Annotated in this window: 56 protein-coding genes and 1 pseudogene (2 of these 57 cut by a window edge); 36 read left to right on the top strand and 21 right to left on the bottom strand. The window is 61.8% G+C overall.

What is annotated here, in order from left to right; genetic code table 11:
• From J3A71_RS07330 to J3A71_RS07455, 26 genes are all read left to right on the top strand, one after another.
• Window positions 1-1239, top strand: partial view of a phage portal protein gene (locus J3A71_RS07330; RefSeq protein WP_044046944.1) — the 3' portion only. 243 nt of this gene lie to the left of the window's left edge; only the last 1239 of its 1482 coding nucleotides appear in the window; the start codon falls outside the window, past its left edge; it ends in the stop codon at window positions 1237-1239.
• Window positions 1236-2387, top strand: coding sequence for a head maturation protease, ClpP-related (locus J3A71_RS07335; RefSeq protein WP_209952755.1), 1152 nt, complete (start codon window positions 1236-1238; stop codon window positions 2385-2387). The genes J3A71_RS07330 and J3A71_RS07335 overlap by 4 nt, the downstream gene beginning before the upstream one ends.
• Entirely contained in the window at window positions 2384-2731 is a 348-nt protein-coding gene (locus J3A71_RS07340; RefSeq protein ID WP_013971762.1) for a head decoration protein, read from the top strand. The genes J3A71_RS07335 and J3A71_RS07340 overlap by 4 nt, the downstream gene beginning before the upstream one ends.
• Window positions 2732-2789: 58 nt before the next feature.
• Complete coding sequence (locus J3A71_RS07345) at window positions 2790-3785, top strand: major capsid protein (protein WP_209952757.1); 996 nt, start codon at window positions 2790-2792, stop codon at window positions 3783-3785.
• A 2-nt stretch (window positions 3786-3787) separates the two neighbouring features.
• Entirely contained in the window at window positions 3788-4102 is a 315-nt protein-coding gene (locus J3A71_RS07350; RefSeq protein WP_013971764.1) for a hypothetical protein, read from the top strand.
• Window positions 4099-4761 (top strand): hypothetical protein, encoded by a 663-nt coding sequence (locus tag J3A71_RS07355; protein WP_209952760.1) that lies wholly within the window; start codon window positions 4099-4101, stop codon window positions 4759-4761. Before J3A71_RS07350 ends, J3A71_RS07355 begins: the two co-directional genes overlap by 4 nt.
• Window positions 4754-5284, top strand: a complete 531-nt coding sequence (locus tag J3A71_RS07360) for a hypothetical protein (RefSeq protein ID WP_209952762.1) — start codon at window positions 4754-4756, stop codon at window positions 5282-5284. Before J3A71_RS07355 ends, J3A71_RS07360 begins: the two co-directional genes overlap by 8 nt.
• The gene (locus J3A71_RS07365; protein WP_209952764.1) at window positions 5281-5883 is read left to right on the top strand and encodes a phage baseplate assembly protein V; all 603 of its coding nucleotides are present in this window, start codon (window positions 5281-5283) and stop codon (window positions 5881-5883) included. The genes J3A71_RS07360 and J3A71_RS07365 overlap by 4 nt, the downstream gene beginning before the upstream one ends.
• Window positions 5884-5925: 42 nt before the next feature.
• Window positions 5926-6195 (top strand): hypothetical protein, encoded by a 270-nt coding sequence (locus J3A71_RS07370; protein WP_209952767.1) that lies wholly within the window; start codon window positions 5926-5928, stop codon window positions 6193-6195.
• Window positions 6196-6197: 2 nt separating this feature from the next.
• Entirely contained in the window at window positions 6198-6524 is a 327-nt protein-coding gene (locus J3A71_RS07375; protein ID WP_209952770.1) for a GPW/gp25 family protein, read from the top strand.
• Window positions 6521-7501, top strand: a complete 981-nt coding sequence (locus tag J3A71_RS07380; protein WP_209952772.1) for a baseplate J/gp47 family protein — start codon at window positions 6521-6523, stop codon at window positions 7499-7501. Before J3A71_RS07375 ends, J3A71_RS07380 begins: the two co-directional genes overlap by 4 nt.
• The gene (locus tag J3A71_RS07385; protein WP_209952775.1) at window positions 7498-8310 is read left to right on the top strand and encodes a phage tail protein I; all 813 of its coding nucleotides are present in this window, start codon (window positions 7498-7500) and stop codon (window positions 8308-8310) included. Before J3A71_RS07380 ends, J3A71_RS07385 begins: the two co-directional genes overlap by 4 nt.
• Entirely contained in the window at window positions 8307-9185 is an 879-nt protein-coding gene (locus J3A71_RS07390) for a phage tail protein (RefSeq protein WP_209952777.1), read from the top strand. The genes J3A71_RS07385 and J3A71_RS07390 overlap by 4 nt, the downstream gene beginning before the upstream one ends.
• A 6-nt stretch (window positions 9186-9191) precedes the next feature.
• The gene (locus J3A71_RS07395) at window positions 9192-9932 is read left to right on the top strand and encodes a hypothetical protein (RefSeq protein ID WP_209952780.1); all 741 of its coding nucleotides are present in this window, start codon (window positions 9192-9194) and stop codon (window positions 9930-9932) included.
• A gap of 22 nt (window positions 9933-9954) precedes the next feature.
• Window positions 9955-10416: a hypothetical protein gene (locus J3A71_RS07400; protein ID WP_125920071.1), complete on the top strand. Its 462-nt coding sequence runs from the start codon at window positions 9955-9957 to the stop codon at window positions 10414-10416.
• Window positions 10417-10510: 94 nt separating this feature from the next.
• Window positions 10511-11677 (top strand): phage tail sheath family protein, encoded by a 1167-nt coding sequence (locus J3A71_RS07405; RefSeq protein ID WP_209952782.1) that lies wholly within the window; start codon window positions 10511-10513, stop codon window positions 11675-11677.
• Between the two features lie 12 nt (window positions 11678-11689).
• Window positions 11690-12199 carry a phage major tail tube protein gene (locus J3A71_RS07410; RefSeq protein ID WP_197864588.1) on the top strand — a complete coding sequence of 170 codons (510 nt, stop codon included), beginning with the start codon at window positions 11690-11692 and terminating at the stop codon, window positions 12197-12199.
• Between the two features lie 44 nt (window positions 12200-12243).
• Entirely contained in the window at window positions 12244-12540 is a 297-nt protein-coding gene (locus J3A71_RS07415; protein WP_061203454.1) for a phage tail assembly protein, read from the top strand.
• 132 nt (window positions 12541-12672) lie between these two features.
• Complete coding sequence (locus J3A71_RS07420; protein ID WP_209952784.1) at window positions 12673-16167, top strand: phage tail tape measure protein; 3495 nt, start codon at window positions 12673-12675, stop codon at window positions 16165-16167.
• 9 nt (window positions 16168-16176) lie between these two features.
• The gene (locus tag J3A71_RS07425; RefSeq protein ID WP_209952786.1) at window positions 16177-17022 is read left to right on the top strand and encodes a phage tail protein; all 846 of its coding nucleotides are present in this window, start codon (window positions 16177-16179) and stop codon (window positions 17020-17022) included.
• Window positions 16997-17203, top strand: a complete 207-nt coding sequence (locus J3A71_RS07430) for a tail protein X (RefSeq protein ID WP_209952789.1) — start codon at window positions 16997-16999, stop codon at window positions 17201-17203. Before J3A71_RS07425 ends, J3A71_RS07430 begins: the two co-directional genes overlap by 26 nt.
• 58 nt (window positions 17204-17261) lie before the next feature.
• The gene (locus J3A71_RS07435; protein ID WP_209952791.1) at window positions 17262-18305 is read left to right on the top strand and encodes a contractile injection system protein, VgrG/Pvc8 family; all 1044 of its coding nucleotides are present in this window, start codon (window positions 17262-17264) and stop codon (window positions 18303-18305) included.
• Window positions 18306-18341: 36 nt separating this feature from the next.
• Window positions 18342-18920 (top strand): glycoside hydrolase family 19 protein, encoded by a 579-nt coding sequence (locus tag J3A71_RS07440; protein WP_209952794.1) that lies wholly within the window; start codon window positions 18342-18344, stop codon window positions 18918-18920.
• Entirely contained in the window at window positions 18911-19465 is a 555-nt protein-coding gene (locus J3A71_RS07445) for a lysis system i-spanin subunit Rz (RefSeq protein WP_209952797.1), read from the top strand. Before J3A71_RS07440 ends, J3A71_RS07445 begins: the two co-directional genes overlap by 10 nt.
• Window positions 19466-19616: 151 nt before the next feature.
• Window positions 19617-20411, top strand: a complete 795-nt coding sequence (locus J3A71_RS07450) for a DNA adenine methylase (protein ID WP_209952800.1) — start codon at window positions 19617-19619, stop codon at window positions 20409-20411.
• 474 nt (window positions 20412-20885) lie between these two features.
• On the top strand, window positions 20886-21806 hold the full coding sequence (locus J3A71_RS07455; protein ID WP_209952802.1) for a hypothetical protein: 921 nt from the start codon (window positions 20886-20888) through the stop codon (window positions 21804-21806).
• A 230-nt stretch (window positions 21807-22036) separates the two neighbouring features.
• Here J3A71_RS07455 and J3A71_RS07460 read toward each other — a convergent pair whose 3' ends face one another.
• The 7 genes and pseudogenes from J3A71_RS07460 to J3A71_RS07490 form a co-directional block, all read right to left on the bottom strand.
• A complete protein-coding gene (locus J3A71_RS07460; protein WP_209952805.1) occupies window positions 22037-22744 on the bottom strand; it encodes a hypothetical protein in 708 nt (235 codons plus the stop codon).
• A gap of 286 nt (window positions 22745-23030) precedes the next feature.
• On the bottom strand, window positions 23031-23438 hold the full coding sequence (locus tag J3A71_RS07465) for a hypothetical protein (RefSeq protein WP_209952807.1): 408 nt from the start codon (window positions 23436-23438) through the stop codon (window positions 23031-23033).
• Between the two features lie 844 nt (window positions 23439-24282).
• The gene (locus tag J3A71_RS07470) at window positions 24283-24633 is read right to left on the bottom strand and encodes an addiction module antidote protein (protein WP_016488634.1); all 351 of its coding nucleotides are present in this window, start codon (window positions 24631-24633) and stop codon (window positions 24283-24285) included.
• Window positions 24630-24921: pseudogene (locus tag J3A71_RS07475) on the bottom strand (type II toxin-antitoxin system RelE/ParE family toxin). The gene J3A71_RS07470 and the pseudogene J3A71_RS07475 overlap by 4 nt, the downstream one beginning before the upstream one ends.
• 363 nt (window positions 24922-25284) lie before the next feature.
• Complete coding sequence (locus J3A71_RS07480; RefSeq protein ID WP_096426658.1) at window positions 25285-25557, bottom strand: DUF3077 domain-containing protein; 273 nt, start codon at window positions 25555-25557, stop codon at window positions 25285-25287.
• A 133-nt stretch (window positions 25558-25690) separates the two neighbouring features.
• Window positions 25691-25954 (bottom strand): hypothetical protein, encoded by a 264-nt coding sequence (locus tag J3A71_RS07485; protein WP_096426657.1) that lies wholly within the window; start codon window positions 25952-25954, stop codon window positions 25691-25693.
• 324 nt (window positions 25955-26278) lie between these two features.
• Window positions 26279-26896, bottom strand: coding sequence for a LysE family transporter (locus J3A71_RS07490; RefSeq protein ID WP_016488631.1), 618 nt, complete (start codon window positions 26894-26896; stop codon window positions 26279-26281).
• A 501-nt stretch (window positions 26897-27397) separates the two neighbouring features.
• Here J3A71_RS07490 and J3A71_RS07495 point away from each other — a divergent pair.
• From J3A71_RS07495 to J3A71_RS07510, 4 genes are all read left to right on the top strand, one after another.
• Window positions 27398-28258 (top strand): SH3 domain-containing protein, encoded by an 861-nt coding sequence (locus J3A71_RS07495; protein ID WP_060519576.1) that lies wholly within the window; start codon window positions 27398-27400, stop codon window positions 28256-28258.
• Window positions 28259-28266: 8 nt separating this feature from the next.
• Window positions 28267-30153, top strand: a complete 1887-nt coding sequence (locus J3A71_RS07500) for a hypothetical protein (protein WP_096426656.1) — start codon at window positions 28267-28269, stop codon at window positions 30151-30153.
• Between the two features lie 10 nt (window positions 30154-30163).
• Complete coding sequence (locus tag J3A71_RS07505; RefSeq protein ID WP_016488628.1) at window positions 30164-31372, top strand: hypothetical protein; 1209 nt, start codon at window positions 30164-30166, stop codon at window positions 31370-31372.
• A gap of 204 nt (window positions 31373-31576) precedes the next feature.
• Window positions 31577-31768, top strand: coding sequence for a YhfL family protein (locus tag J3A71_RS07510; protein WP_003254720.1), 192 nt, complete (start codon window positions 31577-31579; stop codon window positions 31766-31768).
• 89 nt (window positions 31769-31857) lie between these two features.
• Here J3A71_RS07510 and J3A71_RS07515 read toward each other — a convergent pair whose 3' ends face one another.
• The 3 genes from J3A71_RS07515 to J3A71_RS07525 all read right to left on the bottom strand — a co-directional run bounded on the left by J3A71_RS07515 (window position 31858) and on the right by J3A71_RS07525 (window position 36058).
• Window positions 31858-34299, bottom strand: coding sequence for a TonB-dependent siderophore receptor (locus tag J3A71_RS07515; RefSeq protein ID WP_096426655.1), 2442 nt, complete (start codon window positions 34297-34299; stop codon window positions 31858-31860).
• A gap of 258 nt (window positions 34300-34557) precedes the next feature.
• Window positions 34558-35523 carry a FecR domain-containing protein gene (locus J3A71_RS07520; protein ID WP_023047027.1) on the bottom strand — a complete coding sequence of 322 codons (966 nt, stop codon included), beginning with the start codon at window positions 35521-35523 and terminating at the stop codon, window positions 34558-34560.
• Window positions 35524-35527: 4 nt separating this feature from the next.
• Complete coding sequence (locus J3A71_RS07525; protein ID WP_016488625.1) at window positions 35528-36058, bottom strand: sigma-70 family RNA polymerase sigma factor; 531 nt, start codon at window positions 36056-36058, stop codon at window positions 35528-35530.
• A gap of 332 nt (window positions 36059-36390) precedes the next feature.
• Here J3A71_RS07525 and mqo point away from each other — a divergent pair, with 332 nt between their 5' ends.
• Entirely contained in the window at window positions 36391-38028 is a 1638-nt protein-coding gene (gene mqo / locus J3A71_RS07530) for a malate dehydrogenase (quinone) (protein ID WP_016488624.1), read from the top strand.
• Window positions 38029-38114: 86 nt separating this feature from the next.
• Here mqo and J3A71_RS07535 read toward each other — a convergent pair whose 3' ends face one another.
• Window positions 38115-38450, bottom strand: coding sequence for a helix-turn-helix domain-containing protein (locus J3A71_RS07535; protein ID WP_016488623.1), 336 nt, complete (start codon window positions 38448-38450; stop codon window positions 38115-38117).
• A gap of 49 nt (window positions 38451-38499) precedes the next feature.
• Here J3A71_RS07535 and xenA point away from each other — a divergent pair, with 49 nt between their 5' ends.
• On the top strand, window positions 38500-39591 hold the full coding sequence (gene xenA, locus J3A71_RS07540) for a xenobiotic reductase XenA (RefSeq protein ID WP_016488622.1): 1092 nt from the start codon (window positions 38500-38502) through the stop codon (window positions 39589-39591).
• Between the two features lie 118 nt (window positions 39592-39709).
• On the opposite strand, the gene J3A71_RS07545 is transcribed toward xenA, so the two are convergent.
• The 5 genes from J3A71_RS07545 to J3A71_RS07565 all read right to left on the bottom strand — a co-directional run bounded on the left by J3A71_RS07545 (window position 39710) and on the right by J3A71_RS07565 (window position 46288).
• Window positions 39710-40957 carry an FAD-dependent oxidoreductase gene (locus tag J3A71_RS07545; protein ID WP_096426654.1) on the bottom strand — a complete coding sequence of 416 codons (1248 nt, stop codon included), beginning with the start codon at window positions 40955-40957 and terminating at the stop codon, window positions 39710-39712.
• A 2-nt stretch (window positions 40958-40959) separates the two neighbouring features.
• Window positions 40960-42537: an aldehyde dehydrogenase (NADP(+)) gene (locus J3A71_RS07550; RefSeq protein ID WP_096426653.1), complete on the bottom strand. Its 1578-nt coding sequence runs from the start codon at window positions 42535-42537 to the stop codon at window positions 40960-40962.
• Between the two features lie 197 nt (window positions 42538-42734).
• Window positions 42735-43682 (bottom strand): dihydrodipicolinate synthase family protein, encoded by a 948-nt coding sequence (locus J3A71_RS07555; protein ID WP_096426652.1) that lies wholly within the window; start codon window positions 43680-43682, stop codon window positions 42735-42737.
• Window positions 43683-43725: 43 nt separating this feature from the next.
• A complete protein-coding gene (locus J3A71_RS07560; protein ID WP_023047730.1) occupies window positions 43726-44652 on the bottom strand; it encodes a 4-hydroxyproline epimerase in 927 nt (308 codons plus the stop codon).
• A 22-nt stretch (window positions 44653-44674) separates the two neighbouring features.
• On the bottom strand, window positions 44675-46288 hold the full coding sequence (locus J3A71_RS07565) for an APC family permease (protein WP_070086910.1): 1614 nt from the start codon (window positions 46286-46288) through the stop codon (window positions 44675-44677).
• A gap of 379 nt (window positions 46289-46667) precedes the next feature.
• Between J3A71_RS07565 and J3A71_RS07570 the strand changes: the two genes are divergently transcribed.
• Window positions 46668-47450, top strand: coding sequence for an AraC family transcriptional regulator (locus J3A71_RS07570; protein WP_016488616.1), 783 nt, complete (start codon window positions 46668-46670; stop codon window positions 47448-47450).
• On the opposite strand, the gene J3A71_RS07575 is transcribed toward J3A71_RS07570, so the two are convergent.
• Window positions 47438-48325, bottom strand: a complete 888-nt coding sequence (locus J3A71_RS07575) for a LysR family transcriptional regulator (protein ID WP_016488615.1) — start codon at window positions 48323-48325, stop codon at window positions 47438-47440. The genes J3A71_RS07570 and J3A71_RS07575 overlap by 13 nt on opposite strands.
• A 140-nt stretch (window positions 48326-48465) precedes the next feature.
• On the opposite strand from J3A71_RS07575, the gene moaB reads away from it, so the two are divergent.
• Entirely contained in the window at window positions 48466-49032 is a 567-nt protein-coding gene (gene moaB / locus J3A71_RS07580; protein ID WP_016488614.1) for a molybdenum cofactor biosynthesis protein B, read from the top strand.
• Between the two features lie 30 nt (window positions 49033-49062).
• On the opposite strand, the gene J3A71_RS07585 is transcribed toward moaB, so the two are convergent.
• The 3 genes from J3A71_RS07585 to moaA form a co-directional block, all read right to left on the bottom strand.
• Window positions 49063-50124 (bottom strand): RHS repeat-associated core domain-containing protein, encoded by a 1062-nt coding sequence (locus J3A71_RS07585; protein WP_096426650.1) that lies wholly within the window; start codon window positions 50122-50124, stop codon window positions 49063-49065.
• Window positions 50125-50237: 113 nt separating this feature from the next.
• Entirely contained in the window at window positions 50238-51137 is a 900-nt protein-coding gene (locus J3A71_RS07590; RefSeq protein WP_016488612.1) for a bestrophin family protein, read from the bottom strand.
• 20 nt (window positions 51138-51157) lie between these two features.
• Window positions 51158-52159, bottom strand: coding sequence for a GTP 3',8-cyclase MoaA (gene moaA, locus J3A71_RS07595; protein WP_096426649.1), 1002 nt, complete (start codon window positions 52157-52159; stop codon window positions 51158-51160).
• A gap of 225 nt (window positions 52160-52384) precedes the next feature.
• Between moaA and J3A71_RS07600 the strand changes: the two genes are divergently transcribed.
• Window positions 52385-54715 carry an FdhF/YdeP family oxidoreductase gene (locus J3A71_RS07600; RefSeq protein WP_060519199.1) on the top strand — a complete coding sequence of 777 codons (2331 nt, stop codon included), beginning with the start codon at window positions 52385-52387 and terminating at the stop codon, window positions 54713-54715.
• Between the two features lie 126 nt (window positions 54716-54841).
• Here the strand turns inward: J3A71_RS07600 and J3A71_RS07605 are convergent, their stop codons facing one another.
• The gene (locus J3A71_RS07605; RefSeq protein ID WP_016488609.1) at window positions 54842-55303 is read right to left on the bottom strand and encodes an Lrp/AsnC family transcriptional regulator; all 462 of its coding nucleotides are present in this window, start codon (window positions 55301-55303) and stop codon (window positions 54842-54844) included.
• Window positions 55304-55395: 92 nt separating this feature from the next.
• On the opposite strand from J3A71_RS07605, the gene J3A71_RS07610 reads away from it, so the two are divergent.
• Window positions 55396-56056, top strand: the 5' portion of a protein-coding gene (locus J3A71_RS07610) for an aminotransferase class I/II-fold pyridoxal phosphate-dependent enzyme (protein ID WP_060519197.1). 521 nt of this gene lie beyond the right edge of the window; 661 of the gene's 1182 nt are visible here — the first part of the coding sequence; the start codon lies at window positions 55396-55398; its stop codon lies off the right edge, out of view.

The following is a 56056-nucleotide window of genomic DNA, read 5'->3' on the forward strand; positions in this document are numbered from 1 at the left end:
GGCATCACACCGCATCCGCAGTTGGCGGATAAAGAGGTGCGCAGGACGATGCAGGTGCTGTGGGAGGATTGGGTCGATGAGGCTGACGCCGATCAGCTCACCGACTTCTACGGTCTCCAGGCCTTGGTGGCGCGCACTGTGGAGCAGTCAGGCGAATGCTTCATCCGTCTGCGCCCGCGCCGGCTGGAGGATGGCTATGCGGTGCCACTGCAACTGCAGTGCCTGGCGCCGGAGTTCGTCCCTCACGATAAGTTCGAGATGACCCGTTTTGGTAACGTCATCCGCGCCGGGATCGAATTCAACGGCATGGGCCGGCGGGTGGCGTACTGGTGTTACCGCGTCCACCCCAGCGACAAGTCCTCACTGAATGTTGGTTACAACCAGTTGGTACGGGTTCCGGCCGAGCAGATGCTGCACATCTTCGAGCCGTTGGAACCGGGGCAATTGCGCGGTGTGCCGCGCTTGGCGCCGGTCCTGAAGCGCTTGCGCAGCCTGGACAACTTCGACGATGCGGTGCTGTTCCGGCAGGAGGTGGCCAACCTGTTCGCAGGCTTCGTGCGCAAGCCTGCGCCGGACGGTCGGCCACAGCTTGATCCCCTCACCGGTGCGCCAGTCGACCTCGACCGGGATGGTTTTACCCCCATGGTGGGGCTGGAACCCGGCACCGTGCAGGAGCTGGGGGCCGGCGAGGAGATCGAGTTCTCCGACCCACCGGACGCCGGCAACAACTACCGCGACTTCATGCGGCAGCAGCTGATGGCTGCTGCTGCCGGCACCGGCTTGCCTTACGAGTTGATGACCGGCGACATGCAGGGCGTGAACGACCGCGCGATCCGCGTGGTGCTGACCGAGTTCCGGCGCCGGCTGGAGCAGCTGCAGTTCCAAGTCTACGTCCACCAGTTATGCCGCCCGGTTCGGCAAGCCTGGTTGGATATGGCGGTGCTGGCTGGGGCACTCGACCTGCCGGATTACTCGCAGCGGCGCCGCGAATACCAGCGCACCCGCTGGGTCCCGCAAGGCTGGGCCTACATCCACCCCGTTCAAGACGTCCAATCCCGGCAGATGGAAATCGCTGCCGGGTTCACCACGCGCAGCGAGACTTGTTTGCGCAACGGTACTGATGCCGAGGTGGTGGACGAAGAAAACGCCGCCGATCTCGCCCGGGCGCAGGGCCTGGGTATCAAGTACAGCACTTTGTCGGCGGTCGATGACGATCCCGACGAGAAGGAGAAAGCATGAACCCCCTGAAGCCCCTCCGTATTTTCAACAAGGCGCCAACGCCGCAGCCCGAAAACGAGCAGCACTGGTACCGCATCAGCGCTGCGACCGAGGCAGAAGGTGCTGCTGGCGCAGAGCCAACCCCGATTGAGATCTACATTTATGGCGAGATCGGTGGCTGGGGTATCACCGCCAACCAGTTCATTCGCGACCTTAAGGCGATCGATGACGGTGTCTCGCCGGTACAGGTGGCCTTCAACACCAACGGCGGCGACCTGTTCGAGGGTGTGGCCATCCATAACGCGCTGAGCCGCCTGGGCGAGCGCTGCACCGCTCGGATCGATGCCTTGGCGGCGAGCGCGGGTAGCGTTGCGGTTTGCGGCGCTCACCGAGTGGTGATGGCGTCGAACGCGATCCTGATGATTCACAACCCCTACACCTGGATCGAAGGTGACGCCGAAGAGCTGCGCCGGGTGGCCGATGTGCTCGACCAGGCTTTCGAGGTGATCATCGCGGCTTACAAGGCCAAGTCGCCTGACATCGATGAAGCCGAACTGCGCCGCCTGGTCAACGCCGAGAGCTGGCTCACCGCCGAGGAGGCGCTTGCGCTTGGGCTGGTTGATGAAATTGGCAGTGGCGTGCAGGTGCGGGCATGCCTGGGGAATGGCGCGGCCATGGCCCGGTACCAGAAAACCCCGCAGACGTTGCTCGATCAGTTGGCCAACAAGCCGCCGGCAGCCGACCCGGCAAAGCCGCCTGCGCCGACCAAGCCTAACATCGCCGACTCCACGGCGCTGGCGCTGATGATCACTCAGGGCTGTTCCAAGGCGGGTATCGGCAACCTGGCTGAGACGCTGATTGCGTCGACCAAGCTAACTGATGCGGCCACGGTGCAGGCAGCGCTTAAGCAGGCTAAAGGCGTACACGATCTGTGTGTCGCGGCGCGGTTGCCTGAGCTGACCAAAGAGTACGTCGCTGCCGGCCTGGATGCTGACGCGGTGCGGGCGCGACTGTTCGAGAAGATTGTCAGCTCCGGTAAGGGCTTCGAGATCAACAACGCCCTGCCGCCGGCTGACGACGATCAAGAGAAGGTCAAGGCGCAACTCCCCAATCCATCCAACATCTGGGCTGCCCGCCGGCAGGCCGCCAACAAAGGAGCACGACCATGAGCACCATCCACCAGGAACCGGTCCACGCCGGTGAATTTCTGCTTTCTGAAGGTGCCGGGAAAATCTCCCGCGAAGCCATCAACATCGTCGCTGGCCCGGCCATGGTTGCTGGCCAGTTGCTCGGCCTGGTCACCGCAAGTGGTGAGTTCGCTCCCTACAACCCCGAAGCTGAAGACGGCAGCGAGAACGCAGTCTGCATCCTCTTCGCACCGCTCGGCGAATCGGACGTCTCGCGACGTGGGCGCGCTGTGGTGCGACTGGCCGAGGTCACCGAGGCGCTGTTGACGGGCCTCGACGGCGATGCGGAAAAGTCCTTGGCGGCGCACTTCATCATCCTGCGTTGACCTGACCCCTTTTTTCCAACCCCGCCTTGAGCGGGGTTCTTACTTTCTGGAGTTCCCCATGGCTGAGATTGCCATTTTTCAAGATGATGCCTTCGGCGTAGCAGCCCTGACTGCGGCCATCAACGAGCAGGAGTACGTGCCGGGCCGCCTGGCGGCTCTTGGGCTTTTCCGCGAGGAGGGCGTCCCGACCCTGACCGTTCAGATCGAAAAGGATGGCGATACGCTCGCCCTCGTGCCAGCGGGTGAGCGCGGAACCTCCGGTTTGGTGGTCGGTGGCAGCAAGCGCAAGCTCATTCCCTTCAACACCATTCACCTGCCGCAACGGTTCTCGATCAAGGCTGACGAGATCCAGGGCATTCGTGCGTTCGGCTCTACCACCGAGCTGCAGGCCGTTCAGGCGGTTGTGAACAAGCGCCTGGGCAAGGCCCGGAGCCAGCTGGACGCCACCCACGAATATCACCGCATGGGCGCAGTCAATGGCCAGGTGCTAGACGCAGACGGCTCGTCGGTGCTGCTGGACATCTACAAAACCTTCGGTGTGTCCCGGCAGACGCTGTCGATGGGCCTCAACGACCCGAACGCCAACATCCAGGCTCAGTGTGTAGACGCGCTGGATATGCAGGAAGACGCGCTCGGCAATGTCACCACCACCGGCGCGCGTGCGTTCTGTGGCAAGACCTTTTGGAAAAAGTTGATCTCTCATCCGTCGGTGGTCGAGACCTACAAAGGCAGCCAGCAGGCCGCCGCTCTGCGGGGTGATGGGCGAGAGGGCTTCGAGTTCGGCGGCATCAGTTGGGAGCGCTATCGCGGCAAGGTCGGTGGCAAGGCCTACGTTTCCGATGACGAAGCCCGCCTGGTCCCAGAAGGTGTCTCGGATTTGTTCCTGTCGATCTACGCCCCTGCGGACTACATCGAGACAGTCAATACCGAGGGCCTACCGTACTACAGCAAGATCGAGGAAATGCCTTTCGGGAAGGGCATTGACGGCGAGGCGCAGTCCAACCCGCTGCACATCTGCACCCGCCCCCGTGCTGTCCTGCGCCTGACGCTCTGATCATGGCCTTCCGAGACCTGATCAACGACGTGGACGACGTGGTGTTCGACGTCTTAGGCGACTTGGCGCAGATCGACGGCCGCCCAGTTCTCGGGATGTTCTCGGCGCCCTGGCTGCAGCCCAAGCTCGGCCAAATCAGAACCGCTCTCCGTGAGCCGCATCTGGTCATCAGGGTTGGCGATAACGCCGGTGTCGAGGTGAAGCAACGGGTTGTGATCGATCTGCCGCCAGAGGACGGTGGCGGAACCTACACCATCGCCGGCAGCGAGCCTGGTGGCGATGGTCTTGTAACGCTGATCTTGAGGAAGGCGGTATGAGTGTTGGTAGCTATCACAAGCAGTCAGCCAGCAGCGGGTTGATCTCGTTGCAACTGGACCCGCAGGCGCTCAAGGGCTTTCAGGATTTCACCAGACGGGTCCCCAAAGCGGCCCATGCCGCGCAACGACGGGCAATCAACAAGACGTTGCGCTGGCTTCGAACGCACGTCGCCCGGGAGGTAGGCCGCCAGGAGCGGATCGCTATCGCGGCGGTGAGGCAGCGGCTAAGGGCGTTCCCGGTGTCCGGGAGCGGTCAGGGCAAACTCTGGTTCGGCATCAACCCCATCGAAGCCAGTCGAGCGGGTAGGCCCCGACAGAGCCGGACTGGTGTTTCTGTAGCGGGCCGCAAGTACCAGGGCGCGTTCTTCAAGACCGTGTACGGCGGCAATCCGGATATCTGGATCCGTACTGCAAGCAAGCACTTCGACGCGGACAGCTACCCGGATAGCGAGGTATCAGGGGGCGGTGGACGACGTTCTGGTTGGATCTCGGAGAACGACAGTCGCTTCCCGTTGGCCAAGGCGAAGATCTCCCTGGAGGACGTCCGGCCTCACTTCGAGGCTTGGACCAATCGCGCGCACGAGCGCCTGGTAGTCGTCATGGAGCAAGAGCTGAACTTTGAATTACAGAAGTACCTTCGGAGGTCAGGCAATGGATGAGGATTTCATTCCACTAGGCCAGGTGTACGCGGCCATTGAACAGCACATCAGGGAAGCCATTCCAGGCTTGCAGTATGTCGGGACCATGCCGAGCGGCATCGAGGTCGTTCCACCGCCTGCAGTGGTGCTCGAACTGGCAGGATTCGAAAGTGCCGAAGAGGACCCCGGGACGGGGCAGACTGCGGTCGATGCGCGTTTTGAAGCGCGCGTGCTTGTACCGGGGGAGGAAGACAACTGCTTGCACATTGCTGCATTTGTGGCTGCTCAGTTGACTGTGCTGCTCCGCATGCAGTCGTGGGGCTTGCCGGTGAGGTTCGCTGAGTTTGTACGGGCCGAGCGCGATTGGAGCAGGCCAGAGCTGGACGGCTTTGCGGTCTGGGTGGTCGAGTGGACTCAGATCATCTACCTGGGCGAGGAGGAGTGGCCGTGGCCCCGAGAGCCCGGCCCGGTGCTGTTCGCCGTCGACCCTGACAGCGGGGAGGGGAAGGAGCAGCACTACCACCATCCGGAGGCCATGGAATGAGCTACCCGACTGCGCAGCATGACCGGATGATTTCCGACCAGGTAATCAAGGGGTATGTGGTTGCCGTGGACTTGGTGGCCGGGAGGCTGCGCATGACGGACGGCAGCGACTGGGTCAGTGCATGGGTGAAGTGGCATGCCCTGGCAGCCGGCAAGGCCCGCCATTGGCGGTCGCCAAGCCTGGGCGAGCAGGGCGCGCTTATCAGCCCGAGCGGTGACCCTGCCCAGGGCACATTTGTGCCGGGGCTGTATGGCAATGCGGGCCCGCAGCCTGACAACCGCGACCATGTCGAGGTGTGGCGTTTCGATGATGGCGGCTCGCTGGTCTACGACTGGGAGGCTAATAGCTACACCATCAAGCTGCCCACGGGCACGGTCAGCATCGAGGTCGGCGGCAGCAAGGCGGTGATCACCGACGACACGATCAGCGCCAAGACCACGACGATGACGGCCGAGGCGCAGGCCGCCACCATCAAGGCGCCGTCGATCACCTTGGAAGGTGAGGTGCTGATCAAGGGCGCGTTACGCGTAACGGGCGATATCAATGGCGGTGGGATGATCATCGACACCGCCGGCAACACGGCAAATCACAAGCACTGACAGCCCGCTCATGCGGGCTTTGTCTTATCTGGAGAACGCCTTATGGCTGACAAGAAATCAGTTTCAACCGATGAGGCGCCTGCCTCCGAGGCAACCGGCGCGACCGCTGTGGCTCACCTGGCTGCAGCCAGGGCAGGGGCACAAGTCACCTTCGCCGACACCGTCTACACCTCGCGCTCGCTTTACCTGGCCAAGGGCGAGGACCTGCGCGAGTTCAAGGTGGTGGCCAAGCGCGTCAGCGTGCCGGCCGACGACGCCGAGGCGCTGGCCTTCCTGGCTGATCACCCTGAGCTGCAGCGGCTGGACGGCTGACCATGATCGGCCTGGATCGCCGCACCGGCGAAGCTATTTCGGGCCTTGACCACCTGCGCCAATCCATCGAAGACATCTTGACCACGCCACTCGGCAGTCGCCGCATGCGGCCGGAATACGGCAGCAAGCTGCGGCGTTACGTCGACATGCCGGTCAACGAGGGGTGGAAAAGCGCGGTGCAGGCCGAGGTGGCTCGCTCGTTGGGCCGCTGGGAGCCGCGGTTGAGGCTGGAGCGGGTGGTGGTTACCTCGGTGCTTGAGGGGCAGATCGGCATGACACTGACCGGCGAATACCTGGGCAGCACCGCCGTCATGGAGGTAACCGCATGATCGACCTTTCCCTGCTGCCCCCGCCCGATGTGGTGGAGAGCGTGGATTTCGAGGAGCTGTATCAGGAAACACTGGGCATCTTCCGCGAGTTCATGAAGGACCAATGGACAGCAGCGTTGGAGTCCGACCCGGTGGTCAAGCTGATGGAAGTCATGGCCTACCGGGAAATGCTCACGCGTGCGCGGGTCAACGCGGCGGCTAAGGCGAGCCTGCTGGCCTTCGCCAAGGGTAACGATCTGGTGAACCGCGCCGCTGATTACGGCGTGGAAAAGTTGGTCATTCGCCCGGCCGACCCGGATGCGGTGCCGCCGGTTGAGGCGGTGATGGAGGGCGACGAAGCGCTGCGCTATCGCACGCGACTGTCGCTTGAGGCCTTGTCTGTAGCCGGCAGCAGCGGCGCCTATGAGTATCACGGGCTAAGCGCATCGGCCGAACTGACCAACGTATCGGTCGACTCGCCCCGGTTTGTTGGGGCGGAGTTGACGCCCGAGGTACGGGCACAGCTGCCGGCGGGGGCCATTGTGGTGGTCTGTGATTACGACGCTGGACTGGCCAACCCGCTGCCTGGCGACGTGTCGCTGGCCATCCTGCCCAGCCTCACCAGCACCACCCCGGTGGCCCAGCTGGTGGCCAAAGTCAAAGCCGCCTTGTCGGCCGAGGAAGTGCGGCCGATCACCGACCGGCCCCGCGTGGCCGCCGGTTTGCCGACTGAGTTCAAGGTGGAGGCCGAACTGCAGATTGAGGAAGGGCCAGACCCGGACGTGGTTAAAGCCACCGCACGGGCTGGCCTGGATGCGGCCATTGCAGAAACCCGCCGCCTGCAGGGGCAGTTGCCCCTGTCGGCCATCTACGCCGCGTTACACGTAACGGGGATTCGTAGCGTGACCTTGAAGCAGCCAGCGGCCGGGGTGGTGTGTGACAAGCGGCATTACCCCAGCTGCACCTCAATCACGCTGACGTCGAAGGTGGTGACATGAGCCTGTTACCGCACAACGCCACCCAGCTGGAGCGCGCCCTGGAGGCGGCCGCCGACCTTGGCCTTGACCCGGACATTATCCGGGGCGTGGCCGACTCGGCGCGCTGCCCGCCGAACTTCCTGCCCTGGCTGGCCTGGGCGTGGAAGGTTGAGGGCTGGGAAGCGGCCTACACCGACGAGCAGCGCCGCGCGCTGATCCGCGAGGCGATCCCGATTCACAAGACCAAGGGCACGGTCGGCGCGATTCGGCGTGTGCTTAAGGCGGTTCGGGTCAACGCGGATTACAAGGAATGGCGCGAGATTCCCAACGCGGCGCCGTACACGTTTCAGATCACGGCCTGGGCCAACGATAACCGGCCGGGCGAAGGCTCGATCATTTCGCCGCAGCTGGAGGAGCGCTTGCGTGCCCTGGTCGATGCGACAAAGAACGAGCGCAGCCACTACACCTTTCGGCTCGGTGCCCGGTTCGACGGTGGCCTGGTGGCCGCCGGGGCCAGTCAGGGGCAACTGCTGCACCGCAAAACGGTGGAGCCTGCGCCCGTTCCGGTTGACCCCTCGGCGCAGGCCCTGCAGTTCGCTAACGCCACTCAGGCGCGGGGGCTACACCGGCAGACGATGGAAATGCCGGTGGTGCCGATTCCGCTTTCTGAGCAGTCGCTGTTGCTGGCCAACGTTACCCATGCGCGCGCTGTCACTCGGGGTTATGCCGAGGCGCAGCCCGTCCCGATCCATGCAGCGGCCACCGTATCGGTCGCCAATGCGCTGCGTACCCGTATCGTCGTGCGGGGCACGATGGAGGCTGTTTTATGAGTACCCCTTTACAACCGGTGATCACCAAGAAAGGTCTGGCGGCGGTCTGGAATGCCACCAGCACCGGCCTTTCTGCCGAGATCACCCACATTGCACTCGGCACGTCGGGCTACACCCCGACCAACGAGCAAACCGGCTTGCGTGCCCAGGTGGCCAAGTACCCCATTGCCGGTGGTGAGCGGTTGAGTGACAGCCTGATTCACATCACCGCCATCGCTGATGGCCCGGCCGCGTTCTGGGTGCGTGAAATCGGCTTTCTGTTAGCCGATGGCACGCTGTTGGCGGTCTGGTCGCATGCGACTGACGCGCTGACCTACAAACCGGCCAATACCGATCTGCTGCTGGCCTATGACCTGTCCTTGACGGCGCTGCCGGCGGATAGCGTCACCATCGTCAGCAGCCCGGCGGGCCTGAACCTGTCTTTGGCGGCGCCATTGGCGGCCATGGCCAGTGCCCTGGTCGGTGAGCAGCTGCGCAGCCTGCAGCAGCAAGATCAGATCACCGATCTGGCCCGGCAGCAGCAAAGCACCGCCGAGCAGATGGCACGCCAGGTTGCCAGCCTTGCCGAGCGTCAGGGCACGGCCGAGTACCGGCATGCGGTCGACCATGAGGGAGCGCTGGCTGTCGGCATTCGCGCGGTCGAGGCGGTGCTTAGCGAGCAACTGCGCAGCCTAGGCCTGCAAGATCAGATCGACTTGCTCACCCGACAGTTGCGGCTGGTGATCGAGCAAGCCGACTGGCGAGACGTGCGCCTGGCGACGGCTGAACGTCGGCATGAGGTCGACCACGAAGGCCTGCGCAGCATGGGTATCGCTGTCGCAGAAGCCACCCTTTCCACCCAAACCCAACTGACCCAACACATCAACGGAGCATAAGATCCTATGAGTCTCGAAACTGAAATCGCTGGCCTCACCAGCAAGGCCACCGCGCTGCTCGACTACTTCACCACCTTCAAAAGCGCGGCCGCCAAGGCTATTGCCGATGCGGTTACCGCTGCGCCGGCTATCTCGCGCACCTTCTACATCAACCCGCTGACCGGTGACGACAACGCCCTGGGCAACGCGGACACGCCACTCAAAACCCTCGGCCGCGCTGTTGCAGCAACACCGAGCGGCGGTATGGGTGATTACATCCTGCAGGGCGACTACACCCACACTGAGGCGCTCTCGGTAGGCAGCCGCCGCATCATCATTCGCGGTGACATTGCGGATAGCAAAGTCCGAAAGCTCATCTTGAACGAGTACCTGGGCACCAATGGCATGAAGCGGTTCGGTGGGGTCCAGATCAACATGGGCGGTTCGGTTGACTTCGCCGATATGACCGTCTCGCTGCCCGATTCCGCGGGTGGTCTGTCGGCGGCCCAGGATGCGTTCTACTCGATGTTCTATGCCGGCGGCAGCAAGCTGCCAGGTTTCATTCCGATCAAGCTGTACAACGTTGAGTTTGCCCTGCGTGGCACATTCACCGGCAAGATTGTTGGTTCTGGCCTCCCTTGCGTGTCGCTGAGTGCAGTGAACTGCACCATTCCTGCGGCGCTTGAGGGTTACCTGGTTCAAGGCGTGACGGCCGGCAAGGACCCGAACACCATTCCTTGGCTGACAACCAACATCACCAAGCTCTAACCCTTCTGAACCTGAGGTCATCATGCGTAAAGACAACCTGAACGTGACGTTCAACGGCAACAACTACAACGGCTTTGAATTCGCTTTGCTGCCGCTCGGTGCAGCACGACTGTGTGCGGCCCAGCAGATCGAAGACGCGGCCGACAATGCCCGTGTCGCGGTGGTCGGCAACTCGCTGCGTGTGGTCGAATACCAGCTTGCCGAGCAAGAAGCCCAAGCCTTCCAAGCAGCTGGCTTCGAGGGCGAGGTGCCCGCCACCGTCCAGGCGTGGGTCGACGCGGCCGGTCTTGAGCCGCAAGCCGCCGCCGAGAACATCTTGGCCGAGGCTGCCAAGTGGAAAGAGGCCCTTTATGCGATTCGCGCTGCCCGCTTGAAGGGCAAGCTGCAGGCGCTCAAGGCGGCCACTCACGACGAGGCCGAGGCCATTGCCGACGCGGCCATTGCCGCGATCAATGCCAGCGTGGTCGGTGTCGGCAACGCCTGACCCATAACCCGCCTTCCTTGAGCGCCCCGACTGTCGGGGCGTTTTCGTTTCTGCAGGGCCGCCAAGCGCGGCCCTTGTCTTATCTGGAGCCCACATGGCTGGATTCTTTCACGGCGTTACCGTAACGAACGTCGACACCGGCGCGCGTAGCATCGCGTTGCCTTCGTCCTCGATCATTGGCCTGGTCGACACCTTCACCGAGGGCGCGGGCGCGACGGCCAAGTACAACGACCTGGTGCTGATCACCAACGAGCGCGAGGCGGTCGCCGCGTTCGGCGAGGCCTCGGCCATCACCAAGGCCTGTCGGGCCATCTACACCCGCGCCAAGGCGGTGATCGTCTGCTGTGGCGTGGCCAAAGCGGTCGACGCGGCCGCACAAACCTCCTCGATCATTGGCGGCGTGTTGGCCAGCGGCAAGCGTACCGGCCTGCAGGCGCTGCTCGACGGCAAAAGCCGTTTCAACGCCCAGCCGCGCTTGATTGTCGCGCCCAAGCACAGCGCGACCCAGGCGGTGGCCACCGCGATGGATGCACTGGCCGGTAAGTTACGTGCTGTAGCCATCATCGACGGCCCCGGTACCACCGATGAGGCCGCCACGACCTACGCCAAAAGCTTCGGCTCCAAGCGTTTGTTCATGGTCGACCCTGGTGTGCAGGTGTGGGACACCACCAGTAACGGCACCGTCGATCAGCCCGGCTCGGCCTGGGTGGCGGGCTTGTTTGCTTGGACCGATACCGAATACGGCTTCTGGGCTTCGCCGTCCAACAAGGAGTTCGTCGGAATCACCGGCACCACCCGCTCGGTCGAGTTCCTGGACGGCGACGACACCTGCCGGGCCAACCTGCTGAACAACGCCAATATCGCGACCATCATCCGCGACGACGGCTATCGCCTGTGGGGCAACCGCACTCTGTCCAGTGATGTGAAATGGGCGTTCGTCACCCGCGTGCGGACCATGGATATCGTCATGGACGCGATCCTTTACGGCCACAAGTGGGCGGTTGACCGCTCGATCACCGCGACCTACGTCAAGGACGTGACCGAGGGCCTGCAGGCGTTCATGCGCGACCTGAAGAACCAGGGCGCAATCATCAACTTCGAGGTCTACGCCGACCCGGTGCTCAACACGGCCAGCCAGCTGGAGCAGGGCAAGGTGTACTGGAACATCCGTTTCACTGACGTGCCGCCGGCCGAAAACCCCAACTTCCGCGTCGAGGTCACCAATCAGTGGTTGACCGAAGTGCTCAACGCTGCCGCTTAAGGAGGCCCCGACATGGCATTCATTCCCCAAATTCTCGCCAACACCAACTTGTTCGTGGATGGCAAAAGCTTTCAGGGCGATGTGCCCAGCCTGACCCTACCCAAGCTAACCCTCAAGACGGAAGAGTATCGCCCCGGCGGCATGGATATGCCGATTGAAATGGACGTGGGTATGGAGAAGATGGAAGCCAACTTCACCACCACCGGCGTGCGCAAGGACTCGCTCAAGTTCTTCGGCCTGGCTGACGGCAACGCCTTCAACGGCGTATTCCGTGGTTCGTTCAAGATCCAGAAAGGCGAAACCCTCGCGGTCGTGGTCACCCTGCGCGGCACCCTGAAAGAGCTGGATATGGGCGACTGGAAGGCCGGCGACAAGGCCGAACTCAAGCACGGCATTGCTGTGACCTATTACAAGCTCGAGGTCGGCGGCGAGGTCATCTACGAGATTGACCCGGTCGGCATGAAGCGTGTCATCAACGGCACCGACCAACTGGCCAGCCAGCGCGCCGACCTCGGCCTGTAACCCACTTTCCCCTCACAACCTTTCCGAATCAAGGACACCCTTTCATGAGCAAGCCAGCCCCGAAGTTTCTGACCCTGACCGCTGAAAACGTCACCGTTCGCCTGTCCAAACCCACCACCCTCAATGGTGTTGATCAGGCCACCATCACCCTGCGCGCGCCGACCGTGAAGGATATCCGCAGCGCTGGGCAGACCTCGGACGGCGACGATGCGCAGCGCGAAATGAACCTGTTCGCGTCCCTGGCTGAGGTCGGCGTCAAGGACCTGGAAGGCCTCACCTACAAGGACTACAACCGCATCGCCACCGGTTACAACTTTCTGGTGCAAGACGACGAACTGTAATCCCCAGTCGCTTAAGCACGCTGCCAAGCGTCTCGCGGCCGAGCTGCATTTCTCGGCCGCTGAAATCATGACCATGTCGTATGCCGACATGGTCTGGTGGCTTACCGATTGAGCTTGCACAGGGGGTAACCGATGGCAGGCAAGGTAGCGTTATCGCTGGTAATCGGCGGCGCCGTCGCGTCTTCGCTTGGCGCCGCGTTCAAGACCGCCGAAAGCGGCATCCAGAAGCTGGAAGCCAAGGGCAACAAGGCCAAGGTGCTGAAAAGCACCATTGGTGAAACCATCAAGCTGCGCGAGGAATGGAAGCGCGCGCACGACAGTGGCGCGGCCGGTGCCGACAAGCTGCAGCGCAAACTGGACAGCAACCTGGATGCCTTGCGCAAGCAGGGTGTCGAGGTCGGCAGGCTTGGCCGCGAGTATCAGCGCCTCGGGCGTGAGGCCAAGGCCGCCGATCTGCAGCTCAAGGGTCACCAGCAGCTGCAGGCGGGCAAGGAATCGCTCAAGTCGAATATCGGCAGGGCAGTGGTGGCTACGGGCGCCGCTGCTGTACCGACGATGATCAGCGCGAACTATCAAGCGATCATCCGTGACATTGCGATCAAGGCTGATATTGCCAACAAGCCCGAAGAGCAGCAGCTTACCCGAACGGTGATCGGCACGGCCAAAGACACGGGTATGTCACGCAATGACGTGGCTGACCTGGTCAACCAGCTGGTCGGCGCCGGCATGGAGCTGGACAAGGCGCTGTCGTATGCGCCGGTCGCGGCCAAGTTCGCGGTCGGTCAAGGTGCCTCGGGCGTCGACACCGCGTCGATGATCCAGGCGCTGGAGCAGAACGCCAAAATCAGCGATCCGAAGGTGATGCAGCAGGCGCTGGAGGCTATCGCCTACCAAGGCCAGGCGGGCAGCTTCGAGGCCAGCGACATGGCCAAGTGGTTCCCCCAGCTGCTGGCCGGCATGGAGAAAAACGGCATCACCGGGCTGGATGCGGTGACCTCGCTGGGTTCCATGCTGCAGGTCCAGATGAAGGCCGCCGGCAGTTCCGACGAAGCGGCGAACAACTTCAAGAACTGGATGGAGAAGATTGGCGCCGGCGATATCAAGAAGGCTTACAGCGATGTCGGCATTGATTATCAGGCGTCACTGAATACCGGCCTGCAGAAGGGCATGAACGTCATTGAGGCGTCCATGGCCCTGGCCATGCGTTACGTCGAGAAGACCGACCCGGCCAAGGCCAAGCAGATCAAGGACGCCCAGGCCAAGATCGACAAGGAGGTCGACCCGGAGAAGGCCAAGGCGGCGCTGGAAGCCCTGGAGAAGACCCTGCGCACCGGCGATATCTTCGCCGACATGCAGGTCAAGGCCGCGCTCACTGCCTACGGGCAGAACCGGGGCCTGTACGAAGAACTCAAGGCCGACTCCAAGAAGGCCTCGGGCATCCTCGACAAGAACCTGGCTGAGCGCCGCGAGACATCGGCGCAGCAGTGGGCCGAGCTGGGCCAGGCGGTGGACGATTCAATGCGCAGCATTGGCGATGCCATCCGCCCGGCCACCGACATGGCGGCGCAGGGGCTGACGAAGGTCGCCCGTGGTATCACCTCGCTGTCGGATCAGTTCCCGTCGATCGCCATGGGGATTGGCGGCATTACGGCGGCGGTAATTGCATTCCTGAGTGCCCGCAGTGCGCTGCGTGTCGGGCGCGGGGTGTTCAACATCGCCATGGGGCGCGGCCTGGAAGGGCTCGCGGGCCGCGCCGGTAAGGCCGAGCGGGCGCCGATCAAATTGCCCAAGACCGGCAGCAAGGTAGTCGACACCGGCTTGGGGCTGCTGGGCAAGGTGTTTTCGCCGGGTTCGCAAGGGCCTGGCCAAGCCGATGATCCCGGCGGAGCTGCCAATGACCCGCAGCGCGTTTTCGTGGTCAACGCCGATGCAATAGGCGGGATTGGCAGTAGCGTTGCAAATAGCGGCCCTGCAGGGCCTGCAAAGGGTAGTCGCAGAAGTCGGCGCCGGGAGCGTCGGCGCGCTGCCCGGCAGGGCGCCCCGGTGCGGCCTGCGCCGGCCGTCGAGGCCCCCAAGCCGGCCAAGGCTGCCGTGGCCAAGGTTCGGGCGTTGCCTGCAGCGTCGTCGGCCCTTACCGCCACCGATGACCTAGGCAAGGTAGCGCGCTCGGTGCGGGGCCTAACCCGCCTGACCAAGCGCCTGCCAGGTGGCAATATCATCGATGCCGGTACGGTTGCGATCGATGTCGCGCTAAACGCTGAGACCAAGGACGAAAAGGCTGAGGGTTATGGCGGGGCCGCCGGCAGTCTGGCGGGTACCCTTGCCGGTGCTGCAGCCGGGGCGGCCATTGGCTCCATGGTGCCGGTGATCGGTACCGCCGTGGGCGGCGCGGTCGGCGCCGTCCTGGGCGGCATGGGTGGCGAGTCCTTTGGGGGCTGGCTGGGCAAACGCTGGTTCGGTGACGAGCCGGCCGACGATCAAGCCGAGCCGGAATCGCCGCCGGCACTGGGTGAAGCGTTACGCGTAACAGTGATGCCAGCCAAGGAAGTCGAGCCTAAGCCCGCCACGGCTTCGGTCAAGGCTGATCCGGCAGTGTCGTATGACCCGCGCGACCCGGCATCGAAAGACCCGTTCGTGTTGCCGACACTCGCGGCCGACAAGGTGCGTTTCCCAGGTGCTGATCTGGTGCGGCCACCGGCCAACCCTGAGTCGCCGGTAGATCCTGCAGCACCGGAGGCACAACCCGAGCCGTCGGTGCCCAAGCTGGGCGATACGGTGGGGGAGGTGGCCAGCCCGGCGCCGGTGGAGCCAGCGGTGTCGTATGACCCGCGTGACCCAGCGTCGAAAGATCCGTTCCTGCTGCCGGCGTTGACGTCTGGCAAGATGCGGTTCCCCGGTGCTGGTCTGGTGCGGCCGCAGGCTCTACCCGAGGTCCCTGCAGCGCCCGAGGCGCAGCCCGAACCGCCTACGCCGAAGTTGGGCGATACGGTGCGGGACGCGACCGTGCCGGCGCCGGTAGAGCCGGCAGTTTCGTATGACCCGCGCGACCCCGCGTCGAAAGACCCGTTCCTGTTGCCGGCGCTGACCGCCAACAAGGTGCGGTTCCCTGGTGCTGGACTGGTACGGCCGCCGGCCGAGCCCGAGCCGCCGGCACCCAAACTGGGGGCTGCGGTGCGGGAAGCAGCACCGGTCCCGGTACCGGCCAAGCCCGAGGTGTCGTATGACCCGCGCGATCCGGCGTCGAAAGATCCGTTTCTGTTGCCCGCCCTGACGGCCAACAAGGTGCGCTTCCCAAGCGCCGACCTGGTGCGGCCGCAGCCTCAACCCGAGCCACAGGCCGTACTGGGTGATGTGGTGCGCGAGATGGCCAAGGCCGCGCCGCCTGCGGCCAAACTGCCCGAGGTGGCCCCGGCCGCCAAGGCAGCCGAACCGCCACCGGCGCCGAAGGTGGACAACACGTTCACATTCGCCCCGGTCATGCCGCTCACTGTCCACGGCGATGTTAAAGACCCAAACCAATTGCTGAGCGAAATGGCAAACGGTATGCGCGGGCTGTTTGACGCCTGGCAGCGCGAGGTGGCTGCGCGCACGTCCTCGGCGCAGCTGTTCGATCAACCCCACGTTTAAGGAGGGCCAATGGCTTACATGGAGCTGCTGGAGTCGTCACTGTCCAGCCTGGTTGCAGCGGGGGAGGCCGGACGAAAAAGCGCCGACGGCATGCTGGTACCGCTCAACGGCGCTATCAGCAGCATTACCGGTGCTGCGTCCGAACTGGAGAGCATCCCGTTTCTACCGCCTGAGATGGGCGCCAAGGCAGGCCGCTTGGTGCGGAGCATCGGCGTGGCGCAAGCCCGTGTCGGGCAAGTGACGTCGATGTACAGCCGCGCTGTATCGGGCGTCAGTCAGGTGCAAGAACGCCTCGGCACGTTCAAGCAGATGGCCAGCAAGGTGTCGTCGGAGGTCGGCAGAGTGGCTGGCAAAATCAGTCCCTCGCTGTCCAACATCCTGCCCAGTGGTGGGCTGTTGGCCTCGGCCACGCCGACACCGGAGGCTGTGGCACCGTTCCCGCACCTGCTGATCATCCAGCCGCATGAGCCCAACGAGCAGCCCTACTACTTCAACCTCGGCACGGCCGCGTTTGACGAGCTACGCCGGCAGGCGTCGTTTCGTTGGCAGGGCCAGGAGCGGTTGCGCCGGAGCACGGCGCAGCAGGCCGTGGGCCTGGGTGAGGAAAAGATCACGCTCAAGGGTGCGATCTTCCCGAACCAAAAGGCCGGGCTCAAGCAGCTCAACACCTTGCGTTCCATCGGCCGCAACCTGCGCGCGCTTAACCTGGTGACGGGCTACGGCGAGGTACTTGGCGACTGGTGCCTGGTCAGTGTCGAGGAAGAACAAAGCCACCTGCTGGCAGGCGGTATCCCCCGAAAACAAGGCTTCACCCTGGAGTTTGTGAGCTATGGCAACGACCTGCAGAACGTCTGACGGGGATCTGCTCGATGTGATCTGTCAGCACCATTACGGGCACCTCAACGCCACCGTCGAGGCTGTGCTCGATGCCAACCCGGATCTGGCCAGGCAGGCGCAGCCATACCGCGCCGGCCTGCTGATCCTGCTGCCGGATCTCCCGGCCCCGGCGGTCGAGCTGCTGCAGCTGTTCGGCTAAACCGCGTTACGCGTAACAAACCCCGCCCCGTGCGGGGTTTTGCATTTCTGGAGCCTGCATGAAACCCACGTATCAAATCGTCGCGGATGGCAACGACATCACCGCGCTGATCAATGACCGCCTGTTGCTGCTGCGCACCTCGGACAAGCCCGGCATGGAGTCGGACGAGTTCGAGTTGCGCATTGACGACCGCGACCAGGCCGTTGCGCTGCCGGCGCGCGGTAGCAACGTGGTGGTGATGATGGGCTACGAGGGACAAGGACTGACCCGCTTGGGGGCCTACACCGTCGACGAGGTGGAGCTGAGCGGGCCGCCCGACACCATCGTGATTCGCGGCAAGGCCAGCGACATGCGCGGCAGCGGCAAGACCGTGCGCAGCGGCAGCTGGGAGAACGTGCCGCTGTCGCAGATCGTCGGCGAAATCGCCAAGCGTAACGGCTGGGAGGTGTCTTGCCCGGTCGACACCAAGGTCGAGCGCGTCGACCAGCGCAACGAGTCGGATTACAACTTTGTCACCCGCCTAGCCAAGCAGTACGACTGCACCGCCAAGGTGGCCGAAAGCAAGCTGCTGGTGATGCCGCGCCAAGGCGGGCAAAGCACCACCGGTAAGGCGCTGGCGGTCATCACCATCAACAAGACGGACGTTTCCCGCTACCAGTTCCGTCTCGGTGATCGCAATTCACAGAAGGCGGTGAAGACCCAGCACCAAGACCCGAAGACCGGCAAGTTACAGGTGGTCGAGCTGGCCAACGACGAGTCGCCGGACGGCCTGCCGCCGGTGCACACCGACCGTCACGTCTACCCCAACAAAACCGCCGCCCAGCAGGCCGCTAAGGCGCGCCTGGCCGCGTTCAACCGCAGCACGGCCGGCGTGCGTCTGGAAATGCCCGGACGCACCGACCTGTTTGCCGAGCGCTCGATCAACGCCCAGGGCTTCAAGCCGGGGCTCGATGGCGAGTACCTGGTGGACGGCGTCGAGCAGGTATTCACCCAGTCCGGCTGGAGCACGACGGTGGAGTGCAACGGCGGCAAGAAGGGCAAGGCCAAGGCCTCGGGCAAGAAAAAGAAAGACACCAAGCCGCTCGCGGTTGAGCAGCTGTAACCCTACGGCCGCACGCGGCCATCACTGGAGCAAGCAATGGCACTATCCATTCAGCAACTGCAGCAGATCCTCCCGAACGCCGGCCCGAAAGCCGGCGTTTTTGCACCCGTCCTCAATGCCGCCATGGGCAAGTTCGGCATCGTCACGCCGGCACGGCAGGCGGCGTTTATCGCCCAGATCGGCCATGAGTCTGGCCAGCTGCGTTACGTGCGCGAGCTGGGCAACGACAAGTACCTGGCCAAGTACGACACCGGCCCGCTTGCGGCGCGCCTCGGCAACACCCCGGCGGCTGATGGCGATGGCCAGCGGTACCGTGGCCGTGGACTTATTCAGATCACCGGCCGCGACAACTACGAGGCCTGCAGCGAAGCGCTGTTCGGTGACAGCCGCTTGCTCAACACTCCAGACCTGCTCGAGCAGCCCGTCTACGCCTCACTGTCAGCCGGCTGGTACTGGCAGCGGGCAGGGCTTAATAGCCTGGCTGACAAGGTGCTGCAGGCCGATGACTCGGTGTTCGAGTCGATCACTCGCCGTATCAACGGCGGCCTGAATGGGTTGAGGGATCGCCAGGCGCTCTACAAGCGTGCGCTTGAGGTGCTGCAGCAATGCCGCTGAACTGGCGTATCGCGTTTCTGGGTGTTGCGGTGGGGCTCTATGTCGGCGGGCGAGGGGCCTGGTTGTGGCAGGCCAGCGAGTACGGAAAGCAGGTGGCTGAGCAGGCTGCCGGTTATGTCCAGCAATTGGCGGACAGTGATCGGGCTCACGGCCGAGAGCGTGAGGAGGCTGCAGCTGCGGCCCTGAAGCAGTTGGCGGAGCAGAAAAGTCAGCGACAAGCCCTGGAAGATCGCCTGCAGGAGCAGGGCAAAACACATTGGAAGGAAATGAACGATGCACAACAGACTCAAGATCGGCTGCGTGACAGGCTGGCTAATGCTGACTTGCGGCTGTCAGTCCTTGTCGACGCCGGAGCCTTTGCCGCCTCGGGTGGTGACGGTGGGATGCGAGAAGCCGCCGGCACCGGAGGCGTGGTTCATGGCGCCTTACGCGCCCGACTTGACCCAGCGCATGCTCAACGAATTATCGGCATTACCGACATCGGTGATCGAGGACTGATCGCACTGCAGGCCTGCCAGGCCTACGTCCGCGAAGTCACCAAATGAAAAGAGGCGAGCCGGGTAGATGCGTCAACATCCAGCCCGGCCCGCCGAACCCGCAGACCCTTCCTGCAAGTCCAGCCGTAGCCTCTGCCTTGTGCACAAAGCGCGGCGAGCCTAACACCTGTTTATTCATACAGTAAAGACTTGCATATATATGACCTCTCCTATCATTCCCTGGATGGGTGGCAAACGCCGCCTGGCCGACCGCCTGATCCCACTCTTTCCCCCTCATGAATGCTATGTCGAAGTCTTCGCCGGCGGTGCCGCGTTGTTCTTCATGCGTCCCCAGCCCGCACCGGTGGAGGTACTGAACGATCTCAACGGTGACCTGGTCACCCTCTACCGCGTTGTGCAGAACCACCTGGAGGAGTTCGTCCGCCAGTTCAAATGGGCGCTCAGCTCCCGCCAGATTTTCGAGTGGCAGAAGATGACGCGGCCTGAAACCCTTACCGATATTCAGCGTGCGGCGCGGTTCTTCTACCTGCAACAGCACGCGTTCGGCGGTAAGGTCACTGGACAGACGTTCGGTACCGCGACCACTGGGCCGGCCATTAACCTGCTGCGCATCGAGGAGAACCTCTCCGCAGCGTGGCAGCGCCTCGCCGGCACCTACGTTGAGAACCTATCGTGGCTCGCCTGCGCTGAGCGCTATGATCGAGCACACACGTTCTTCTACATGGACCCGCCTTACTGGCAGACCGTTGGCTACGGTGTGGACTTTCCGTTCGAAGAGTACGAACGCATGGCGGACTTCATGCGCCGCTGCAAGGGCAAGGTGATGGTCAGTATCAACGACCACCCGGACATCCGGCTCGCCTTCGAGGGCTTCCACTTCGAATGCTTAGACATCCGCTACAGCAACACAAACCAGCGACAGTGCAAGGCAGAGGTAACCGGCGAGTTAGTGATCATGAACTGGCAGCCAGCATCGCTTGGTAGCTTGTTCTGATTGCCAAACGCATCCTTGCCCAAGGGCAGTATCAAGAGCATCGCCGCGCAGCGGAACGACCTGAGTTGAGCAAGACCTACAAAACGCAGTCCCCTGATCTAAGAGCTGTCGAAGGAGGGCAGTTCATGATCAGTCCGTGTACGCTCGGGGTGCTTGCCAAAAATAATGTTCACCTATATAAAATGATGGTAATCATCTTAAATGCCAATTAGTGACATGGAGGTGGCAATGACAGATCTAATTTCGGTGCCGGTTTTGGTTCAGAAGACCGCCAAGCCATTAAGTTCAGGTGATGGAAAGTCCGATTTGGTCTGTCAGTGCGGGCAGGTATTAATAGTTGGGTATCAGTCTCGGCAGTATGTCGGTCTTGGATTCGAATGCTCTCAGTGTTCTGAGCTTACGCTAAGTGAGGAGTGGCCGGTAGGAGAGCCGTTGCCTAAGCTACTGCTTACTTTCCCCCTAGGACGATACCCTATGGGTGACACTGTAGATGTTCGCGGTGATTGGGGTATAGCGAGTGAGAGTGAAGTTAGTCGGATTAAAGCGTTGACGACAATTCGGCCGGATGATACAGGTTCACTAGATCTCGGGCAAGACGCTCTCAACGCTATAGAGCTGAGGATTAATGATCTTAGTTCAGGTGAGATGCTAAAAGCTTCCCGGCGCGCCAAGCAGGCAGTAGCTAGCGGTAACGAATTTTTCCTACGTTCTAACCTGGCTTGGGCAATTGAGCATATAAGAGGTTGTCACATAAAAGGTGAAATTGATTTGGGAAGTGAGAAAACTCAAGCAGCCCTAACCTTTTTACAGGTATCAAAACACCTCATGGCCCGCTGGGCGCATCATCCGTTGTTTGCTCTGATTTCGAAATCCATTGTATTGGAGTACCCCCATACCGTCGCGCAGCTTTTAGCTGCTTCCCACCTTCAGGACTCAGGAAACAGTATTGGTTTTAACGATCATGCTAAGTTCTCCGTGCAGTCGCCTGACTTGTTCATTAATGTTAACTTCGCGGAAACGATATCGCTTGAGGTCAAGGCCCCTGCGGAGCTACAGTGGCCTTCAAAGTGTCCCTCCCTCGCCGAGATGGAGCGATTGCTTATAAAGCAGATTCGCAACGCAAGCAAGCAAATTACCGGAGAATGGGGTGGGGTAGTAATCATTGGGGCTTCATGGGCAGGTAATGAAGGTCATTCGATTTTAGTCCAGGCGATGAAAAGATTAGACGCCCGAAAGAAAATATCCTCCAGAGTAGCAGGAGTGGCTGCCGTATCGACTAACGTTCTCGGGCATCAATGGCATCCAAAAGGAGGCGTTATTTGTTCTGAGCTTGTATGTAAGGTCGACATTCAACTTAACTCGGCATTCTTGGGTGAGCAATTTTTAATAGTGTAAATTTATCTGTAGGAGAGTCAGGTCGCAATAAGGTTTCGATCGATGCCAATCTAAGCCCATGCACACGCAGATGCCAGAATAAGAAAAGGCACCCAAACCCCTCTATTGTGGGCCTTGGGTGCCTTTTCCTGTTCCTACTGCAGCGCAATCGGTGTGTATAGTTTTACGGATCTGAAACCGGAGGTACAGTGTTGAGCTTGACGCTTTTGTTGTGTACAAGCCCAATGAAATCAAGGTAGCGCCAGTCCGTGTTTTTCTTTAAATGCTGTGCAGGCGTCTCTAACTGCGATTGCAGTGTCTCGTGCCGCTCTACTGTTTTGAATGTCGTCGGTGTATCTTTGAGCTGTCGGTATAACTGGGTGTACCAAGTTTCGGCTTTTTCGAAGATGGGATACGCGCTTGTTTAGGTTTTTATCTATGGCGCCGATTTGCGTGCTCTTCTCGATTAGCCATTTAAAGTCGAAACGGTATTTCATGATGGCAGGTTTATTTTTGATGGTTGAAAATAAACCGCCACTTTCCCAGTCAATAGGATTGTTTTTGACGTCTCTGCTGGGACGTGCGTCGATGGGCAAGTTATTGGCTCCAACCGACTGAATTAAATCCAGAAGAATAGCTTCGCATACGGCGCCATATTCAATTATTTGTGTTCTAACAATTCCTTTGCGTTCGTGCTCGCCAAGCAATGAGCCTTTGCCTAGTAAGTAAGCTATTCGTGCAGACTTTGCTGAGAACTTAGCTGACTCTCTGAGGTTCTGAGAAAATATAGAGGTGGTGAGTGATGATCCGTCATCTTGCTTCAAGTAAGTATCCAAATACTTTCTGGTTGAATTTAAGATGATCTGTCCTATGTCTGAATAACTTTCCTTAGCAAATTCAAAATCGGGCTTGTGAGTCTTGGCGTTTTTACCCAGTGCGCCTTGGATTTTTTTTATCACGTTCTGAATCCCTTCTTGTTCAACTGAAAATGACTGGCAGGCAATGGCAGTCTGAGATTCTACCAATTGCTGCCCTCTGCACCACTTATTCGTGGCACATGGCCAGCTATGATAGCGATGGTGCGGGTCGATGACAATCGAGGGGAGCAGGAACGCCGAATTATTGTTGTGTGCGGTAGGCCGTGTTCAGGGATGAGTATAGCTTCTCCCTTCCTTCCAGAATTCTCTTGCGCCAAGCCTCTAGCTCGGTCACCTTTATTTCATCGTTGTACACAGATGCGTACCGTTAGTGGTCAGAGATCACTTGTCCATACTCCCTCAGGGACTCCTGTTGATCTTTATACCCCATTAGCAAAAGCCTTCCCTCGCTGTTAGTCAACTCTTTGAAAAGGTGGAACAGCTCGCTGCGGTACTCAGCTATCAGTTTGACTTTTTCGGACGTAGTCTCATCCCCCCGTTCGGTGATCCTTGTCCAATCAACAGTATGTGCCCAGTGCTTGAGCAACGAGTGAGTTGCCTCTTCAGCACTGAGGGTGATGCTCTCAAGCATCTCTACGTTTTTAGCATAGCGTTCTTTCTCCAGGGTTCTGGTATGGCTATGGCGGTTGTTTACAAACGTTGCGATGCCTGTAACTGCGGCACCTAAGCCAATTTTCACCGCTGTATCGACTATCTCAAGCCAGGTTGTAGGCACCTAGGGATTCTCCGGTCAAGTCAGCACAGGTCAGATGGCCTGTGCTGACTTGATCGGAGAATCCCTAGGGCTCCGTCGGGGCGAGGGCCTATTCGATCATAGGTCCCGCACAATCGCCGAAGACGCGACGATTGCGCTAGCATAGACCTCGAGTTCACGCATGGAAGCCTTCAATGAAAGCTGGTCACGAAAAACCAATCGACGCGGTAGCGGCACGGGTTGTGGCAAAGGGTGAGCAGTTTGAGTACCGGGCAAACACTACCAGTCTGGATTCCGATCTGCCCCTGGCAATCAAATCAGTACCAGATGCGGCTAGATCAAACCCGTCTTTCACAAACCACACCGGAGACCGATTTGGACGCTTCACGGTGATGGGCCTCTCGGCCGACAGAAAAGGACGTTGGGTATGTCGGTGCGTCTGTGGTCGTTACTCAATGCGGAGCAGCTCGGCCATAGTCAGTTCTGCCGAGGATGCATGTTGCGATCAGTGTTACTTACAGGCGGTTTCAAAGCGTCAGGAGCATCTGCGCCGATCAACTAAAGACCGTCCAACCAAGGATTTTCTGGCTTGAGTGCTCCAGATGAATCTCAAGCTCCGCTTCGCCAGCTTAGGGCAATTTTAGGGCAAATCTGGGGCCGGATGGGGGCGTTTAAGGCCATTTGAATCTTCATTTCGCTCAGTAAAATAGGGTCTGAGGCGGCCTAATGAACATTGTGGGCGGGTTCAAATCCCTATCTCTCCGCCATACAAGATCAAGCCCCTGAAAGCGAAAGCTTCAGGGGCTTTTTCGTTGTGCGTCGCTAAAGTGGTTGAAGTCAGCAGCCCCAATTGCGCGGGGCGAGCCTATGAGGAAGCGGGGAGTTTCTTGAGCGGTCTGACCGTGAGCTCTACACCCAAGGCAAGCATGAGCTTCTGAATAGTAGTGAAACGGGTTTTATCGCCGCCCTTCAACGTTTTGTAAAGCGACTCACGATTCACGCCTGCGTCTTGCGCAAACTGATTCACGCCCTTGGCTTTTGCCACTTCCCCCAAGGCATGCATCAGGGTTTGCGCATCGTTAGCCTTCATTGCCTCTGCCAGGAAAGCCGCGATGGTTTCGGGACTGTTCAGAAACCGGGAGGCCTCGAAGCGTTTGGTACTGCTCAAATCGAGTTCAAGGATGGGCATGTCTTCGGCGGTGAATGTGTCGCTCATCGTTGTTTACCTCGTATAACATCAAGGATTTGCTTGGCGCGCTTAATGGCTCTGAGCTGGTCCGCTTTATCGCTACCGTAGAGCATCAGGTAGCGGGTCGAGCCCGTTATAACCGGGGCCGACAAACACTCGCATCTCACTGACGCCATCGCCAACAGACTCGATATCGCCAAAGTTGCCATTTTCCGCTCGTGCGAGTCTTGCGGTGACTGCACCTTTGCCGATCGGATCTTTCACGCCATCCAGCCAATCGTCAAATTCCGACGTAGTGTCGATCTGATTCGGCATGCATTAAATGTAGCCTAGTGGCTACTCCTTGTATATGAGAGATCGACGGAGTGGCGTTGCAGTCCTGTGTGGACGTGGTAACCGCCACGAAAAGGGGCGCATAGAAGTGATGGCCGCCTGTCATCGTCAGTCGTTGAATGGCCATGACGTGATGAGGCTGACGTGATGAGGCTAAGGCGCAAGTTGAGCACTGGCAACGGTTGGAGCGGGATTGGTCTGGGTTTGGGAAATGGGCTACATCGCCGTGGAAGATGTCGCAGCCCTGCCGTCGGCCGATGGCGCTTTTGGGGTCCTTTTGCGCTGAGACGCGATAAATGAAACCCCTGGGTGCATCGCGTCTCCAGGGGCTTTTCCGTTCCGGCCTTACTTTTTCATCATCCCCAATTCAGCATCATCCAGCAGCGCCTTGGCCATGGCACTCAGGTAGTGCGAGGCCCAGATCAGTTTCTGGTCGCCGTCCATCAGGCCGGTGATGATCAGGTCGCGCACGTAACCCATCAGTTCGGATGCTTGTTCGCGGGCGTTCTCGCAGGGGATGCCGGGTTCGATGCGGAACAGCGGGTGGGTGTTGTTTTCGCCTTGGTAGAAGCAGGTCTTGCCGACTGTGGTGGGTTCTTGTGTGTTGTCGGTGGGCATTGATTTGTTTCCCGGTTCTGGTTGCCTGGGCTGGCCTCTTCGCGGGTGAACCCGCTCCCACAGGTGGTGTGCAGTGCCTGAGGGCGGAGATAACCCTGTGGGAGCGGCTTTAGCCGCGAAGAGGCCCGGCCTGCTAGTGCAAGGTGTACGGCTCAGTGGGTAAGTGCGGCCGCATCTGCAATTGCATCAGTGCCGACTCGACCAGCCCCTGTACCGCCTCCATTTCATGGATGACGGCCTGCATCACAATCGAACTGTGGGCAGTAGGCTTGAGTTGCACGGACTGGCGGGCGACGGACAGGGCGCAGAGTACGTACTCTGAGGACTGGACCAGGGTGTCTTGCAGGACCTGGGTGGAATCGAGGGAGTAGGGTGGATCAGGGACCATCTTGCGCATACACATCTCCAGGATCATTGGAGCTGCCGCAAGCTTGCTGTCAAACAAGAGGGTGGCAGCTGTACATGGGTTGACAGACCGAGGATCCCGGAGTAACTCGGCGCACACGACGGTGCCCCACGTACAGCCGCCATAAACAGTGCACGTGTGCGGGAAATCGTCGGCCTGTCAAAGCCGGCCGTTGATTTTGCAACGACAAGCCGAGACTAGAGCGTGACCGAGTCCGTCGCAACAGTTAGAGCGGGTTGCCAGTATGTTTGGGAAACGCCCTACAAGGAAGGGAATAATTCTGAGTTCAAGTTGTAGAACATGGTCTGGCCACGCTCAGCGCATCGCCGCCAACTTGATACCAAACCCTACCAGACAAGCCCCCGCCAGCCGTTCGAACAGGTTGCTGATGCGCGGGTTTGCACGCATGCGTTCAGCCAACTGGTGCGTCAGCACCACGGCAATCAGCCCATACGCGAAGGTCACCACCGCCACCGTCGCAGCCATGAAACCGAACGTCACCAGCCCTTGGTGCTTCACCGGGTCGACGAACAGCGGGAAAAACGCCATGTAGAACATGATCGCCTTGGGGTTGAGCAGGGTGATCATCATGGTCTGGCGCAAGTACTGGCCGTTGTCCATGCGGCAGCTGTGTGCGGAGCCACCGGGTTTGCTCAGTAGCATGCGCAGGCCCAGGTACGCCAGGTACGCAGCACCGGCCCATTGCACCATATGGAAGGCCGTGGGGTAGGTGGCCAGCAAGGTGGCGACGCCGGCTACCGCCAGCCACAGCAGCACCTGGTCACCCACGATCACCCCAAGTGTCGCGGCCAGGCCAGCCTTGATACCGCCCTTGCCGGTGGCGGTGATCAGGGCGAAATTGCCCGGGCCGGGGATGGCCAGAAGAATAATGAAGGCGATGACGAATGCGCCGTAGTCGGTGACGCCGAGCATGGTGAGTTCCTGTTGGGCAATACGAAGGCAGTGCCCTGAACTATCGTCGGCAAAGGCTCGCTTTACAACCCAGTCGAGCAGCTTTGCTGGCCTCTTCGCGGGTGAACCCGCTCCCACAGGGACTGTGCAGTGCCTGATGGCGGCGAGGCCGGAGTGCAAACGCTGCCGGCTTGTACTCGTAGATCACACCGGCTTCTCGCAACATTTTGTCTTGAACTGTCAATGGCACCTTGCGCTACAATGCGCCCCCTACAAGCCCCTCACGCCCAGGCCAAACGCCGTAATGATTACGTGCGCTGGGCGGTGACCTCTTCCTGACATGGATTCGTTGGATGCTTCGCGCCGTACTGGTATGCCTCTGCGCCCTTCGCTCGACGGTTGAATTGCCGTTCGTGGCCAGTGCTGCTCTCTCACCCCAAAAACTGCACAACTCTGAATGCTGCCGCCAACTGTTGGCTGCGGTACGCGGCTGTGCGCCCCACCGAAAATGGAGTGCTCCACTTGCGTAAGAAATTCGTCGCGTCCCTTCTGGCGGTCGCCATCGCCTCTACCACGGCCTGTGCACAGCTCGGGATCAGCAAAGAGCAAGCGGGCACCGTGATCGGCGGCCTGGCCGGTGTGGCCATCGGCTCGACCATGGGCAGCGGCAACGGCAAGATCGCCGCAGCCCTGATTGCCGGCGGCATCGGTGCCTACGTGGGTAACCGCATCGGCCACATGCTGGACGAGAAGGACCAGCAGGCCCTGGCGCTGCGCACCCAGGAAGTACTGAGCCAGCAGCAGACCACTGCCAGTACCCAGCCAGTGACCTGGAAGTCTGACCACTCGGGCGCCACCGCCCAGATCGTGCCGGGCAAGGAATACACCCAGACCAAAAAGGTTGAGGTCAAGCGTGCGCCGAAGATTCAGGCGGTGCCGTCGATGAAGCTGATCAACGAGCCATACGTGACCATCAGCGACAACCTTAACGTGCGCGCCGCTCCGAACCAGACGGGTGAAAAAGTCGGCAGCCTGAAGAACCATACCGAGTTCACCGCCGTCGGCGCCACTGGCGACTGGATCCTGGTCGGGCGTAAGGGCGTGACCGTGGGTTACGTGCACAAGAACTACGTCGAGCCCAAGGCGCAGGCCTTGGCCAAGCGCGTGACGCCAGCGGTGAACCTGGACGAGCTGGACGTTGCCGCCAGCAAGGAAACCCAAGGCTTCGACCTGGATTCGGTGCAGTCGCTGCCGACCGAAACGGTCGCCGCCGAAGCTGCCTGCCGCCCGGTCACTGTCAGCCTGAAGTCGCAAAGCGGCAAGACCGAGCAAGAGCAGAACACCTTCTGCAAACAAGCCAACGGCACCTGGGAACTGATCTGAGGAACTCCATGAAAAAGCACGCGCTCGCGCTGGCTGTGGTCGGCGCTTGTGGTCTGGTACCGCAGGCGTTCGCCCACGAGCTGGCCTTCTCGAAGAAAGAAAACATCAAGGTCGAAGTGCCAGGGGATGCCACCACGTGGTGCAAACCCGAGGTTGAACTGACCATCACCCGCCCGGCGTGGGACAACCAGGAACTGCTGTCGGGGTTGCTGACCAAGCTGCCGTTCGTGTTTGCCAAGGACTGCTCGACTGCCAAGGTAAGCTGGAAGGCGGTTGATGCCAAGGGTAACCTCTACGCCAGCGGCTCGGGCAATGCCGGCAACCTGGGCCTGGTGACCTTGGCTGCCGCGCCTGCTGCACCTGCCGCCGCCGCCCCGGCGCCCGCCCAGGCAGCACCTGTTGCAACTGCCCCGGCACCTGCTGCTTCGGCACAAGCCCCGGCCGCCGCGGCCGCTGCGCCAGCCCCAACCGCTGAGCCGGCCCCCGCGGTCGTTGAAGCAGCGCCGGCGAAAGTAGAAGTTGCCCCAGCCCCTGAAGTTGCCGCAGCACCTGCGCCAGCACCGGCTGCCGAAGCCCCGGCAGCAGCCCCCGTCGTTCCGCCCGTGCCTGCACCTGCCGCTGCAGTAGCCGCTGCCCCCACGTCGGACTTCGGTCGCGCCGTGGTGCTGGAGAACCGCAACCTGATGCAGGTAACGGACGGCGCGGGCTGCAAATGGGTGCTCAGCCGCGAGATCATCGGCAATGGTGACACCCTGTCGTTCGGCACCACCCCGGCCATGCCCTGCCCGGCGTCCGGCTTTGGTGAAGGCAGCTTCGAAAAAATCACCTGGAAGGCCGTGGGTACCTACCGTGGCGATAACTGGAACCGCGTTTACGCCCACCCGAGCGGCTTGATCTTCAACAAGAACCTCGAGCCTGCGGTAAAGGACAAAGCCGTTTCCTACCTCACGGCGCAAGCCGACCAGGCCGCATTCCTGGTTGGCGAAATCCCCAGCCGGCAGATGAAGGTGTACCTGACGTTCACCCGTTCCAGCTACGGCGTGCTGCGCCCGTTTAGCAGCGACCCTTACTACGTGGCGGTCACCCCTGACGAGTCGTTCGCCCTGGACGCGGCCAAGTACAAGGAAGCCGCGCTGGAAATCTTCGACCTGATCAAGGCCACCTCGCCGACCACCACCGATGTGGCCAACCTGTTCATCGTCAAGGACCTGTCGGCGATTTCGAACAACATCTGGGGTAACGATGCCCAGAAGATCACCCGCAACCGCATCGGCATCAACCGCCAAGGCCTGTTCTTCGATGTGCGCGATGGTGCGAACTGGGCGGTTCAGCGAGAGCAGCAGCGTGTGCGTGAAGAGCGTCAGCGCCAGCAGGAACTGGCCCGCGTGCACACCCGGGTGCTGGAGCGTTACCAGCAGTTGCAAGACGGCATGAGCGACTTCAAGGGGCGCGAAACCGAGGCCCTCGCGCAGATGGCCGGCATCAAGGTGCGCTTCGCTTCGCCGCTGGCGCAGCAAGACCCTGCGACGTCGGCCCGGGTGGCGCCGATGATGGTGCACGTGACCGGCAAGAAGGGCGACTTCTACACCATCGACTTCCCGAGCACCGGCCGCCTGGTCGCCGACGAGGAATACAGCGAAGGCTGGTACGTGACCCAGGTGGCGAACGCCACGCCGTACTACCCGCTGGACGATGGCCGCGCCGTGCCAACCTACCGCGCCTACAGCGTGGGTGAGCCTGAGGCCTGCAAGCAGGACCACTGTGCCGACCGTGTGTCGTTCGGCGCCGTGCTGGCCAAGGAATTCCCCAACGCCGGTATCGATTTCAGCTGGACCCCCGAGGTCTCCCAAAAGTACGTGAACGACTGGAACAACGCTTCCGCGATGGTCCAGTGAGGCAAACACCATGATCAAACAGATGAACAAGAAGCAGCTGCTGATTGGCGGTGTTGCCGCGGCGGTGCTGGTGCTCGGCGGTGGCTATGCAATGGTTGCCAGCTCGGGCAAGAAGGCTGCGCTGGCCTATTACGAGGACTTCAAGGAGCGCTACTTCCTTGAGGATGTGCTGGCCGAGGGCGATATTTCCTACTCGGCGTTCTCTGGCAACCTGACTGTTGCCGACCCCGAGATCCGCAAGGCAGCCGCGCAGACCAATGGCGCGCAGCAGTTCATGCGCGGGCTGACCAGCCTGGTGGAGTCCGCTCGCGGTGGTTCGCCGGAAGAAGGCCTGGCGGGTTGGGCCAAGTACCAGCTCAACGTCAGCCGTAATGTTGCCGGCATTTACCTGAAGGCTGACGCGCTGAAGCTGTCCCACGACGGTGATAGCAAAGACGGTAGCATTCACATCCAGCTGGTGGGCATGCAGATGGGCAACCCCTTCGTTGCCAGCAAGGGCGCTGAGGTGGTGCTGGTGGCTGATGTCAGCGACGAGATCCAGCCCCGCGCAGAGCTGGCCGCCAATGGCCGCGCCACTGAGTCGAATTTCGACTGGGGTGCCAACATGGCGGTGCGCCAGCCCTTGACTGGCGCGTTCCTGGTCAGCAGCACGGGCGATTTTGGCACCACGGTTGACCTGGACTTCACCATCAAGCGTTCCAGTGACGGTGAAGGCTCGATGGAGTTTGTCGTGACCCACCGTAACGACGGCTCCAAGGTGGGTGAGATCGTGCGCAAGGCCGACTTCGAGTCGCTGCCGGAGCTGGACGATGTCGAAACCCAGCTCAAGAGCGCGCTTAGCGCCATGCTGATTGGTGCATACAGCCCGTACACCGGTCAGGCGGTATTGGCCGAAGCGGTGAGCGGTTTTGCCCGCAAAGCCAAGGTTGAGAACTACTCGGTGAGCTACAGCGGCTTCAAACCGCTGAAAGAGGCTTACAATGCCTTCCAGCAGCATGTACCGAAGGCGAAGTTCGCTGCCTTCTGTGAAGAGGTTGGCCTGTCGTCGTGGAGCAGCGATTTCGGCGCCAAGGGCAAGAACCACAGCGACTCGGAATGTGCCATCGGGCAGAAACTGGTCGAGGAAGGCAAGTTCGAAGAGCAGTACACTTTCAAGCAAGGCAAGAGCCTGTTTGCAGCGTTGTTCGTAAGCAAGGCGTATCAGCTGGAAACCAATTGACTGGGTGATCGCTGATTGAGGAAGCCCTCGGGAACCATGAGTTGCCGGGGGCTTTTTATTGTAACTAACTATTGGGCAGCCACCTGTCAGTTGCACGCTTGCAACGAAGTTGTGCCACGCACAGCTTGGATCCAAAGCTGGGAGTCTGTATGATCCCGCAGCCATCAGACGATGGTCGAAGATGATTCATTTAAAGGACTTAGTATGAAAAAGCTGTTCAAGGCCACCGTAGCCGTTGCCGTTGTTTCGGGTGTTGCCCTGCTGTCGGGTTGCACTGGCCAAGTTTACAACCAACCGAAAAACTGCACTTACGACTACCTGTTCCACCCTTCGGTTTCCATCTCCAAGATCATCGGTGGCTGCGGCCCGATCGATAAACTGCCTCAGCAGCAGTAATCTTGGCGGTACCCTGATCGCGACGCTTGCGGCGTGATCCAAAGCCCCCGGTCATGTAAATGTCCCGGGGGCTTTTGTTTGAGGGCGGTTTACCAGCGCAGCGACACGGTTCCCAGCAGTGTGCGCTCTTCACCCCAATAGCAGCGCCCGGCGTTGTTGCAGCCTGCCACGTACTCTTTGTCGAACAGGTTGCGGGCATTGACCTCCACCGACCAGTTTTCGTCGATCTCATACCCGACCTTGGCATCCACCAGCGTGACATCGCCGGTATCCAGCTTGCCGTACAGGCTCGCCGGGGTGTACGCGAATGTGCTGTCGAAATGGCGCACGCCGCCCCCGATCTGCAGGCCCTTGAACAGCCCGTCCCGGAAGCGGTAAGTGCTCCATACTGAAGCCTGGTTGCGTGGTACGCCGGTCATTTGGTGGTCTTCATACAGCGACCCGGCCACGTCCTTGGTAATACGCGAATCGGTGTAGGTGTAGGCGGCGGTGAGGTTGAGGTTTTCGCTCAGGTCGCTGTTCAATTCCAGCTCCACGCCCTTGGCCCGGCTGGCACCGATCTGGCGGTAGTCACCCACGGCGGAATCGAACAGTACATCGTCCTTCTTGCGCAGGTCGTACACCGACGCGGTGAAGGCGGTGTTCCAGCCTTTGGGTTCGTACTTGATGCCCACTTCGTACTGCTCGCTGGTGGTGGGGTCCAGCGGGCCGTTCCTGCTTTCGGTCTGCTGGGTCGGGGCAAAGGCCGTGGAGTAGCTGAAGTACGGCGACAGGCCGTTTTCGAACTGATACATCACCCCGGTCTGCCAGGTGAACTTGCTGTCCCAGCTGTCCATGTCGGCTTGCGCGTTAAGGGTACCGGCCTTGTTGCGGAACTGGCTGTTGACCCGGTCCAGGCGCCCGCCCAGCAGCAGTACCCAGTTGTCGACCTTGGTTTGCAGCTGGCTGTAGAGGCCGTACATGGTCTGTTCGAGCAAGGCGTTCTGCACATGCAGGGGCGTACTCGGCTTGCCGTTCCACACCGGGTCGAACACATTGATGGTGCCGCCGTTGCCTGCGTCCCAATCCTGGTTGAACGAGGTGCGGTCCAGGCTCGCACCGATCAGGAAGGTGTGGTCGAACGCGCCGCGGGTAAAGTGGCCTTCGAACTGGTTGTCCAGCGAGTAGGCGATGGACTTGTTGTAGCGGTCGTAGGCCGTGTTGCCCAGGGTGGTGCCGAAGCCGCCATTGTTCAGGTTACCTGGCCACATTTCCTGGCGGTCGATGCGCGACTGCATGTAGCGCGAGTTCTGGCGGAACTGCCAAGTGTCGTTGAAACGGTGGCTGAACGCGTAGCCCAGGCTCCAGGTTTCCCGTTCGAAGTTGTCCCAGTCCGGGTTGCCGGACAACTGGTCTTTGTCGATCTTGCCGTTGGGGTTGTGCAGCAGTGTGCCTGCGGCCGGGTAACCGAGCTCCATCAAGGTGCGGTCGCGCTGGTAGGTCGCCAGCACGGTCAGGCTGTTGAAGTCGTCGAAGTTCAACGTCAGCGACGGCGCGATGTACATGCGGTCGTCGGGTTGATGGTCGACCTGGGTGTCAGACTTGCGGCCCATCATCACCAGGCGGCCGAGCACATTCCCCTCATCGGTCAGCGGGCCGGAAACGTCGACGCCCAACTGGCGCCGGTTGTGCGAGCCGTAGCTCAGTTGCACTTCGCCGCGCGCGTCGGCAGTAGGCCGCTTGCTGACCAGGTTGACCACGCCACCTGGGGCGTTTTCGCCATACAGGATCGAAGTGGGGCCGCGGAACACTTCCACCCGCTCCAGGCCGTAGGGTTCGCTGCTGGTGTCGTAGCGGTTGCCCTGCACCCGCAGGCCATCGCGCAACAGGCCGTAGCCATAGTCGGTGGCATTGAAGCCGCGGATGAAGAACAGGTCACCCGCCTGGCCATCACCGCCGGCAAACGGCGGCGAGAAAATGCCTGGTACATAGCCCAGCACCTCGGTGAGGGTTTGCGATTGCTGGTCATCCATGCGCTGGCGGGTTACCACCGAAACCGAGCGCGGGGTGTCGGCCAGGGCGCTGCTGGTTTTGCTGGCAGTGGCACTGGCTACGGCGCGGTAACCGCTGTCGCCCTGGCCGTCGCTGGCGACCAGGGTAGCGGCGTTGATCGACGTGGCATCCAGTTGCAGGGCGGTGCCATCGGCAAGCGGTTGCAGCACATAGCCCGCGCTGCCTTGGGGCACGGCTTGCAGGCCGCTACCCTGCAGCAGCCGGGCCAGGCCTTGGGCGACGCTGTAGCGGCCCTGCAGCCCCTGGCTGGTCTTGCCGGCGGCCAGTTCGTTGCTGCCGGCCAGATAGATGCCGGCCTGGTTGCTGAACTGGTTGAGGGCGCTGGTGAGCGAGCCGGGGGCGATGTTGAAGCGGGTTTCGGCGCTGGCCGCCTGTTCGGCGTGGGCCAGGGTTGCCGGCAACATCAGTGGCGCGGCAGCAAATAGCGAAAGTGGCGCGGCAAGCGCCAGGCGGAACGCGGGGTGGAAGGGCGTCGGCATGCTGGTCTCTGGAATCGATAGGGTGAGTTGGAAGCGCTATGCCGGGTTAACCGAACGAGATTGGAAAAAGGGAACCGGGTTGGAAGATTTTTTGACCGGCTCCAACGAATTTGCCAGCACCGGCACAGCGGGATCCAACTACCGTGTCGCCTGCTTCGCGGGCTTGCCCGCTCCCACAGGTACTACGCAGGCTGCGGGTTCACACCGCATCTGTGGGAGCGGGCATGCCCGCGAAGAACCCAGCGCGATGTACCGGTATCAAACCGGCTCGACTGTGACCCACCAAGGCGTCAGCCGCTGCACCCGCACCGGTAATGCCGCTTGCAACAAGGCCAGTGCGCGATCGGTATCGTTGAGCGGGAAGGCACCCATCACCGACAGCTTGGCGACATCCGGGTGCCAACCCAGGTGCCCGTGGCGATAGCGTCCCAGCGTTTGCAGCAAATGCCCCAATGGCATGTCTTCGGCATTTAGACGGTGATAAATCCACGACTCGCCGGCGCTTTGGGCCGGGCGGGTGGTGCTGATTGCCTGAGCGCTAAAGTCCACCTGCTGGCCCGCTGGCACGATGCAGCGCTCGCCGCTTTGCGCCGTGCATACCTCAACAGCGCCGGCGTATACATCCAGCCGGGTATTTTCGCCCAGCTGGCACACTGCAAAGCGTGTTCCCAGGGCCTGCATGCGGCCTTGCGCAGTGTCGACGAAGAAAGGGCGGCGCGGGTCGTGGGCGGTTTCCACCAGCAGCTCGCCAAAGCGCAGCCGCAGTACCCGGCTGAATGTGGAGAACTGCGTGTCCACGGCACTCTGCGCCCCTAGCCACAACTGGCTGCCATCGGCCAGACGGGTTTCGCGCACTTCACCAATGCCGGTGGCCATGTCGGCACCCCAGCCCGACAACGGCGCGCCGTGCCACGCCCGCCAGCCAAGCAGGGAGCCTGCGCCAAGCACCAGCAGCGACTTGAGCCCGGTGCGCCGGGTGAAGCGACGCGCATCGTGCTCACGCAGTGCCCGGCCCGCAGCTGCACCTTCGGCCTGCAACGGGGCAAAACGCTGGCCGACCCGTTGCACATAGTGCCAGGCCGCCTGATGGTCGCCGTGCTGGTCAAACCAGTGTTGCCATTGCGTGCGCAACTGCGGTGCGGCGTTTTCGTCCTGCAACTGCACGTACCAGTGTGCGGCTTGCTGCAGGCTGGCGTGGCTGAGTTTGTGCACGGGCGAGGTCATGGCGTCACTCCACCAGCAAGCCGTCGAGTTCGGCTTCAAGAATCGCGCAATGCACAAACGCCTGGGCCAGGTACTTTTTGATCATGCGTTCGCTTACCCCGACGTGCGCGGCAATATCGCGGTAGGCCAGGCCATCGATCTGCGCCAGCAGGAATGCCTGGCGCACTTTGCCCGGCAAACGCTGCAACATTGCGTCCACCTCGTGCAGGGTCTCGACAATGATCGCGCGCTGTTCGGGGGAGGGCTGCAGGGCCTCGGGCTGCAAGGCCAACTGCTGCAACCAGGCTTGTTCCAGCTTCTGCCGGCGCCAGTGGTCCACGCACAGGCCGCGGGCGATGGTGGCCAGGTACGAGCGTTCACCACGTTCGCCGTCGAACTGCCGTGGGCGCTTGAGGATGCGCACGAAGGTGTCTTGCACCAGGTCGGCCGCATCGCAGCGGCTGCCCAGCCGGCGATACAGAAAGCCGAGCAACCAGCGTGAGTGGCTGTGGTACAGGCTATGGAGCGAGGTGTTCAACTCTGGGATCGAAACCACGGCGGCATCCGGCGCAAGCGCATACTGGTGCGAATGAGAAATGATCTCAATATTAGGGGCGCCAGAAAAATACTGCAATCACTGCAAAGCTTGCGGGCATCCCCTGGGACAACCCGTCACCTTGACGCGAGGACCGGCAATTTGTTTGCGCTGGCATTTCGGATACAATCAGAAAAACGATTCAGCCCTATCGGTCAATTCGACAAAAGGCCGAGTCGTTTTCTGGTTCTCTGGCTGCCGAACAATGATCAACAACAAGCCTGCGCTGAAGAACACGGAACACTTGGGCCAGCCACAGGCCCTCCCTCCGTTCTCCTGACTGGAATAGATCAATGTTCAAGAAAGCTGGCAAGACCTTGCTGGGTCTGGCTGTCGCTGCGAGCTTCATGCAAGCGCACGCCGCAGAAACCAAAAAAGTAGACGTGCTGCTGGTCGGCGGCGGCATTATGAGCTCCACCCTGGCCGTGTGGCTGCACGAGCTGGAGCCAAGCTGGTCGATGGAAATGGTCGAGCGCCTGGACGGCGTGGCTGAAGAAAGCTCCAACGGCTGGAACAACGCCGGTACCGGCCACTCCGCGTTGGCCGAGCTGAACTACACCCCGGAAGACAAAGACGGCAACGTCAACATCTCCAAGGCCATCGAAATCAACGAAGCCTTCCAGATTTCCCGTCAGTTCTGGGCCTGGCAGGTCCGTCAGGGCGTGCTGAAGAACCCGCACTCGTTCATCAACACCACACCGCACATGAGCTTTGTGTGGGGCGATGACAACATCAAGTTCCTGAAAAAGCGCTACGACGCGCTGCAGGCCAGCCCGCTGTTCCGCCCGATGCAGTACTCCGAGGACCACGCGCAGATCGCCAAGTGGGTCCCGCTGATGATGGAAGGCCGCGACCCGAACCAGAAGCTGGCCGTGACCTGGACGCCAATCGGCACCGACGTCAACTTTGGCGAGATCACCCGCCAGATGGTTGGCCACCTGAAGACCCAGGACAACTTTGACCTGAAGCTCTCCAGCGAAGTGCAAGACATCACCCGCAACAAGGACGGCTCCTGGCACGTCGAGTACAAGAACCTGAAGGACGGTACCGAATCGGCTACCGATGCCAAGTTCCTGTTCATCGGTGCCGGCGGTGGCGCACTGAAGCTGCTGCAGAAGTCGGGTATTCCTGAAGCCAAGGAATACGCAGGCTTCCCGGTGGGCGGCTCGTTCCTGGTGACCGAGAACCCGACCGTGGCCATGCAGCACATGGCCAAGGCTTACGGCATTGCCTCGACCGGCGCGCCACCCATGTCGGTACCGCACCTGGACACCCGCGTGCTGGACGGCAAGCGCGTGATCCTGTTTGGCCCATTCGCCACGTTCTCGACCAAGTTCCTGAAGAATGGCTCGTACCTGGACCTGCTGAGCAGCACCACCACCCACAACGTGTGGCCGATGACCAAGGTCGGGATCGACCAGTACCCGCTGGTGGAATACCTCGCTGGCCAGCTGATGCTGTCTGACGATGACCGTTTCGAAGCCCTGCGCACCTACTTCCCGAATGCCAAGAAGGAAGACTGGCGCCTGTGGCAGGCCGGCCAGCGTGTGCAGATCATCAAGCGTGATGCCGACAAGGGCGGCGTGCTGAAGCTGGGTACCGAAGTGGTTGCGTCCGAAGACCGTACCATTGCCGGCCTGCTGGGCGCCTCGCCCGGTGCTTCGACTGCTGCGCCGATCATGCTCACCGTGCTGGAAACCGTGTTCAAGGAGAAGGTCGCTACCCCAGAGTGGCAGGCCAAGATCAAACAGATCGTGCCGAGCTACGGCACCAAGCTGAACGACTCGGCAGCGGCCACCCAGAAAGAGTGGAACTACACCGCTGAAGTGTTGCAGCTGGAGAAACCGCCGGTGATCGACGCCAGCGTTGACTTCGGTGGCGCGGCAAGCCAGCCGGTTGAAAGCAAGCCTGAGAACGACATGGCGCTGTAATCGGCCATTGTTGTGAAAGAAGCCACGGGGGTGACCTCGTGGTTTTTTTTTGGCGCTTCACTAACCGCCAGGGCGTGCGGCAAACATCATCGCTGGCGCAGGATGCATTCCAGCAGCCCGGGAAACCGCTCGCCTAGCATTTCGCTGCGCAGCGAATTCATGTGGGTGGTCCCCACATTGCGGGTATGTACCAAACCCGCATCACGTAGCACGCGGAAATGGTGGGACATGCTCGACTTGGGCCGCCCCCCGTCCAGCTCGCCACAGCTGGCTTCGGCGACGCCGGCCAGATGGCGGACGATTTCCAGGCGCACGGGGTCGCTGAGCGCATAGAGCAGGCGTTCAAGAATCAGGTCTTCAGCGTTGGGATGTTTATAGGCTCGCATGGCCGACATGATAACGGGGGTTTCACTAATTGCCATAGTTCGATTATGATCGAACAACAGTATTCAGATGAACCCGGAGTTTCCCATGTCCGCACTGTTCGAACCCTATACCCTCAAAGACGTTACCCTGCGTAACCGCATCGCCATTCCGCCGATGTGCCAATACATGGCCGAAGACGGCATGATCAACGACTGGCACCACGTGCACCTGGCCGGCCTGGCCCGTGGGGGTGCCGGCCTGCTGGTGGTCGAGGCCACTGCGGTGGCACCAGAAGGGCGCATCACCCCCGGGTGTGCCGGTATCTGGAGCGATGCTCACGCCCAGGCGTTCGTACCCGTGGTGCAGGCCATCAAGGCTGCTGGTGCCGTGCCGGGCATCCAGATCGCCCACGCCGGGCGCAAGGCCAGCGCCAACCGCCCATGGGAAGGTGACGACCACATCGCTGCCGACGACGCCCGCGGCTGGGAGACCATTGCGCCGTCCGCCATCGCCTTTGGCGCGAACCTGCCGAAAGTGCCACGCGAAATGACGCTGGGCGACATCGCCCGGGTCAAGCAAGATTTCGTCGATGCCGCCCGCCGAGCGCGTGATGCCGGCTTCGAGTGGATCGAGCTGCATTTTGCCCACGGTTACCTGGGCCAGAGCTTCTTCTCCGAGCACTCCAACAAGCGTACCGACGCCTACGGTGGCAGCTTCGACAACCGCAGCCGCTTCCTGCTGGAAACCCTGGCTGCGGTGCGTGAAGTGTGGCCAGAGAACCTGCCTTTGACCGCGCGTTTTGGTGTGCTGGAATACGATGGCCGTGACGAGCAGACCCTGGAAGAGTCGATCGAACTGGCGCGCCGCTTCAAGGCCGGTGGCCTTGACCTGCTGAGCGTGAGTGTCGGTTTCACCATTCCCGAGACCAACATCCCGTGGGGCCCGGCGTTCATGGGGCCGATTGCCGAGCGTGTGCGCCGTGAGGCGAAGCTGCCGGTGACTTCGGCGTGGGGCTTTGGCACGCCGCAACTGGCGGAAGGGGCACTGCAGGCCAACCAGCTGGACCTGGTGTCAGTGGGGCGCGCACACCTGGCCGACCCGCACTGGGCGTACTTTGCGGCCAAGGAACTGGGGGTGGAGAAAGCTTCCTGGACCTTGCCGGCGCCGTATGCACACTGGCTTGAGCGTTATCGCTGAGGCTTGGAGGGGCTGCCATGCACCCCATTCGCGGCACAAGGCCGCTCCTACAGGATAACGCGTGCTCTTTGTAGGAGCGGCCTTGTGCCGCGAATGGGCCGCCCGGCGGCCCCCGAATCTAGAACCGATCCAACCGGTAGGCTCCCACCTTTGGCCCCGCGGCCCGCTCAGCCAACCGCCCCACCCATTCCGCCGTCACCGCCGCCTGGGTCAACCCCAGGTGCTGATGCCCAAACGCCAACAGCACCCGCCCATCGCACACCCTGTCGATCACCGGCAACGAGTCCGGCAACGAAGGCCTGAAACCCATCCACGGCGTTGCCCCGTCGATGCTCAAGTCGTGCCGGAACAACCCCTTGCTCAATCGGTGCAACTGCCACGCCCGCTGCATGCTCGGCGGTGCTTCCAGCCCGGCAAACTCCACCGTGCCAGCCAGGCGCAAGCCTTCGGCCATGGGCGTCATGATGAACTTGCGCTCCAGCGAGGTGACTGCAAACGGCAGGCGCTGGTGCTCACCCGGCAACATCAGGTGGTAGCCACGTTCTGTGTCCAGCGGCACCCGCTTGCCTGTCAGCGCAGCGGTCAGTTTCGCAGAATGGGCACCACAGCTGACAAGCACCTGGCGGGCATTGAGCGTGCCCTGGTCGCTGGCAAGGCTCACGCCGGCACTGTGCAACTGCCCGCCATCGACCTGCGCCTGGACAAAGCGCACGCCGCTGGCCTTGGCCGCCTCGAACAGTTCGCACACTACCCGGTAAGGGTCGATGAAGTGCCCGGTGCGCGGAAAGAACAGCCCGCCCAGCAGTGACGGGCTCAGTTGCGGCGCTGCTTCGCGCACGGTTTCAGCCGACCAGAAGTCCACCGGAACCGCCTGCTGTTGCATGCGGGTGCGCAACGCCTGCAGTGCCTGGCGTGACTCAGGCTTCTCGAACACCAGCAACGAACCATCCTCCTGGAACAGTTCGCTGCGCCCGATCGAGCCCAGCAGCCGCTGCCAGGCACCCAGGCTGCCTTCGTTCAGCGTGCGTATGCCGGCCACACTGCGCTGGAACGGCGCCGGGCGCAGGTTGAGCAGCAGGCGGGTGAACCAGGGCAAGGCCTTGGGCAGGTACTTCCAGTCCAGGCGCAGCGGGCCCATCGGGTCTAGCAACATGCGCGGCAGGCGCTTGAGGATCGACAGGTCGGCAATCGGGAACACCTGCTCGGTGGCCAGGTGCCCGGCGTTGCCCCAGGACGCGCCCTGGCCGGGTGCCTGACGGTCTACCAGCAGTACCCGGCGGCCCTGGCGGGCCAGTTGCAGGGCACAGGCGACGCCGACAATGCCGGCGCCAACCACGGCAATATCGGCTTCAGGGGTTTGGACCATGCTCAGCCTTCCCGTTTGCCGTCAAGCAGGCGCCGCAGCTGCAGCGGGTTGCCGTGCTTCAGCGCCTGCGGCAGCAGCGCATCGGGGAAGTCCTGGTAGCACACCGGGCGCAGGAAACGCAGGATCGCCGCCGTGCCCACCGAGGTGGTGCGGGCATCGGAGGTGGCCGGGAACGGCCCGCCGTGAACCATGGCATCGCACACCTCGACACCGGTCGGCCAGCCGTTGACCAGAATGCGCCCGGCCTTGCGTTCAAGGGTTGGTAGCAGCGCGCGGGCGCTGTCGATGTCGGCATCGTCCAGTTGCAAGGTCGCGGTCAACTGGCCCTCCAGATGCTCGGCCACTCGGCGTACCTGTTCATCGCTCGCGCAGGCCACCACCAGCGACGCTGCGCCGAACACTTCGGCCTGCAAGGTCGGGTCGGCCAGGAAGGCTTCGGCCTCGGTCACGAACAATTGCGCCTGGCATTGGTTGGGGCCTTGTCCGGCCTGGCCACTGGCCGCCACCCGGGCATTGGCGTTTTCCGCCAGGTCACCGACACCGGCCTGGTAAGCACTGAAGATGCCAGGGGTGAGCATGGTCTGCGCTGTAGCCTGGCGAACGTGCTTGCAGGCGGCGTCGATAAACCGCTGTAACGCCGGGCCTTGGCGGGCGATCACCAGGCCGGGGTTGGTGCAGAACTGGCCGGCACCTTGGGTCAGCGAGGCGACGAAGCCTTGTGCCAGCGCATCACCGCGGGCCTGCAGTGCGGCCTCGAACAGGAACACCGGGTTGATCGAGCTCATTTCGGCGTACACCGGGATCGGTTCCGGGCGTGCCTGGGCCGCCTGGCACAGCGCGATACCCCCGCTGCGTGAGCCGGTAAAACCAACGGCCTTGATGCGCGGGTCGCTGACCAGCGCAATGCCGACTTCACGGCCGGAGCCGTACAGCAGCGAGAATACCCCGGCCGGCAAGCCGCACAGCTTCACCGCTTGCGCCACCGCCTGGCCGACCAGTTCGCTGGTGCCCGGGTGGGCGCTGTGGGCCTTGACCACCACTGGGCAGCCAGCAGCCAATGCCGACGCGGTGTCGCCACCGGCCACCGAGAAGGCCAGCGGGAAATTGCTGGCGCCGAATACGGCTACCGGCCCCAGGGCAACCTGGCGCTGGCGCAGGTCGGCGCGCGGCAAGGGCTGGCGGTCTGGCTGGGCGTTGTCCACCCGCACATCCAGCCATTCACCGGCCCGCACTACCCGGGCGAAGGTACGCAGCTGGGTGCAGGTGCGGCCACGCTCACCCTGAATGCGAGCCTTGGGCAGGCCGCTTTCGGCCACGGCGCGGTCGATCAGGGTATCGCCCAGCGCTTCGACCTGCGTGGCGATGGTTTCGAGGAACTGGGCCCGTTGTTCGAGCGTGGTTTCGCGGTAGGCATCGAACGCCGCCCAGGCCAGGGCGCAGGCTTGCGCCACCTGTTCGCCAGTGCCGCCGAGGTAGGCGGGTTCCAGCGCCTGGCCGGTGGCCGGGTCGATGGCGTGGATGGCTTCGCGGCTGCCGGTTACCGGCGTCTGGCCAATCAGCAGGTTGCCTGTGAGGGTCATGTAGCCTCCTTGTGAATCAAATTCGGGTATCGAGGGCGTTGTGGGAGCAACTGTCTTGCTCAATAGCTGGAAGCTTGCGCGATCATTGGGGGAGCGGGCTTGTGCCGCGAACACCGGCAAAGCCGGTGCCAGGCACCGCGTCGCCCGCTTCGCGGGCCAAGCCCGCTCCCACAGAGAACGCGGCGGGGCCTTGGTAATCAGGCGATGTTCTGCTCGGCCGACCAGTTGGCGTACCAGCTGCGGAACAGCGCGTATTGCTGCTCGGCATAGTTGCGCTGGGCGTCGGTCAGCACGTCGGTTTCGTTGAAATGCAGGCTGTACTCGCTGTCGCCGTTCAGCACCATCAGGTGCTTGTAATACAGCACCAGGTCGCAGCCCTCATCGAACGACGACAGCACCGCCAGCGCCGCTTCCAGTTCGCGCGCCAGGCGACGGGCCTTGGCATCGCCTTTGGCCGCCTGCTTGCTCAGGCTCACCAGGTGCAGCACCTCACGGGGCAGGGCATTGCCGATGCCGGTGATGGCGCCGGTGGCGTTGCAGTTGACGAAGCCATGCACCACCTGGGTATCCACGCCCACCATCAGGGTCACGTCGTCATCCTTGGAGGTGATGTGCTCGGCGGCATAACGCAGGTCGGCACCACCGCCGAACTCCTTGAAGCCGATCAGGTTGGGGAATTCGCGACGCAGCTCGAAGAACAGATCGGCGCGGGTGGCGAAGCCGTAATAGGGGCTGTTGTAGATCACCGCTGGCAGCTTGGGCGCGGCGGCGAGGATGGCCGAGAAGTGATGCTTCTGGGCGATCAGCGAGGCACCGCGGCTGAGCACGCGGGGGATGACCATCAGGCCGGCGGCGCCGACCTTGGCCGCGTGGGTGGCATGAGATACCGCTTCACGGGTGTTCACCGCACCAGTGCCGACAATGGTCGGGATGCCGGCGGCCACCAGGCGCGCCACGCCTTCCTGGCGCTCGGCCTCGGTCAGCAGTGGCCAGTCGCCCATCGAACCGCAGTACACCACGGCGCTCATGCCGGCCTCGATCAGCTGGTGGCCCTTGCGCACCAGCGCGTCAAAGTCCGGCTTGCGCGCGGCGGTGCACGGGGTCATCAGGGCGGGCATGGTGCCGGTGAAGAGGTTGTCAGTCATTGTTGTTACTCCTGGCGAAATGGGGTTTTCGGAAAGCCGGGGCTCAGATGCCCCAGGCGAACGGGTCCTGTTCGTCGATCAGCAGGGTGCTGTCGGCGGTCATGTAGGCGCGGCCGGTGATGAACGGGCGAATGTGCTCGCCGTCGCGCTCGTAGCGGCCATGGAACTGGCTACCGGTGATACTGGCCTGTACCCAGGTCTGGCCCTCGGCAAGCTTGCCGTCGGCGGCCAGGCAGGCCAGCTTGGCGCTGGTGCCGGTGCCGCACGGGGAGCGGTCGTAGGCCTTGCCGGGGCACATCACGAAGTTGCGGCTGTCGGCGTTGGCGTCGTCGGCAAACAGCTCGACGTGGTCGATAGGCGCGCCGTTTTCGCCGGTGATGCCCTGGGTTTCGAGGGCTTTGAGCATGGCCCAGGTGTACTCTGTCAGCGCTTCACGGTTGGCCAACTCGATACGCTGGCCGTGTTCGGAAACGAGGAAGAACCAGTTGCCGCCCCAGGCGATGTCGCCGCGCACCACGCCATGGCCGGGCACGTCCACCGCAACCTGCTGGCGGTAGCGGTAGGAGGGCACGTTGCCGATGGTGATGGCACCGTCTTCATGCAGGGTGGCGCTGACCTGGCCAACCGGGGTGTCAATCTTGTGTACGCCCGGTGTGATCAGGCCCAGGTGCTGTAACGAGGCGACCAGGCCGATGGTGCCGTGGCCGCACATGTTCAGGTAGCCGGCGTTGTTGAAGAAGATCACCCCGCAGGTCGCATCAGCCGACACCGGCGGGCAGTACAGCGCGCCGACCAGCACATCGTTGCCGCGTGGCTCCAGCAGGCAGGCACGGCGCCATGGGTCGTGCAGCTCGCGCAGCTCGTCGCGCTGTTCGGCCATGCTGCGGCCGTGCAGTTGCGGGAAGCCCTTCATCACCAGGCGGGTTGGCTCGCCGCCAGTGTGAGAGTCGATGACGTGAATCTGTTTCATGGCTTGTCCCTTGCGTAAAAGATCAGGAAGCGACGGCAGCAGGGCGGCCGGTGTGGGTTTCAGCGCTGGCTTCGCTTTCGTCTTCACCTTCCAGGCGCACAAGGTGGGCAGGCACGCCCGTCGCGGCGCCCCAGTAGTAGATGCCCAGCGCGCAGGCGGCCACGGCCACGGTGTCGAGCGGGTGGCCGATTACCCCCAGGCCGCCAAAGCTGCCCAGCCACGACAGCAGGATGGTCACCGCGTAGAAACCGATCAGCCATGCCGAGGAGCGAACTTGCTGGGCCAGCGACAGGTGCTGGGTGGGTACGAAACGGCCACACAGCAGGTACAGCACGAACATCACGATTTGCAGGGCCAGCAGCCACGACACGGTGTTCCAGCCCGACCAGTACACGATCAGCGCGGCGATGATGAACGACAGCGGGCCGAGCACGGCCATGCCCTTGACCCGGAACGGGCGCGGCATCTGTGGCGCATTGCGGCGCAGGGCGGCGACGGTGACCGGGGCGACGGCGTAGCTCAGGACCAAGGCAGCGGAGACCACGTTGATCAGCGCTTCCCACGATGGGAACGGCAGGGTCCAGAACACCGACAGGCCAAACGTCAGCCACAGGGCCGGGCGCGGGATGCCGGATTCTGCATCGATGCGGGTGAAGTACTTGAAGAAGGTGCCGGTCTGCGCCCAGCCGTAGATCACCCGCGGGGTGGCGTTCATGTAGATGTTGCCGCAGCCGCTGGGCGAGATCACGGCGTCGGCCACCACCAGGTAAGCGAGCCAGCCGACGCCCAGGGCCAGGGCGATGTCACGGTAAGGCAGGGCCAGTTCCTTGGTCACGCTGGCCCAGCCGTTGGCCAGCATTTCGGTCGGCACGCTGCCGAGGAAGGCCAGTTGCAGCAGGGCGTATATCGCGGTGGACAGCAGCACCGACAAAATCAGTGCAATAGGGATGGTGCGCTGTGGGTTCTTCACCTCGCTGGCCACTGAAATGATCGGCGTCAGGCCCAGGTAGGCGAAAATGATGCCGCCGGCCGATACGGCCATTTCCACGCCGGACAGGCCGAACGGGGCAAAGCCCTGGACCTCGAAGTTTTCTGGCTTGAAGAAGGTGAACAGTACGCCGATCACCAGCAGCGGCACGATGAACTTGAACACGCTGACCAGGTTGTTGGCCTTGGCGAAGGTTTTCACGCTGCGGTAGTTGAGGAAGAAGAACAGCCCCAGCAAGGCAAACTGCACCAACCAGCCGAGCACGGTCGGGTCGCTGGAGCCGGCCTTGGTCAGCCCGGGGAACCAGGCAGCGGCGTATTGGCGTGAGGCGACCACTTCGATGGCGATCAGGCTGGAAAAGGCGATCAGGGTGATGAAACCCATAAGGTAGCCGAGCAGTGGGCCGTGTGAGTAAACGGGGTAGCGCACCACGCCACCGGCGCGGGGCAGGGCAGCGCCCAGCTCGCAGTAGATGATGCCCAGCAGCAGTACGGCAAAACCGCCGAGGAACCAGGAGAGGATGCCGGCCGGGCCTGCGATGGCCGACACGTGGCTGGCGGCAAACAGCCAGCCGGAGCCGAAGATGGCACCCAGGCCGATGAAGGTGAGGTCCAGCAGTGATAACTGTTTTTTGAATTTGCCTGACATGGGTTCGCCTTTTTGTTGGTTATTGGATAGGCAGGTCTGATGTCACGAGATGCGGCTTTTTGGGCCGCGCTCTTGTAGGACTTGGGCGGCTTGCGTGGGGCATAGAGTGAACCGGTCGGGGCGACGGTTCTTGATGGTTTTCTGCAGGGGGGATGACGAAATCGGCACAGTTGCAAAAAATGCTGGCGGCCAGGGTGTGCTGGTGGATAGGCTGTAGGCCATACCGGATAAGGGTTTGAGAGAGACATTGCCAGTGCTGGCCTCTTCGCAGCACAAGGCGACTCCTACAAGAACCGCATGGCTATCAAGCCTTCTGCGGTCGCTGCAGGAGCAGCCGTGCGCTGCGAAGAGGCGGGCCCAGCAAACCGAGATAGAGAAGATGACCAATACCCCCCTGGCAACCCTCTACCAGTCCCTCGACCAGCACCGCCCCGCCACCCTCGAGGCCCTGCTCGCCGGTGTATCGCTGCTGCTGCCGATCCTCGACGCCATCCCCAACGCTGCGATCTTCATCAAGGACCCGGCCGCCCGCTATGTGCTGGCCAACAACACCCTGGTCCAGCGTTGCGGCCTCAAGCGCCTGCAACCGCTACTGGGCAAGACCAGCGCCGAAGTGTTCCCGGCGCAGCTGGGGCCCGGCTACACCGAACAGGACCGCCGGGTGCTCAAGGAAGGCAGGGTGCTGGAGGACCAGCTGGAGCTGCACCTGTACGGCAGCCGCGAGCCTGGTTGGTGCCTGACCCACAAGCGCCCGCTGTACAACCAGGCGGGCGAGATCATCGGCCTGGTTGGCATTTCGGTCGACCTGCAATCAGCCGCCGACAGTCACCCTGCCTATCAACGCCTGGCCGCGGTGGACGAGCACATTCGCCAGCATTTTCACCAGCCGATCAGCATGGGCGAGCTCACCCGTATCGCCAATATTTCCGTGGCCCAGCTGGAGCGCTACTGCAAGCGGGTGTTCCACCTCACGCCCCGGCAGATGATCCACAAGGCGCGCCTGGAGCACGCCCACCGCCTGTTGCATTCGGACCTGCCCATCACCGAAGTGGCAATGTGCTGCGGCTATACCGACCACAGCGCCTTCAGCCGCCAGTTCAAGCAACTGACCGGCTTTACCCCGCGCCAGTACCGCCAGGCAACCAGCGATCAGGTGGCTTGAAACAGCACCCGGGCCTCGGCAAAGCACTGTTCGGCAATCGCCGAGCGCGGCTCGCTGCGGCGCAGCAGCAGGCCGACCGGGCTGTGAATGGCGGCGTCGGCCACCGGCAGGATGCGCAGGTGCTCGCTGAGGTCTTCCAGGCCGCAGTCCAGCGGCATGATCGCGCAGCACATGCCGGTATTGATGGCCTGGATCAGCTGGAAGGTCGAGTCGCTTTCCAGCACCGCATTCGGCTCCAGACCGCGGCTGCGGAAGCTCAGGTCCAGCGATTGACGGTAGTGCATGCCCTTGCTCAGCAAGCCCAGTGGTATGTCACTGAGGGCATCCCAGCGCAGCGGGGCGTCGGCGAATTGAAAGTGCCGGGTGTCGTGCAACAGGCCCATGGTGGTGGTGCCCAGTTCGATCACTTCGAAAAAGCTGGTGTTGACCTGGTCCAGGTAGCAGATACCCAGGTCGAGCTGGTTGCGGCTGAGCCCGTCGATGACTTGTTCCGAGCTCAGCGAGCTGAGCTGAAAGTGCAGTTCGGGGTATTTTTCGCGCAGTGGCAGCAGCAGGTGCATGGGGTTGAAGCTGGCCAGCGGCACCGTACCCAGGCGCAGGCTACCGACCACTTGGCCGCGGCAGCTGGCGGCCTCGGCTTGCAGGCCATCGTGGGCTGCGAGCAAGGTGCGGGCCCAGGCCAGGATGCGCTCGCCGGCCTCGGTAAAACCTTCGAAGCGCTGGCCGCGCTTGACCAGCACCAGCTCCAGTTCGTCCTCCAGGTTACGCAGGCGCATGGACAGCGTTGGCTGGGTGATATGGCACAGCGCCGCCGCCTGGCCGAAGTGGCGGGTCTGGTCGAGGGCGATGAGGAACTTGAGCTGCTTGATGTCCATGAAAGTGCCTGGCGTCTGGTTATGCAGACCTTAACCCACGTCTGCGATAGATGTCATTGATCGCCCGGTACGCCATATCGATTGGACGCCCTCGGGCCGTGCCTCTAGCGTGTCGACAATGCCATTCAAGGAGTTTTACCGTGCGCGTCCAACCCGATGCGGTCTTCGTACCGCTGAACATCGCCGTGCTGACCGTCAGCGACACCCGTACCTATGACAACGACACCTCCGGTGAACTGCTGGCCAGCCGTTCGGTAGAGGTCGGCCACCGGCTGGTGGCGCGGGCGTTGCTCAAGGACGACCTGTACAAGATTCGCGCGCAGGTGGCGACCTGGATTGCCGACGAGCAGGTGCAGGTGGTGCTGATTACCGGCGGCACCGGCTTTACCGGGCGAGACAGCACGCCGGAGGCAGTTGAGTGCCTGCTGGACAAGCGCATCGACGGTTTTGGCGAGCTGTTCCGGGCGTTGTCAATTCTGGATATCGGCACCTCGACCGTCCAGAGCCGGGCATTGGCCGGGTTGTCCAACCGCACGTTGGTGTGCTGCCTGCCGGGTTCGACCGGCGCCTGCCGCACGGGGTGGGAGGGGATTCTGGCCGAGCAGCTGGATGCCCGGCATCGGCCTTGTAATTTCGTGAAGCACCTGACCCCGGTAAGAGTGATGTCGGGGCGTAGTAACGACTGCCATCATCAGATATACATTTAAGGCGCTAAGCTTCAGTGAGCTGATAGACGGTCAGCGGCCGCTAGGGTTGAAGCGTGATAATATACCCCCTTGCCGAATTGAAATCATGTAGCTTTGGCTATCGACATTTGAGTCTAGCTTGTAAGTGCGACCATGGTATAGGGGCTCCATCCCGCCCTCCCGGTGTAAAAGGTCGGCCAGGGTTCTGAGTGTTTTATTTTGATCGCCATTGTAGTACTTGCTGGTTACCGAATCGAGAGGCAATGGTAATCTTGGGAGTTGCTCAAATCGTTCGGCGGCAGTTAGAAGAGGGCGATTGAGTCGTTTGCTTCCCGATATTTTTCCTTCGGCAAATCCCCAAACGGAGCCGAATTTCATGCCATCCTGCTTTCCGATTTCATGTCCTTTAATGAGTCCTTCTTCATACCCAGCCCTGCGGCCGGCATTGAGTCCTTCGTCATACCCAGTCTTGCGGCCGGCATTGAGTCCTTCGTCATACCCAGTCTTGCGGCCGGCATTGAATCCTTTGTGATATTCACTACTGGCGGCAGCGCTTCCCTCGTTGTAGCCTTGTTGTCGGCCATGCTCAAAAGCGACATCATATTTTTTTGTATTAGAGGTTCGGAGTATATGTTTCTTGAACCAACCCCATCGCGATCTCCCGGAAGGGTCAGTGTAATTTATAGGGTCGCACCCACAATAAGCATACCCATTGATATTACCTTCTGCAAAAGGGCTTCGGTCGTCATAACTGTTGAATCTCATTGTTATCGGGTTGAAGGCTCGGCGGCTGCCTAATAGATAGCATCCTGTCCCGGCTTGCCGCAGTTGGCCGGTAAAGCCCAGTAGTGATTTGATTAGAAGTGGATCGATATACCCGTATGGGGTGAATGCTAATTCGTGCTGCTCAGCGTTTATCGAGCTAACTATTGTAGAACCTAGGCGGTCAGTGCTTAGCATGCGGGTGTGGGCTATTGCGTCCCCGCCTGCTAGTACCTTTTCAGCAAGTGGCAATTTTCCGCCGTGCATGATAGCAGTGTGTTCTTTGCCTTGAATAAGTAAGCTTAATTTGTTTCCGTTGTAAAATACGCGTTGAGGACTTGGGCTTTTCATGGTGGCGCTTCCGTAGAAATAACCTCACCTTAACTCGTCTCTGGATACTGTAAACTGGTAAAAATGCTAGTGGCTTTAAGGCTGGATTCTATGCGAGCAGGCTTTTTAATTACTCAGCGCAATACATAGTCCACAGGTAGGAGCAACGGCGGCAGCGGCTCGACTCCAAGAGCCCCAAGCACATCGCGCTCAACAGTCCGCACCATGGCATCAGTAGGCAAGTCGTTCTCATCGCGCCCGAACGGGTCTTCCAGCTCGTTGCCAATCGCATCCAGCCCGAAGAACGTGTACCCCACGATGGTGGTGAACAGGGGTGCCAGCCAGCCCAGCGGCTCGGCCAGGGCAAACGGTAACAGCAGGCAGAAGATGTAGATGGTGCGGTGCAGCAGCAGCGTATAGGGGAACGGCAACGGGGTGCCCTTGATCCGCTCACAGGTGGCCTGTACTTCGGTCAGCCCCACCAGCCGTTGCTCCAGCAGGCTGTAGCGCCAGTCGCTGATCTGCTGTTGTGCGGCCAACTGCGAACAGTGTTCGCCAATCTCACGCAGGATGCCGTCGCACACGTTGTGCGGGCTGATCCTCTCAGGCCGGGCCAGCCACGGCCGAGCGGCTGCCAGATCATCCTCGTTACGAAGCCGTGCATTCAGTGCATGGGCAAAACCGCACAGGCTGCGCAGCAGCTCCGTACGCAGGTGGTCGTCAGCAATCACCACGCTTTCGCGCACGAACGAGCGGGTTTCGATGATCAGCTTGCCCCAGGCCTTGCGGCCCTCCCACCAGCGGTCATAGCAGGCGTTGTTGCGAAAGCTCATGAAGATCGACAGCGACAGGCCAAGCAAGGTGAACGGCGTGGCGCTCACCGGGTAGAAAAACGCCGGGTAATGGCGCTCGATCAGCACGATCAGCGCTGCCAGCAGGGTCACCATCAGGCAGCGCAGGGCAATGCGCTTGACGATCGAACCCTTGAGGGTGAACAGCACACGCAGTACATCAGGGGTTGGGTGGACGATCATGGATATCCAGAGACGGCCGCTTAGCCGCCGGTCATGTTCATGAAGCGCAGGATCTGCACGTCGCCACCGACTTCGAAGTGATGGCGGTACGGCTTGAGGTGCAGCGAATCGCGGATGGCCTTTTCCAGGCGTTCGGCGATGCCGGGGTGGGCGCGTAGCACGTGCTTGAGGTCCACCGAGTGTTCATTGCCCAGGCACAGCAGCAGCCGGCCTTCGACCGTCAGCCGTACGCGGTTGCAGGTGGCGCAGAAGTTGTGGCTGTGCGGCGAAATGAAGCCTACCCGGGTGTTCGCTTCTGCCAGACGCCAGTAACGGGCGGGGCCCTGGGACGACTCGGTGGATTCGATCAGGGTGAACTGCTCGGCCAGGCGCGCGCGTACTTCGTCGCTGGAGCAGAACGACTCGCCGCGCTCGTGTTCGCTGATCACCCCTAGCGGCATTTCTTCGATGAACGTGATATCCAGTTCGCGATCGATGGCAAAGCGCACCAGGTCGACCAGCTCGTGGTCGTTGCGCCCTTTGAGCACCACGCAGTTGAGCTTGGTGCGCTTGAAGCCGGCTTGGCGCGCGGCGTCGATGCCGGCGATGACCTGATGCAGGTCGCCGGTGCGGGTCAGTTGCTTGAAACGGTCGGCATCCAGGCTGTCGAGGCTGATGTTCAGGCGCGAGACCCCCGCGTCGAACAGTGGCTGTGCCAGGCGCCCGAGTTGCGAGCCGTTACTGGTCAGGCACAGTTCGCGCAGGCCGGGCAGGGCCGCGATGCGCCCGCACAGGTCGACGATGCCCTGGCGTACCAGTGGTTCGCCGCCGGTCAGGCGGATCTTGCGGGTGCCCAGGGCGACGAAGCGCTCGGCCACCTGGAACAGTTCTTCGAGGCTGAGGATCTGCTGGCGCGGCAGAAACTGCATGTCTTCGGCCATGCAGTAGACGCAACGGAAGTCACAGCGGTCGGTGACCGACATCCGCAGGTAGTCGATTTTCCGGTTGAAGCCGTCAATCAGGGCCCGGCTGTTCTGTTCCACGTTCGCGCTCGAATGGGTTGGGACACATCTCCAAGCTATAACCTGGCCGCAGGGGCGTCAAATTGCTTTGTCCGACTGCTTGATCGACGGCCTCTATCATGGCTGCAACCACATTCCCGGCCCATGATCGAAACCGCTTATCACACCGTAAGATCTTTCGATTGGACGCCTCTGCCTCACGCTCAATAGGCTGGAAAAAAGCATCGAAGCGTGAGGATTCATCGCATGAGCCAGGACGAACACATCAGGGACTACAAGGGTGCCGCCGCCGGCTGGGGGGCGCTCAAGAGCGTCACCAAAAGCTGGCTGGGCAGCGAAAATGCCTTCAAGAACCTGCGGGCCATGCTCAAGACCAACCAGAACGGCGGCTTCGACTGCCCCGGCTGTGCGTGGGGCGAGTCGCCGGAAAGCGACATGGTCAAGTTCTGCGAAAACGGCGCCAAGGCGGTTAACTGGGAGGCGACCGGTCGCTCGGTCGACCCGGCTTTCTTCGCCAAATACAGCGTCAGCGCGCTGAGGGAGCAGACCGACTACTGGCTCGAATACCAAGGCCGCCTCACACACCCGATGCGTTACGACGCTGCCACTGATCACTATGTCGAAACCACCTGGCAGGAGGCCTTCGAGCTGGTCGCCAGGCACCTGCGTGCGCTGCAGTCGCCAGATGAGGCCGAGTTCTACACCTCGGGCCGGGCCAGCAACGAGGCGGCGTTCCTCTACCAGCTGTTCGTGCGCGCTTACGGCACCAACAACTTCCCCGATTGCTCGAACATGTGCCACGAAGCCAGCGGCGCAGGCATGTCGGAAACCCTCGGGGTGGGCAAGGGCACCGTGGTGTTCCACGACCTGGAGCTGGCCGACGCCATCTTTGTCATCGGCCAGAACCCCGGCACCAACCACCCGCGCATGCTCGAACCGCTGCGTGAGGCGGTCAAGCGTGGGGCCCAGGTGGTCTGCTTCAACCCGCTAAAAGAGCGTGGCCTGGAGCGCTTCCAACATCCGCAGCACCCGTTCGAAATGCTCAGCAACGGCTCTGAGCCGACGTCCAGCGCCTACTTCCGCCCGGCCCTGGGTGGTGACATGGCGGCCATGCGCGGCATTGCCAAGTTCCTGTTGCAGTGGGAGCGTGAAGCCCAGGCCAAGGGCGAGCCGGCGGTGTTCGACCATGCCTTCATCGCCGAGCACACCAGCGGCGTCGATGACTACCTGGCAGCGGTGGACGCCACCTCTTGGGAACACATCGTCAAACAGTCGGGCCTGACCCTGGCCGAGATCGAGCTGGCCGCACGCATGTACCGCAAGGCCGAGCGGGTGATCATGTGCTGGGCCATGGGCGTCACCCAGCACCGCCATTCGGTGCCTACCGTGCAGGAAATCGTCAACCTGCAGTTGCTGCGCGGCAACGTTGGCAAGCCCGGGGCCGGCCTGTCGCCGGTGCGCGGCCACAGCAACGTGCAGGGCGACCGCACCATGGGCATTGACGAGAAGCCCAAGCCGGCGTTGCTCGACGCCATCGAAAAACGCTTCCAGTTCCGTGTGCCGCGTGCCCACGGGCACAACGCGGTGCTGGCCATCAAAGCCATGGAGGAGGGGCGGGCCAAGGTGTTCATCGCCCTGGGCGGCAACTTCGCCCAAGCCACCCCGGACACCCCGCGCACCCACGCGGCATTGCAGAACTGCGCGTTGACCGTGCAGATTTCCACCAAGCTCAACCGCTCGCACCTGGTCACCGGCCGCGATGCACTGATCCTGCCGTGCCTGGGCCGTACCGAAATCGACCTGCAGGCCGAAGGGCCGCAAGGCGTGACCGTGGAGGACACCTTCAGCATGGTGCACCTCTCCAACGGCCAGTTGCGCCCACGCTCGCCGCACATGCGCTCGGAGCCGTGGATCATCGCCGGCATGGCCAAGGCCACGCTGGGCAACCAGCCGATCGACTGGGAGTATGCGGTGGCCGACTACAACCGCATTCGTGACATGATCGCCGACGTGATCCCAGGTTTCACCGGCTTCAACGAACGCCTGCATAGCCCGGGCGGTTTCCACCTGGGCAACAATGCCGCCGATCGCAACTTCCGCACGACCACGGGCAAGGCTCGCTTCATGCCCCACGCACTGCCGGAAGAGTTGATCAACGCCAAGGTATTGGCCCGGGGTGACAAGCCCGACCTGATCCTGCAGACGCTGCGCTCGCATGACCAGTACAACACCACCCTGTATGGCCTGGATGACCGCTACCGCGGGGTGTTTGGCCTGCGTGAAGTGGTGTTCGTCAACGAGGCCGACATCCGCCGCATGGGCTTTGAGCCGGGTGAGCAGGTGGACCTGGTGTCGCTGTGGGAGGACGGCGTGGAACGGCGCGTTTCTGGGTTCCGCCTGGTGGCGTATGACGTGCCTGAGGGGCAGGCGGCGGCGTATTACCCGGAGACCAACCCACTGGTGCCGCTGGAAAGTTATGGCGAGGGGACCTACACCCCTACCTCGAAATTTGTGGCGATCAAGGTCGAGAAAGCCAAGGCAGGGAACCGCATTGCGGCGGTGTTGGCCGCGGATTGACGGGTTGCCTGCAAGGGCCCTATCGCCGGCAAGCCAGCTCCCACAGGGACTGCACAGCTTTCAGAACCTGTGATAAACCTGTGGGAGCTGGCCTGCCGGCGATAGGGCCGGTGCAGCCATGCAGAATCAGGAACGATGCACCGGGTAAGCCGTGGTGTACTTCATCTGCTCCATGGCAAAACTGGAGGTGATGTTCGACAGCCCATCGGTGCGGGTAATCAGCTTTTTGTAGAACCGGTCATACGCCGCAATATCCCCCACCACCACCCGCAGCATGTAGTCCCAGTCCCCCGACATGCGATAGAACTCCATCACTTCCTCAAACCCGGTCACGGTCGCGGCAAACTGCTCCAGCCAGGCGCTGTCATGGCGCTGGGTCTTGAGCTGGACGAACACCGTCAGCCCCAGCCCCAGGCGTTCGGGGTCCAGCAGGGCGACACGGCCGAGTATGTAGCCTTCTTCTTCCAGGCGCTTGACCCGCTTCCAGCACGGCGTGGTGGACAGGTTGACGGCCTCGGCCAGGTCCTTGAGCGCGATCGAGGCATCGCGCTGAAGCAGGGTAAGTATGTGCTGGTCGAAACTGTCCATATCGCGCGCGGGCCGTGTAGAAAAATTTTTCACAGATTACCCCAAGGCCAGACGATTTGGGTTGTGCGATAGTTGCAGCCTTCACTCTGCCAATGGGCCTGACCATGTCCGACAAGCCGCGCAATTTCGCCACCCGTACCATTCACGCCGGCGAGCAGTTCAGCGTTGCCGAAAACGCCATTTTCCCGGCTATCGTCACCGCCAGCTCGTTCACCAAGCGCAGCCTGGACGACAAGCCGGAATACTCCTACAGCCGCGTCGGCAACCCCACCCGGCATGCCTACGAAACCTGTGTCGCTGCCCTTGAAGAAGGCGTGGGCGCTGTGGCCTGTGCCTCGGGCGTCAATGCCACCGCAACCGTGCTTGAGCTGCTGCCCAAGGATGCCCACGTGGTGGTGATGAACGGCGTGTATGGCGGCACCTTCCGCATTCTGGAGGACTACCGCAGCCGTACCTCGGGCCTGACCACCACCTATGTCGACCTCAACGACCTTGAGGCTGTGGCCGCCGCCATCAAGCCGCAGACCCAGCTGATCTGGATCGAGTCGCCGACCAACCCGTTGCTGCACCTGGTCGACATCAAGGCGGTGTGCGACCTGGCCAAGGCGCGGGGCATCCTGACCTGTATCGATAACACCTTCTGCTCACCGTGGAACCAGCGCCCGATCACCTTGGGCGTGGACCTGGTGATGCACTCCGCCAGCAAATACATCGGCGGCCACTCCGACCTGACCGGTGGCGTGGTAGTGGCGG

Source organism: Pseudomonas sp. PvP089 (genome assembly GCF_017875165.1).
Lineage (GTDB): Bacteria > Pseudomonadota > Gammaproteobacteria > Pseudomonadales > Pseudomonadaceae > Aquipseudomonas > Aquipseudomonas fortuita.

Coding starts and splice junctions, on each gene's coding strand:
- J3A71_RS07335 (WP_209952755.1), top strand. CDS start 1,236: ATGAACCCCCTGAAGCCCCTCCGTATTTTCAACAAGGCGCCAACGCCG.
- J3A71_RS07340 (WP_013971762.1), top strand. CDS start 2,384: ATGAGCACCATCCACCAGGAACCGGTCCACGCCGGTGAATTTCTGCTT.
- J3A71_RS07345 (WP_209952757.1), top strand. CDS start 2,790: ATGGCTGAGATTGCCATTTTTCAAGATGATGCCTTCGGCGTAGCAGCC.
- J3A71_RS07350 (WP_013971764.1), top strand. CDS start 3,788: ATGGCCTTCCGAGACCTGATCAACGACGTGGACGACGTGGTGTTCGAC.
- J3A71_RS07355 (WP_209952760.1), top strand. CDS start 4,099: ATGAGTGTTGGTAGCTATCACAAGCAGTCAGCCAGCAGCGGGTTGATC.
- J3A71_RS07360 (WP_209952762.1), top strand. CDS start 4,754: ATGGATGAGGATTTCATTCCACTAGGCCAGGTGTACGCGGCCATTGAA.
- J3A71_RS07365 (WP_209952764.1), top strand. CDS start 5,281: ATGAGCTACCCGACTGCGCAGCATGACCGGATGATTTCCGACCAGGTA.
- J3A71_RS07370 (WP_209952767.1), top strand. CDS start 5,926: ATGGCTGACAAGAAATCAGTTTCAACCGATGAGGCGCCTGCCTCCGAG.
- J3A71_RS07375 (WP_209952770.1), top strand. CDS start 6,198: ATGATCGGCCTGGATCGCCGCACCGGCGAAGCTATTTCGGGCCTTGAC.
- J3A71_RS07380 (WP_209952772.1), top strand. CDS start 6,521: ATGATCGACCTTTCCCTGCTGCCCCCGCCCGATGTGGTGGAGAGCGTG.
- J3A71_RS07385 (WP_209952775.1), top strand. CDS start 7,498: ATGAGCCTGTTACCGCACAACGCCACCCAGCTGGAGCGCGCCCTGGAG.
- J3A71_RS07390 (WP_209952777.1), top strand. CDS start 8,307: ATGAGTACCCCTTTACAACCGGTGATCACCAAGAAAGGTCTGGCGGCG.
- J3A71_RS07395 (WP_209952780.1), top strand. CDS start 9,192: ATGAGTCTCGAAACTGAAATCGCTGGCCTCACCAGCAAGGCCACCGCG.
- J3A71_RS07400 (WP_125920071.1), top strand. CDS start 9,955: ATGCGTAAAGACAACCTGAACGTGACGTTCAACGGCAACAACTACAAC.
- J3A71_RS07405 (WP_209952782.1), top strand. CDS start 10,511: ATGGCTGGATTCTTTCACGGCGTTACCGTAACGAACGTCGACACCGGC.
- J3A71_RS07410 (WP_197864588.1), top strand. CDS start 11,690: ATGGCATTCATTCCCCAAATTCTCGCCAACACCAACTTGTTCGTGGAT.
- J3A71_RS07415 (WP_061203454.1), top strand. CDS start 12,244: ATGAGCAAGCCAGCCCCGAAGTTTCTGACCCTGACCGCTGAAAACGTC.
- J3A71_RS07420 (WP_209952784.1), top strand. CDS start 12,673: ATGGCAGGCAAGGTAGCGTTATCGCTGGTAATCGGCGGCGCCGTCGCG.
- J3A71_RS07425 (WP_209952786.1), top strand. CDS start 16,177: ATGGCTTACATGGAGCTGCTGGAGTCGTCACTGTCCAGCCTGGTTGCA.
- J3A71_RS07430 (WP_209952789.1), top strand. CDS start 16,997: ATGGCAACGACCTGCAGAACGTCTGACGGGGATCTGCTCGATGTGATC.
- J3A71_RS07435 (WP_209952791.1), top strand. CDS start 17,262: ATGAAACCCACGTATCAAATCGTCGCGGATGGCAACGACATCACCGCG.
- J3A71_RS07440 (WP_209952794.1), top strand. CDS start 18,342: ATGGCACTATCCATTCAGCAACTGCAGCAGATCCTCCCGAACGCCGGC.
- J3A71_RS07445 (WP_209952797.1), top strand. CDS start 18,911: ATGCCGCTGAACTGGCGTATCGCGTTTCTGGGTGTTGCGGTGGGGCTC.
- J3A71_RS07450 (WP_209952800.1), top strand. CDS start 19,617: ATGACCTCTCCTATCATTCCCTGGATGGGTGGCAAACGCCGCCTGGCC.
- J3A71_RS07455 (WP_209952802.1), top strand. CDS start 20,886: ATGGGTGACACTGTAGATGTTCGCGGTGATTGGGGTATAGCGAGTGAG.
- J3A71_RS07470 (WP_016488634.1), bottom strand. CDS start 24,633: ATGAGCGACACATTCACCGCCGAAGACATGCCCATCCTTGAACTCGAT.
- J3A71_RS07480 (WP_096426658.1), bottom strand. CDS start 25,557: ATGCCCACCGACAACACACAAGAACCCACCACAGTCGGCAAGACCTGC.
- J3A71_RS07485 (WP_096426657.1), bottom strand. CDS start 25,954: ATGCGCAAGATGGTCCCTGATCCACCCTACTCCCTCGATTCCACCCAG.
- J3A71_RS07490 (WP_016488631.1), bottom strand. CDS start 26,896: ATGCTCGGCGTCACCGACTACGGCGCATTCGTCATCGCCTTCATTATT.
- J3A71_RS07500 (WP_096426656.1), top strand. CDS start 28,267: ATGAAAAAGCACGCGCTCGCGCTGGCTGTGGTCGGCGCTTGTGGTCTG.
- J3A71_RS07505 (WP_016488628.1), top strand. CDS start 30,164: ATGATCAAACAGATGAACAAGAAGCAGCTGCTGATTGGCGGTGTTGCC.
- J3A71_RS07510 (WP_003254720.1), top strand. CDS start 31,577: ATGAAAAAGCTGTTCAAGGCCACCGTAGCCGTTGCCGTTGTTTCGGGT.
- J3A71_RS07515 (WP_096426655.1), bottom strand. CDS start 34,299: ATGCCGACGCCCTTCCACCCCGCGTTCCGCCTGGCGCTTGCCGCGCCA.
- J3A71_RS07520 (WP_023047027.1), bottom strand. CDS start 35,523: ATGACCTCGCCCGTGCACAAACTCAGCCACGCCAGCCTGCAGCAAGCC.
- mqo (WP_016488624.1), top strand. CDS start 36,391: ATGTTCAAGAAAGCTGGCAAGACCTTGCTGGGTCTGGCTGTCGCTGCG.
- J3A71_RS07535 (WP_016488623.1), bottom strand. CDS start 38,450: ATGGCAATTAGTGAAACCCCCGTTATCATGTCGGCCATGCGAGCCTAT.
- xenA (WP_016488622.1), top strand. CDS start 38,500: ATGTCCGCACTGTTCGAACCCTATACCCTCAAAGACGTTACCCTGCGT.
- J3A71_RS07545 (WP_096426654.1), bottom strand. CDS start 40,957: ATGGTCCAAACCCCTGAAGCCGATATTGCCGTGGTTGGCGCCGGCATT.
- J3A71_RS07550 (WP_096426653.1), bottom strand. CDS start 42,537: ATGACCCTCACAGGCAACCTGCTGATTGGCCAGACGCCGGTAACCGGC.
- J3A71_RS07555 (WP_096426652.1), bottom strand. CDS start 43,682: ATGACTGACAACCTCTTCACCGGCACCATGCCCGCCCTGATGACCCCG.
- J3A71_RS07560 (WP_023047730.1), bottom strand. CDS start 44,652: ATGAAACAGATTCACGTCATCGACTCTCACACTGGCGGCGAGCCAACC.
- J3A71_RS07565 (WP_070086910.1), bottom strand. CDS start 46,288: ATGTCAGGCAAATTCAAAAAACAGTTATCACTGCTGGACCTCACCTTC.
- J3A71_RS07570 (WP_016488616.1), top strand. CDS start 46,668: ATGACCAATACCCCCCTGGCAACCCTCTACCAGTCCCTCGACCAGCAC.
- J3A71_RS07575 (WP_016488615.1), bottom strand. CDS start 48,325: ATGGACATCAAGCAGCTCAAGTTCCTCATCGCCCTCGACCAGACCCGC.
- J3A71_RS07585 (WP_096426650.1), bottom strand. CDS start 50,124: ATGAAAAGCCCAAGTCCTCAACGCGTATTTTACAACGGAAACAAATTA.
- J3A71_RS07590 (WP_016488612.1), bottom strand. CDS start 51,137: ATGATCGTCCACCCAACCCCTGATGTACTGCGTGTGCTGTTCACCCTC.
- J3A71_RS07600 (WP_060519199.1), top strand. CDS start 52,385: ATGAGCCAGGACGAACACATCAGGGACTACAAGGGTGCCGCCGCCGGC.
- J3A71_RS07605 (WP_016488609.1), bottom strand. CDS start 55,303: ATGGACAGTTTCGACCAGCACATACTTACCCTGCTTCAGCGCGATGCC.